This window comes from Massilia sp. LXY-6 (genome assembly GCF_051233485.1).
GTDB lineage: Bacteria > Pseudomonadota > Gammaproteobacteria > Burkholderiales > Burkholderiaceae_D > Telluria.
Genome location: NZ_JBKFGF010000026.1, coordinates 166,405 through 223,384, shown reverse-complemented (window position 1 = coordinate 223,384; position 56,980 = coordinate 166,405). Strand labels below are relative to the sequence as shown.

The 56,980-nt window shown below is 66.0% G+C and carries 50 protein-coding genes (2 of these 50 running past the window's edge); 33 read left to right on the top strand and 17 right to left on the bottom strand.

The features are described from left to right. A protein-coding gene (locus ACI48D_RS13870; RefSeq protein ID WP_435571813.1) for an ABCB family ABC transporter ATP-binding protein/permease crosses the window boundary here: on the top strand, nt 1–1,541 show its 3' portion. It extends 310 nt beyond the left edge of the window; only the last 1,541 of its 1,851 coding nucleotides appear in the window; its start codon lies beyond the left edge, outside the window; its stop codon occupies nt 1,539–1,541. Between the two features lie 11 nt (nt 1,542–1,552). Further along, the gene (locus tag ACI48D_RS13865; RefSeq protein ID WP_435571812.1) at nt 1,553–2,425 is read left to right on the top strand and encodes a Kdo hydroxylase family protein; all 873 of its coding nucleotides are present in this window, start codon (nt 1,553–1,555) and stop codon (nt 2,423–2,425) included. Here the strand turns inward: ACI48D_RS13865 and ACI48D_RS13860 are convergent. Beyond that, nucleotides 2,422–3,315, bottom strand: a complete 894-nt coding sequence (locus ACI48D_RS13860) for a LysR family transcriptional regulator (protein ID WP_435571811.1) — start codon at nt 3,313–3,315, stop codon at nt 2,422–2,424. The genes ACI48D_RS13865 and ACI48D_RS13860 overlap by 4 nt on opposite strands. 202 nt (nt 3,316–3,517) lie before the next feature. On the opposite strand from ACI48D_RS13860, the gene ACI48D_RS13855 reads away from it, so the two are divergent. The 5 genes from ACI48D_RS13855 (at nt 3,518) to ACI48D_RS13835 (ending at nt 8,185) form a co-directional block, all read left to right on the top strand. Further along, entirely contained in the window at nt 3,518–4,213 is a 696-nt protein-coding gene (locus ACI48D_RS13855; RefSeq protein WP_435571810.1) for an RraA family protein, read from the top strand. Next, nucleotides 4,210–5,157 (top strand): hydroxyacid dehydrogenase, encoded by a 948-nt coding sequence (locus ACI48D_RS13850; RefSeq protein ID WP_435571809.1) that lies wholly within the window; start codon nt 4,210–4,212, stop codon nt 5,155–5,157. The genes ACI48D_RS13855 and ACI48D_RS13850 overlap by 4 nt, the downstream gene beginning before the upstream one ends. Nucleotides 5,158–5,223: 66 nt before the next feature. Continuing rightward, entirely contained in the window at nt 5,224–6,546 is a 1,323-nt protein-coding gene (locus tag ACI48D_RS13845; RefSeq protein WP_435571808.1) for an MFS transporter, read from the top strand. A gap of 146 nt (nt 6,547–6,692) precedes the next feature. Then, nucleotides 6,693–7,748 carry a porin gene (locus ACI48D_RS13840; protein ID WP_435571807.1) on the top strand — a complete coding sequence of 352 codons (1,056 nt, stop codon included), beginning with the start codon at nt 6,693–6,695 and terminating at the stop codon, nt 7,746–7,748. Between the two features lie 11 nt (nt 7,749–7,759). Continuing rightward, complete coding sequence (locus tag ACI48D_RS13835; RefSeq protein ID WP_435571806.1) at nt 7,760–8,185, top strand: VOC family protein; 426 nt, start codon at nt 7,760–7,762, stop codon at nt 8,183–8,185. Nucleotides 8,186–8,246: 61 nt separating this feature from the next. On the opposite strand, the gene ACI48D_RS13830 is transcribed toward ACI48D_RS13835, so the two are convergent. After that, a complete protein-coding gene (locus ACI48D_RS13830; protein ID WP_435571805.1) occupies nt 8,247–9,326 on the bottom strand; it encodes a type II asparaginase in 1,080 nt (359 codons plus the stop codon). A gap of 112 nt (nt 9,327–9,438) precedes the next feature. Further along, complete coding sequence (locus tag ACI48D_RS13825) at nt 9,439–10,710, bottom strand: dicarboxylate/amino acid:cation symporter (protein ID WP_435571804.1); 1,272 nt, start codon at nt 10,708–10,710, stop codon at nt 9,439–9,441. A 224-nt stretch (nt 10,711–10,934) separates the two neighbouring features. On the opposite strand from ACI48D_RS13825, the gene ACI48D_RS13820 reads away from it, so the two are divergent. Then, entirely contained in the window at nt 10,935–11,660 is a 726-nt protein-coding gene (locus ACI48D_RS13820) for an amino acid ABC transporter ATP-binding protein (protein ID WP_435571803.1), read from the top strand. 13 nt (nt 11,661–11,673) lie between these two features. Here the strand turns inward: ACI48D_RS13820 and ACI48D_RS13815 are convergent, their stop codons facing one another. Continuing rightward, nucleotides 11,674–12,411: a sulfite exporter TauE/SafE family protein gene (locus ACI48D_RS13815; RefSeq protein ID WP_435571802.1), complete on the bottom strand. Its 738-nt coding sequence runs from the start codon at nt 12,409–12,411 to the stop codon at nt 11,674–11,676. Between the two features lie 144 nt (nt 12,412–12,555). Between ACI48D_RS13815 and pyrC the strand changes: the two genes are divergently transcribed. From pyrC to ACI48D_RS13790, 5 genes are all read left to right on the top strand, one after another. Further along, nucleotides 12,556–13,605, top strand: a complete 1,050-nt coding sequence (gene pyrC / locus ACI48D_RS13810) for a dihydroorotase (protein WP_435571801.1) — start codon at nt 12,556–12,558, stop codon at nt 13,603–13,605. 8 nt (nt 13,606–13,613) lie between these two features. Next, nucleotides 13,614–14,444 carry a DUF3025 domain-containing protein gene (locus ACI48D_RS13805; protein WP_435571800.1) on the top strand — a complete coding sequence of 277 codons (831 nt, stop codon included), beginning with the start codon at nt 13,614–13,616 and terminating at the stop codon, nt 14,442–14,444. Between the two features lie 19 nt (nt 14,445–14,463). Beyond that, entirely contained in the window at nt 14,464–15,465 is a 1,002-nt protein-coding gene (locus ACI48D_RS13800) for a Gfo/Idh/MocA family protein (protein WP_435571799.1), read from the top strand. Nucleotides 15,466–15,483: 18 nt separating this feature from the next. Beyond that, nucleotides 15,484–15,858 (top strand): 50S ribosome-binding protein YggL, encoded by a 375-nt coding sequence (locus tag ACI48D_RS13795; protein ID WP_435571798.1) that lies wholly within the window; start codon nt 15,484–15,486, stop codon nt 15,856–15,858. Nucleotides 15,859–16,007: 149 nt separating this feature from the next. Then, complete coding sequence (locus ACI48D_RS13790; protein ID WP_435571797.1) at nt 16,008–16,466, top strand: hypothetical protein; 459 nt, start codon at nt 16,008–16,010, stop codon at nt 16,464–16,466. A gap of 139 nt (nt 16,467–16,605) precedes the next feature. On the opposite strand, the gene ACI48D_RS13785 is transcribed toward ACI48D_RS13790, so the two are convergent. Beyond that, nucleotides 16,606–17,349, bottom strand: coding sequence for a lysostaphin resistance A-like protein (locus tag ACI48D_RS13785; protein WP_435571796.1), 744 nt, complete (start codon nt 17,347–17,349; stop codon nt 16,606–16,608). A 241-nt stretch (nt 17,350–17,590) separates the two neighbouring features. On the opposite strand from ACI48D_RS13785, the gene ACI48D_RS13780 reads away from it, so the two are divergent. Next, nucleotides 17,591–17,914 carry a hypothetical protein gene (locus ACI48D_RS13780; RefSeq protein WP_435571795.1) on the top strand — a complete coding sequence of 108 codons (324 nt, stop codon included), beginning with the start codon at nt 17,591–17,593 and terminating at the stop codon, nt 17,912–17,914. Between the two features lie 72 nt (nt 17,915–17,986). Here ACI48D_RS13780 and recG read toward each other — a convergent pair whose 3' ends face one another. Further along, a complete protein-coding gene (gene recG, locus ACI48D_RS13775; protein WP_435571794.1) occupies nt 17,987–20,083 on the bottom strand; it encodes an ATP-dependent DNA helicase RecG in 2,097 nt (698 codons plus the stop codon). 83 nt (nt 20,084–20,166) lie between these two features. Between recG and queA the strand changes: the two genes are divergently transcribed. The 5 genes from queA (at nt 20,167) to secF (ending at nt 25,898) form a co-directional block, all read left to right on the top strand. Next, nucleotides 20,167–21,195: a tRNA preQ1(34) S-adenosylmethionine ribosyltransferase-isomerase QueA gene (queA, locus tag ACI48D_RS13770; RefSeq protein WP_435571793.1), complete on the top strand. Its 1,029-nt coding sequence runs from the start codon at nt 20,167–20,169 to the stop codon at nt 21,193–21,195. Nucleotides 21,196–21,201: 6 nt separating this feature from the next. Continuing rightward, nucleotides 21,202–22,341, top strand: coding sequence for a tRNA guanosine(34) transglycosylase Tgt (tgt, locus tag ACI48D_RS13765; protein ID WP_435571792.1), 1,140 nt, complete (start codon nt 21,202–21,204; stop codon nt 22,339–22,341). A 225-nt stretch (nt 22,342–22,566) separates the two neighbouring features. Then, the gene (gene yajC / locus ACI48D_RS13760; protein ID WP_435571791.1) at nt 22,567–22,902 is read left to right on the top strand and encodes a preprotein translocase subunit YajC; all 336 of its coding nucleotides are present in this window, start codon (nt 22,567–22,569) and stop codon (nt 22,900–22,902) included. Nucleotides 22,903–22,967: 65 nt separating this feature from the next. Further along, entirely contained in the window at nt 22,968–24,860 is a 1,893-nt protein-coding gene (gene secD, locus ACI48D_RS13755; RefSeq protein WP_435571790.1) for a protein translocase subunit SecD, read from the top strand. A 15-nt stretch (nt 24,861–24,875) separates the two neighbouring features. Then, nucleotides 24,876–25,898, top strand: coding sequence for a protein translocase subunit SecF (gene secF / locus ACI48D_RS13750; RefSeq protein WP_435571789.1), 1,023 nt, complete (start codon nt 24,876–24,878; stop codon nt 25,896–25,898). 156 nt (nt 25,899–26,054) lie between these two features. On the opposite strand, the gene ACI48D_RS13745 is transcribed toward secF, so the two are convergent. From ACI48D_RS13745 to ACI48D_RS13735, 3 genes are all read right to left on the bottom strand, one after another. Continuing rightward, entirely contained in the window at nt 26,055–26,339 is a 285-nt protein-coding gene (locus tag ACI48D_RS13745; protein ID WP_435571788.1) for a hypothetical protein, read from the bottom strand. Between the two features lie 332 nt (nt 26,340–26,671). Further along, nucleotides 26,672–27,505, bottom strand: a complete 834-nt coding sequence (locus ACI48D_RS13740; protein ID WP_435571787.1) for an HDOD domain-containing protein — start codon at nt 27,503–27,505, stop codon at nt 26,672–26,674. Between the two features lie 17 nt (nt 27,506–27,522). Then, nucleotides 27,523–27,804: a hypothetical protein gene (locus ACI48D_RS13735; RefSeq protein ID WP_435571786.1), complete on the bottom strand. Its 282-nt coding sequence runs from the start codon at nt 27,802–27,804 to the stop codon at nt 27,523–27,525. Between the two features lie 141 nt (nt 27,805–27,945). On the opposite strand from ACI48D_RS13735, the gene ACI48D_RS13730 reads away from it, so the two are divergent. From ACI48D_RS13730 to ACI48D_RS13680, 11 genes are all read left to right on the top strand, one after another. After that, a complete protein-coding gene (locus ACI48D_RS13730; RefSeq protein WP_435571785.1) occupies nt 27,946–28,857 on the top strand; it encodes a DMT family transporter in 912 nt (303 codons plus the stop codon). Between the two features lie 18 nt (nt 28,858–28,875). Beyond that, a complete protein-coding gene (locus ACI48D_RS13725) occupies nt 28,876–29,817 on the top strand; it encodes a GlxA family transcriptional regulator (RefSeq protein WP_435571784.1) in 942 nt (313 codons plus the stop codon). Between the two features lie 229 nt (nt 29,818–30,046). Further along, the gene (locus tag ACI48D_RS13720; protein ID WP_435571783.1) at nt 30,047–31,285 is read left to right on the top strand and encodes an acetylornithine/succinyldiaminopimelate transaminase; all 1,239 of its coding nucleotides are present in this window, start codon (nt 30,047–30,049) and stop codon (nt 31,283–31,285) included. 60 nt (nt 31,286–31,345) lie between these two features. After that, nucleotides 31,346–32,389 carry an arginine N-succinyltransferase gene (locus tag ACI48D_RS13715; RefSeq protein ID WP_435571782.1) on the top strand — a complete coding sequence of 348 codons (1,044 nt, stop codon included), beginning with the start codon at nt 31,346–31,348 and terminating at the stop codon, nt 32,387–32,389. A gap of 11 nt (nt 32,390–32,400) precedes the next feature. Beyond that, nucleotides 32,401–33,435, top strand: coding sequence for an arginine N-succinyltransferase (astA, locus tag ACI48D_RS13710; protein WP_435571781.1), 1,035 nt, complete (start codon nt 32,401–32,403; stop codon nt 33,433–33,435). Beyond that, the gene (gene astD / locus ACI48D_RS13705; protein ID WP_435571780.1) at nt 33,428–34,900 is read left to right on the top strand and encodes a succinylglutamate-semialdehyde dehydrogenase; all 1,473 of its coding nucleotides are present in this window, start codon (nt 33,428–33,430) and stop codon (nt 34,898–34,900) included. The genes astA and astD overlap by 8 nt, the downstream gene beginning before the upstream one ends. A 1-nt stretch (nt 34,901) precedes the next feature. Next, on the top strand, nt 34,902–36,245 hold the full coding sequence (astB, locus tag ACI48D_RS13700) for an N-succinylarginine dihydrolase (RefSeq protein ID WP_435571779.1): 1,344 nt from the start codon (nt 34,902–34,904) through the stop codon (nt 36,243–36,245). Between the two features lie 144 nt (nt 36,246–36,389). Further along, a complete protein-coding gene (locus ACI48D_RS13695) occupies nt 36,390–41,102 on the top strand; it encodes an NAD-glutamate dehydrogenase domain-containing protein (RefSeq protein WP_435571778.1) in 4,713 nt (1,570 codons plus the stop codon). A gap of 9 nt (nt 41,103–41,111) precedes the next feature. Then, on the top strand, nt 41,112–42,134 hold the full coding sequence (locus ACI48D_RS13690) for a succinylglutamate desuccinylase (protein WP_435571777.1): 1,023 nt from the start codon (nt 41,112–41,114) through the stop codon (nt 42,132–42,134). A gap of 127 nt (nt 42,135–42,261) precedes the next feature. Further along, nucleotides 42,262–43,377 carry an NADH:flavin oxidoreductase/NADH oxidase gene (locus ACI48D_RS13685; protein WP_435571776.1) on the top strand — a complete coding sequence of 372 codons (1,116 nt, stop codon included), beginning with the start codon at nt 42,262–42,264 and terminating at the stop codon, nt 43,375–43,377. A 108-nt stretch (nt 43,378–43,485) separates the two neighbouring features. Next, a complete protein-coding gene (locus ACI48D_RS13680) occupies nt 43,486–44,349 on the top strand; it encodes a head GIN domain-containing protein (protein ID WP_435571775.1) in 864 nt (287 codons plus the stop codon). Nucleotides 44,350–44,441: 92 nt separating this feature from the next. On the opposite strand, the gene ACI48D_RS13675 is transcribed toward ACI48D_RS13680, so the two are convergent. Both ACI48D_RS13675 and ACI48D_RS13670 read right to left on the bottom strand, forming a co-directional pair. Further along, nucleotides 44,442–45,647 (bottom strand): globin domain-containing protein, encoded by a 1,206-nt coding sequence (locus ACI48D_RS13675; RefSeq protein WP_435571774.1) that lies wholly within the window; start codon nt 45,645–45,647, stop codon nt 44,442–44,444. 86 nt (nt 45,648–45,733) lie between these two features. Next, nucleotides 45,734–46,201 (bottom strand): RrF2 family transcriptional regulator, encoded by a 468-nt coding sequence (locus tag ACI48D_RS13670; protein WP_435571773.1) that lies wholly within the window; start codon nt 46,199–46,201, stop codon nt 45,734–45,736. Nucleotides 46,202–46,362: 161 nt separating this feature from the next. Between ACI48D_RS13670 and ACI48D_RS13665 the strand changes: the two genes are divergently transcribed. Then, nucleotides 46,363–47,880 (top strand): APC family permease, encoded by a 1,518-nt coding sequence (locus tag ACI48D_RS13665; protein WP_435571772.1) that lies wholly within the window; start codon nt 46,363–46,365, stop codon nt 47,878–47,880. Between the two features lie 66 nt (nt 47,881–47,946). On the opposite strand, the gene ACI48D_RS13660 is transcribed toward ACI48D_RS13665, so the two are convergent. After that, nucleotides 47,947–49,047, bottom strand: a complete 1,101-nt coding sequence (locus ACI48D_RS13660; protein ID WP_435571771.1) for an NADH:flavin oxidoreductase/NADH oxidase — start codon at nt 49,045–49,047, stop codon at nt 47,947–47,949. Between the two features lie 131 nt (nt 49,048–49,178). Here ACI48D_RS13660 and ACI48D_RS13655 point away from each other — a divergent pair, with 131 nt between their 5' ends. Further along, a complete protein-coding gene (locus tag ACI48D_RS13655; RefSeq protein ID WP_435571770.1) occupies nt 49,179–50,060 on the top strand; it encodes a LysR family transcriptional regulator in 882 nt (293 codons plus the stop codon). Between the two features lie 120 nt (nt 50,061–50,180). Here the strand turns inward: ACI48D_RS13655 and ACI48D_RS13650 are convergent, their stop codons facing one another. The 3 genes from ACI48D_RS13650 to ACI48D_RS13640 form a co-directional block, all read right to left on the bottom strand. After that, nucleotides 50,181–52,340, bottom strand: coding sequence for a S46 family peptidase (locus tag ACI48D_RS13650; RefSeq protein ID WP_435571769.1), 2,160 nt, complete (start codon nt 52,338–52,340; stop codon nt 50,181–50,183). Between the two features lie 102 nt (nt 52,341–52,442). Then, complete coding sequence (locus ACI48D_RS13645; protein WP_435571768.1) at nt 52,443–53,720, bottom strand: phospholipase D-like domain-containing protein; 1,278 nt, start codon at nt 53,718–53,720, stop codon at nt 52,443–52,445. A 68-nt stretch (nt 53,721–53,788) separates the two neighbouring features. Continuing rightward, on the bottom strand, nt 53,789–54,058 hold the full coding sequence (locus tag ACI48D_RS13640; protein ID WP_435571767.1) for a GlsB/YeaQ/YmgE family stress response membrane protein: 270 nt from the start codon (nt 54,056–54,058) through the stop codon (nt 53,789–53,791). A 284-nt stretch (nt 54,059–54,342) separates the two neighbouring features. Between ACI48D_RS13640 and ACI48D_RS13635 the strand changes: the two genes are divergently transcribed. Next, nucleotides 54,343–55,839, top strand: a complete 1,497-nt coding sequence (locus ACI48D_RS13635) for a hypothetical protein (RefSeq protein ID WP_435571766.1) — start codon at nt 54,343–54,345, stop codon at nt 55,837–55,839. Nucleotides 55,840–55,969: 130 nt separating this feature from the next. Here the strand turns inward: ACI48D_RS13635 and ACI48D_RS13630 are convergent, their stop codons facing one another. Together ACI48D_RS13630 and ACI48D_RS13625 are read right to left on the bottom strand one after the other, a co-directional pair. Continuing rightward, nucleotides 55,970–56,542 carry a YceI family protein gene (locus ACI48D_RS13630; RefSeq protein ID WP_435571765.1) on the bottom strand — a complete coding sequence of 191 codons (573 nt, stop codon included), beginning with the start codon at nt 56,540–56,542 and terminating at the stop codon, nt 55,970–55,972. A gap of 32 nt (nt 56,543–56,574) precedes the next feature. Beyond that, on the bottom strand, nt 56,575–56,980 hold the 3' portion of the coding sequence (locus tag ACI48D_RS13625) for a YceI family protein (protein WP_435571764.1). 146 nt of this gene lie beyond the right edge of the window; only the last 406 of its 552 coding nucleotides appear in the window; the start codon falls outside the window, past its right edge — the gene reads right to left on this strand; it ends in the stop codon at nt 56,575–56,577.

Genomic DNA, 56,980 nt, shown 5'->3' with positions numbered 1-56,980 from the left:
AATTTTTATTTGCCCGCGTGACCCAGCGTGCGGTGCGCACCATCGCGCTGAAGGTGTTCCGCCACCTGCACGCGCTGTCGCTGCGCTTCCACCTGAACCGCCAGACCGGCGGCATGACGCGCGACATCGAGCGCGGCACGCGCGGCGTCAACTCCCTCGTGTCGTATTCGCTGTTCTCGATCCTGCCGACCCTGGTCGAGATCACGCTGGTGCTGGGCTACCTGGTGCTGCACTACGATAAGTGGTTCTCGATCATCACCGCCGTGGCGCTGGTCACCTACATCACCTTCACCATCGTCGTCACCGAGTGGCGCACCCATTTCAGGCGCACGATGAACGAGCTCGATTCGAAGGCCAACACCAAGGCCATCGACTCGCTGATCAACTTCGAGACCGTGAAGTACTTCGGCAACGAAGACTACGAAGCGAAGCGCTACGACGCAGGACTGCAGGACTACGAGCGGGCCGCGGTGCGTTCGCAGACTTCGCTTTCTTTTCTCAACAGCGCGCAGTCGCTGATCATCGCCGCGGCCGTCACCGCCATCCTGTGGCGTGCGACTCAGGGCGTGATCGACAAGACCATGACCCTCGGCGACCTGGTGCTGGTCAACTCCTTCATGCTGCAGCTGTACATTCCGCTCAACTTCCTGGGCGTGATCTACCGCGAGATCAAGCAGAGCCTGGCCGACATGGAGCGCCTGTTCGGATTGCTGGCGCAGCACCGCGAAGTGGCCGATGCTCCCGATGCCAGGCCGCTCCTCACGGGCGGCGCCAAGGTCGAGTTCTCGCACGTCGAGTTCAACTACGACCCCAAGCGCCAGATCCTGTTCGACGTCGACTTCACCATCCCGGCCGGCACCACCACCGCCGTGGTCGGCCACAGCGGCTCCGGCAAGTCGACCCTGTCGCGCCTGCTGTTCCGCTTCTACGACGTGCAGCAGGGAGCGATCAGCATCGATGGCCAGGACATCCGCAGCGTGACCCAGGAATCGCTGCGCCACGCGATCGGCATCGTGCCCCAGGATACGGTGCTGTTCAACGACACCATCGAATACAACATCGCCTACGGCCGCCCCGGCGCCAGCCGCGAGGACATCGTGGCGGCGGCGCGCGCGGCCTCCATCCACGACTTCATCGAAAGCCTGCCCGACGGCTATGCGACAATGGTGGGTGAGCGCGGCCTGAAGCTGTCCGGCGGCGAGAAACAGCGCGTGGCGATCGCGCGCACGCTCCTCAAGAACCCGGCGATCCTGATCTTCGACGAAGCGACGTCGGCGCTGGATTCCAAGTCGGAACAGGCGATCCAGGCGCAGCTGAAGGAAATCGCGAAGCAGCGCACGACGCTCGTGATCGCGCACCGCCTGTCGACCATCGCCGACGCCCACCAGATCCTGGTGCTCGACCACGGCCGCATCGTCGAACGCGGCACGCACGGGCAGCTGATCGCGCAGAACGGGCTGTATAAACAGATGTGGGACCGGCAGCAGGCAAGGCAGGACGAAGAGCTGGCCTCGAAGCCGCTGGAACTGGAACAAGACTAGGAAAGACAAGGATGGAAAACCAGATCGTCGAGATCGACATGACGAAGGTCGGCCACGGCAATCCGGCCTGGATCGCCGCGCTGGAAGCGGGCAAGGTGCTGTACTTCCCGAACTTCGCCGAGCATGGCTTCGCGCCGAAGAAGGAAGAGCTGGCGCTGTTCCGCGAGGATATCCGCGACCCCAAGACCCGCAACATCAGCCTCGACCCTGCTGGCCGGCTGAAGGGCGCGCTCGGCGACGACGCCACCCAGGCCCTGATGGCCGGCATGATCGGCCGCTTCCGCGCCGAGGCCGAGGGCCTGCTGGGGAACCTGGTGCCGCGCTACAGCGAACACCTGCGCCGCGGGTCGGTGAGCTTCCGCCCGGCCAAGGTCGAGACCCGGGTCCAGTCCTGGCGCGCCGACGACCGCCGCCTTCACGTCGACGCCTTCCCCTCGCGCCCGAACCGCGGCGAGCGCCTGCTGCGCGTGTTCGCCAACGTGAACCTGGAGGGGACCCCGCGCGTGTGGCGCGTGGGCGAGCCGTTCGAGGACGTCGCCCGGCGCTTCCTGCCGCGTCTAAAACCCTATGTGGCCTGGCAGGCCAAGGCCCTGGCCGCACTGCACGTGACCAAGTCGCTGCGCAGCGAATACGACCACCTGATGCTGCAGCTGCACGACGCCATGAAGTCCGACCTCGACTACCAGAAGAACGCGCCCCAGGTGACCTTCGGCTTCCCGCCCGGCTGCGCCTGGGTGTGCTTCTCGGACCAGGCCTCGCACTCGGTGATGTCGGGCCAGTACATGCTGGAGCACACGCTGCAGCTGTCGCCGATGCAGCAGTACGACAAGGAGTCCAGCCCGCTGGCGATCCTGACGCGCCTGCAGGGGCACGCCCTCGTTTAAAGGAGCTGCAGCTCCTTCCCGTGCACGCGCAGGACCTCCACGATCCGCACTGCTGCCGGCGACAGATAGCCGTTCTTCCGCCAGCTCAGGCCCAGGCGGCGTTTCATCTGGGCCTCGGCCAGGACGACTTCGCGCACGCGTGCCCGGCCCGAGACCAGGTTGAAGCGCGAGACAAACCCGAGTAAGGAGGTCTTCTCCAGGATCGGCAGGATCGCGTTCAGCACGTTCGGTTCGATCTGCACCTGCGGCCGCGGCAGGCCATGGCGCTCGAAGGTCTGGTCCAGCCACTGGCGCGACGCCACCGTCCGCGCCGGCAGCATCCACTTGTAGTCCAGCAGGCCGGCGAGGGTGCACGGCGCGTCGAAGATCGGGTGGTTCTCGCTCGCCATCACGACCACCGTGTCCTCGGCGATCTGCTCGCACACGATGTCGGCATCATTGTCCAGCATCGGTCCCACCACCAGGTCGAGTTCCCCGTCGCGCAGGCTGGCCAGCAGATTGTCGTTCATCGCCACGCTCAGGTTGATGGAGATCGCCGGCGCCTCGAGCAGCAGCTGCTCGAACACGCGCGGCATCATGTGCTCCGCCAGCGTCGGCAGGCAGCCGATGCGGACCTTGCCCTGCAGGCCGCCGGCATAATCCTGCATCTCGCGCGCCGTCTCCTCCACCATGATCGCCATCTGGCGCGTGCGCCGCACCAATACCTCGCCGGCGGCGGTCAGCCGCATGCCGCGCCCATCCTTTTCGAACAGTTTCGCACCCAGGTCGTCTTCCAGCCGGTCGATGCACTTGGTCAGCGCCGGCTGGGTACGGTGCAGGCGCTCGGCGGCCCGCGCCAAGCTGCCTTCGGTGGCGATCATCTCGAAATACTTCAGGTCGCGAAAGTCCACAATATATTCCTGAAAGTTTAAGAATTAGAAAATTAAGTGAATATACATTATAGATTGCTCTTCCTATACTCGGCTCATACAAGACCTGCTGACCAACAAAGCAGCCGCATCGGAGGAGACATCGATGGCACCCCGCGTTGTTCGCGCCGTACCGCGCACGTTTCTTTCCGTGGCTGTTTCTCACTAACGACGAGGACATTCCATGAGCCATACCACTCCACCCGACGTGATCCGCGAGATCGAGCGCATCGACTCCGAACTGGTCGCACGCGCCGCCCAGTACCCGTCTTCCATCCTGGCCGACGTCGCCGGCCGCCGCGGTGCCCTGAGCAGCCGCATCGCCCCGCTGGCGCCGACCATGCGCCTGGCCGGGCCGGCCGTGACCGTCGAAGTGCGCCCCGGCGACAACCTGATGATCCACGCCGCGATTGCGATCGCCAGGCCGGGCGACGTGCTGGTCATCGACGGCAAGGGCGACGAATCCTGCGCGCTGATGGGCGAGATCATGGTCTCGCAATGCATGGCGATGGGCATCGCCGGTATCGTCGTGTACGGCGCCGTGCGCGACACCGAAGCGATCCGCGCACTCGGCTTCCCGCTGTACGCCACCGGCGCCAACCCGAACGGCCCGAACAAGCTGGCGCCGGGCCGCATCAACTGGCCGGTGTCGGTGGGCGGCGTGACCGTGCAGCCGGGCGACCTGGTGGTGGCCGATGCCGACGGTGTCGTGATCGTCGAACCCGCCAAGGTGCCAGCGGTGCTGGAACTGGCCCGTAAAAAGCTGGACAACGAGACCACGCGCCTGCAAGGCATCCGCAGCGGCGCGCAATTGCGTCCGACCTGGCTCGACGGTGCCCTGCGCAAGGCCGGCGTGCTGGCCGAAGGAGAAACGCTGTGAGCGCCGTCCTCAAGGAGCAGCCTGAACGGGACGTGGTCCTGGTGACCGGCGCCGACCTGGCCGACAAAGCCGTCGCGCTGCTGTCGTCCTACGAACTGGTCTACGCCGGCAAGACGCCGACCGAGGACGATCTGGTGGCCCTGTGCCGCCAGCACCAGCCGGTCGCGATGATCGTGCGCTACGGCCGCATCACCGAGCGAGTGATCGGCGCCTGCACCCGCCTGCGCGTGATCTCCAAGCACGGCTCCGGCACCGACACCATCGACAAGGACGCGGCGGCAAGGCATGGCGTCGCCGTCAAGGCGGCGGTCGGTGCCAACGCAGCGGCCGTGGCCGAACATGCGTGGGCGCTGATCTTCGCCTGCGCCAAGGACGTGCCGGCGCTTGATCGCCGCATGCACGAAGGCCACTGGGACAAGGCCACCCACAAGAGCCTGGAACTGAAAGGCCGTACGCTCGGCCTGGTGGGCCTGGGCGCGATCGGCGCACGCGTCGCCACGGTCGGCAGCGCGCTGGGCATGCGCGTCATCGCGCACGACCCGTTCGCCAAGGCAGCCCCGGAAGGCGTCGAGCTGCTGCCACTGCCTGACGTCATCGCCGGCGCCGACGTGCTGTCGCTGCATTGCCCGCTCACCAGGGACAACGCCAACATGCTGAACGCCGCCACGCTGGCGACCATGCGCCCGGGTGCGATCGTGGTCAACACGGCGCGCGGCGGCCTGATCGACGAAGCGGCGCTGGCGGCTGCCCTGCGCAGCGGCGCCTTGCGTGCGGCTGGCCTGGACAGCTTCCAGGTCGAGCCCTTCGCCCCGGGCCATCCGTTCACCGGACTCCCGAATGCCATCCTGTCGCCGCACATCGGCGGCGTGACCAGCGATGCGTATGTCGGCATGGGCACGGCGGCAGCGAGCAACGTGCTGGCGGTCCTGCAACAACAGGCCTGACGTCACACAAAAACCACAAGCGCGCACCCAAGACGCGCTTAAACCCTTACAGTATCGGGAGACGACATGAACGATATCGACAATCATCCCCGCCTCGAGGCGGAAACGATGCGCAAGGTGACCTGGCGCATCATTCCCTTCCTGATCGTTTGCTACCTGCTGGCCCTGATCGACCGCGGCAACATCGGCATGGCCGCCCTGCAGATGAACGACGACCTCGGCCTCACCAAGAAGGTGTTCGGTTTTGCCGGCAGCCTGTTCTTCATCGCCTACTTTTTCTTCGAAGTGCCGAGCAACCTGGCATTGCAGAAGTACGGCGCGCGCAAGTGGATCGCCCGCATCATGATCACCTGGGGCCTGGTATCGGCCGGCACCGCCTTCGTGCAGGGCCAGAACTCGCTGTTCTTCATGCGTTTCCTGCTGGGCGCAGCCGAAGCCGGCTTCTTCCCCGGCGTGGTGCTGTACCTGACCTACTGGTTCCCGGCCGCCTACCGTGCGCGCATCATCGCTACCTTCATGGTGGCGGTGCCGATGGGGAGCTTCATCGGTTCGCCGATTTCGGCGCTGCTGCTCCAGACCGACGGCATGCTCGGCATGCGTGGATGGCACTGGCTGTTCATTCTCGAAGGCCTGCCGACAGTGCTGCTGGGTTTCGTTTGCCTGTGCTTCCTGACCGACCGTCCCGAGCAGGCGAAGTGGCTCAGCGATGAGCAGCGCAACTGGCTGTCCGCGCGCCTCGACAAGGAACGCAACGAGAAGAAGAGCGTTGGCCGCGTGTCGGTCTGGAAGCTGTTCCGTACCAAGGAAGTGCTGGGCATGGCGCTGGTCTGCTCGGCCGCCTCGGCTGCCGGCACCGTGCTCAACGTGTGGCAACCGCAGCTGCTCAAATCCTTCGGCCTGACCGTCATGCAGACCGGCCTGGTCAACTCGGTGCCGTATGTGATCGCCTCGGTGCTGATGATCCTGTGGGGCCGCCATTCGGACAAGAAGGGCGAGCGCCGCTGGCATACCGCCATTCCGCTGCTCCTGATCGCCGGCGGCATGCTGCTCACTTCCGCCACCCGCTCGCTGATCCCGACGGTGTTCCTGCTGTCCTGCGTGCTGGTCGGCGCCTACTCCTTCAAGGGACCGTTCTGGGCGCTGAGCTCGACCTGGATTGCGCCGTCGGCAGCGGCAGCCGGCCTGGCCGCGATCAACGCCACGTCGAACCTGATCGGCGGCGGCCTCATGGTCAACGTCTACGGCTGGATCAAGGAAGAGACCGGCAGCTATGCGCTGGCGCTGCTGCCGATCGCCGGCCTGGCCGTGGCCAGTGTCCTCATCCTCCTGTCGCTGAGCAGTGACGCCAGCCAGGCGGCACGCAAGGCGGCGGCCAAGGCCACCGCGTAAGCCGCGGCTCTCTGCGACGGCCGTCATTGACGACCGTCGCACCCTCCTGTTGTTTTTTCACCGGCAGCCGGCCGGGGGCCGGTCACGTCCCGGCCGGGGGCGCCCCCCGCCCTCTGCCTTCAATAACATCCATAAATAACGAGACAATGAAAACCCAAGCTACCCTGATGCTGGCCCTCGCGGCCCTGTTCCCTGCCGCCGCATTCGCCCAGGCCAGCGTGACCGTCTACGGCTCCATCGACGGCGGACTGCGTTACCAGACCAATGTCGACGCCGAAGGCCACGGCATGGTCACTACGACCTCCGGCAACTACTATTCGAACCGGCTCGGCTTCCGCGGCGTGGAGCAGCTCGGCAATGGCCTGAACGCGCACTTCCAGCTCGAGAACGGCTTCAACAGCAAGACCGGCGCCCTGGACAACACCTCCAACGTTTTGTTCAACCGTACCGCCGCGGTCGGGCTGGGCGGGAGCTGGGGCTCGCTCGACGTCGGCCACCAGTACACGATCGGCTTCAAGACCGAGAAGTTCCTCGATCCCTTCGACCACCACTACACGCCGATCGTGCCGCTGTCCTCGGGCTCAGGCACGACGCTGCCGACGGCCGCGAAAAACGCCGGCCTGAGTGCATCGTCGTCGTCGGGCACCCGCTTCAACAACGACATCCAGTACAGCGGCAGCTTCGACGGGCTGACCGTGCGCGCCGAATACGCGCCGGGCGAAGTCGCGGGCGACAGCAGCAAGGGCACGGCGAAGGCGGTGGGCTTCAGCTATGCCAAGGGGATGCTGCTGGCGGCGGGCGCCTACACGGACAAGCAGACCACGACCGGCTTCGATAATCACGCCTTCGTCGTCGGCGGCGGCGTCAAGATCCGCGCCTTCACCGTCAAGGCTGGCCTGTCGCGCGAACGCCAGGAGACCGCGGCGGCCGGTACCTACCAGAACGAGACGCGCTTCGCCGGCGTGAACTACGAGGTCAACGTGCCGCTGGAACTCACCGCGGCCTTTTATCGCTCGGACTACGACGGCCTGGGCGGCGGCGGGCGGCGCGACCTGACCCTGGTGGGCGGCAGCTACAATTTTTCCAAGCTGACCAACCTGTATGCGGAAATCGACTTCAACCGCTATGATGGGGCTCTGGTCCCATCGACGAAGCAGACGTCCCAGCGCGCCGTCCAGGTGGGGATAATGAAGATGTTCTGAAAGGAGTTTTCATGACAGCGGCTTTGCACCCATTCCACCTGGCCTTCCCGGTCCGCGACCTGGAAGAAACGCGGACATTCTATGGAACGATCCTGGGTTGCAGCGAGGGACGCAGTTCTCCCGAATGGATCGATTTCAATTTCTACGGACACCAGATCGTCGCCCACCTGGCACCGGAGGAATGCGCATCGCGCAGCACCAGCGAAGTGGACGGGCACCAGGTGCCGGTCCGGCACTTCGGCGCCGTGCTGCCGATGCAGGAGTGGGAAGCGCTGGCCGAACGCCTGCGCTCGCTGGGCATGCACTTCATCATCGAGCCCCAGGTGCGCTTCAAGGGCAAGGTCGGGGAGCAGGCCACCATGTTCTTCCTCGACCCGTCGGGCAACGCCATCGAGATCAAGGCGTTCGAGGATCCGGCGCAGCTGTTCGCGAAATAGAGATGTGAAAAAGCCGCCCGGAAGAGCGGCTTTTTCGTTCCGGACGAGCGCCAGCTGAATTTTAGTAGCTATAGAACATCCGCTGGATCTCCTTGGTGTTCGTGGTCCTGGTCAGCGCCAGCATCAGGAGGATGCGGGCCTTCTGCGGATTCAGCGTATCCGACACCACGAAGTCCAGCTGGTCGTCGTTGGCTTCGCCGTTGCGCGCCACGATGCCCTGGCCGACGCGGCTCGAACGCACGATGATCACGCCCTTTTCGCGCGCGGCGGAGAGGGCGGGGCGCAGCTTGGTCGGCAGGCTGCCGTCGCCCACGCCGGCGTGGACCAGGCCCCTGGCGCCGGCGACGACGAAGGCGTTGACGGCGGTCGGGCCGACGTTGGCGTAGCTGTAGGCGATCTCCACGGCCGGCAGTTCATTCAGCTTGCTGACGTCGAACTCGGTGTCGGCCGTGTGCTTGCGCGTCGACGCGCGGTAGAAGTGCGGCTGGTTGCCGACCACGTAGCCGAGCATGCCCAGTTCGGGCGACTTGAAGGTGTCGGTGGTGACGGTGTTGGTCTTGGTGACCTCGCGCGCGGCGTTGATCTGGTCGTTCATCACCACCAGCACGCCCTTGCCGACCGCCTCCTGGCTGCCGGCGGTCAGTACCGCGTTGTACAGGTTGATCGGGCCGTCGGCCGAGATCGCGGTCGACGGACGCATCGCACCGACCACCACCACCGGCTTGCGGCTCTTGACCACCAGGTTCAGGAAGTAGGCGGTTTCCTCGATCGTGTCGGTGCCGTGGGTGATCACGATGCCGTCCACGTCCGCTTGGGCCAGCAGGGCGTTGACGCGCTTGGCCAGCACCAGCCACTGCTCGTTGCCCATGTTTTCGCTGGCGATCTGGAACACCTGCTCGCCGCTGACGTGCGCCACCTTCTGCAGTTCCGGCACGGCCTTGATGAGCGCGTCGACGCCGACCGTGGCGGCGGTATAGCCGACCGTGGTGGTGCTGGTCGCGCCGGTGCCGGCGATGGTGCCGCCGGTGGCCAGGATGACGACGTTCGGCAGCTTGGCGGCCGCGGTCTGGGCCTGGGCCGCCAGGACGAACAGGCAGAGGAACAGCGCGAACAACGAGCGCGCGGATTTCAGGTAGGTCATGTGGTCTCCTTAAAAGCGTCGTCCCCGCGGAGGCGGGGACCCAAGCCTGCGTGCGTTTCGTTAGCGCACGCAGGACCTGGATCCCCGCCTGCGCGGGGACGACGTAAAAAAATCAGCGCAGCGGCGCGGTGGCGATGTCCTTGCCGGCCGCCTTCGGGTCGGTCAGTTCGCCTTCCCATTTCGCGACCACGGCGGTGGCGATGCCGTTGCCGATCACGTTGGTGGCCGAGCGCGCCATGTCCAGGAAGTGGTCGATGCCCAGCAGCAGCAGCAGGCCGGCTTCCGGGATGTGGAACTGGTTCAGGGTCGCGGCGATCACCACCAGCGAGGCGCGCGGCACGCCGGCCATGCCCTTCGAGGTCAGCATCAGCACCAGCATCATGGTCAGCTGGGTCGACAGCGGCACTTCGATGCCGTAGGCCTGGGCGATGAAGATGGTGGCGAAGGTGCAGTACATCATCGAACCGTCCAGGTTGAACGAATAACCGATCGGCAGCACGAAGGCGGCCAGGCGGTTCTTCACGCCGAAGCGCTCCAGGCCTTCCAGGGTCTTCGGGAACGCCGCTTCCGACGAGGCGCAGGTGAAGGCCAGGATGGTCGGTTCGCGCAGTTCGCGCAGCAGCTGCAGGATGCGCGGGCCGACGAACAGGATGCCGATCGCGATCAGCACGATCCACAGCAGTGCGATGCCGAGGTAGAACTCGCCCATGAACACGCCATAGGTCGACAGCACGCCGACGCCGCTCTTGGCGATCACGCTGGCGACCGCCGCGAACACGGCCACCGGGGCGAAGTTCATGACGTAGCCGGTCACCTTCAGCATCACGTGGGCGGCGCCGTCGATGGCGTCGATCAGCGGGGTGGCGCGCGCGCCCACGGCGGCGGCGCCGGTGCCGAAGAAGATCGAGAAGATCACGATCTGCAGGATCTCGTTCTTGGCCATGCCGTCCGCGATCGAGGTCGGCACCAGGTGGGTGATGAATTCCTTGAGCGTCAGGCCGGTGACGGCGATGCCCGAGGATTCCGTCACGGCCGGCAGGTGGCCGGCAGCCGCCATCGCGTCGCCCGGACGGAACAGGTTCACCAGGATCAGGCCCAAGGTCAGCGAGAGGATCGAGGCGATCACGAACCAGCCCAGCGCCTTGATGCCGATGCGGCCGACTTCCGAGGCGTCGCCCATCTTGGCGATGCCGACCACCAGGGTCGAGAACACCAGCGGCGCGATGATCATCTTGATCAGGCGGAGGAACAGCGTGGTCACCAGCGACATCGTGTCGGCGAAGCCGGACGGGTTTGCCAGGTAATTATGCGCGATATAGCCGGCGGCGATGCCGAGCACCAGCCCCACGAGGATGTAAGTGGTCAGGCGGTTTCGATTGTTCATAGGGCTTCCTTCTGGTGACGGCGGCGCAGGTGCAGGCAAAAACAGGTGACGGAGATCGTCCGTCCTGCTTCTCGGGCTACTCAGGCAACATTATCAGGCACAATAAGGTGGCTTTTACCCGATGTACGTGTTGCTACTGATGATATTGACAAGTTCCGCAGTATCCTAGGGGCTGATGGTGCTGTCAAGCACGCCCAAATGCTTCGAATCACATACCTAAGCACATGATTGAAATCGACAAGGTCAGCAAGTGGTACGGCAGCTTCCAGGTGCTCAGCGACTGCAGCACCCGGGTCGCACGCGGCGACGTGGTGGTGGTCTGCGGGCCGTCCGGTTCCGGCAAGTCGACCCTGATCAAGACCGTCAACGGCCTCGAGCCCTTCCAGCAGGGCAGCATCCACGTCGACGGCACTTCCGTCGGCGACCCGAAGACCCGCCTGCCGGCGCTGCGCGCCCGGATCGGCATGGTGTTCCAGAACTTCGAGCTGTTTCCCCACCTGTCGGTGCGCGACAACCTGAATCTGGCCCAGATCAAGGTCCTGAAGCGTTCGCGCGAGGAGGCGACCGCCAACGGCCTGAAGTACCTGGAGCGGGTCGGCCTGCTGGCGCACCAGGACAAGTTTCCGAGCCAGCTCTCGGGCGGCCAGCAGCAGCGGGTGGCGATCGCGCGCGCCCTGGCGATGGACCCGGTGGCGATGCTGTTCGACGAGCCGACCTCGGCGCTCGACCCGGAGATGGTGGGCGAGGTGCTGGACGTGATGACCGGCCTGGCCCAGGAAGGCATGACCATGATGGTGGTGACCCACGAGATGGGGTTTGCGCGCAAGGTGGCCGACCGCGTCCTGTTCATGGACCAGGGCCGCATCGTCGAGGAAAGCGCCAAGGACGACTTCTTCAACGCGCCGACATCGGAACGGGCGCGCGAATTCCTGGCACGGATCATTCACTGAGGCCGACCGGGGCTCACAGGTTGCGCAGCACCAGGCTGGCGCCGCCGAGGACCAGCACCCCCCAGATGGCTTGCACCACGCGCCCGGCCGGCAGGATCGCGTGCAGCCGGTTGCCCAGCCACAGGCCGCCCAGCGCGCACGGCAGCAGCATGGCAGCCAGCATGAGCAGGCTGCGGTCGTGGTACAGGCCGGCGCTCGAGAACAACGCCAGGCGTGCCAGGCCGCTGAAGAAGATCGTGCCGCTGATGGTGGCCCGCAGCGCCAGCTTGTCGGCCAGTCGCCGGGTCAGGTAGATCGTGTAGAACGGCCCGCCGGTGCCGAACATGGCGGTGAACATGCCGCCGACCAGGCCGAAGGGCAGGACCCAGCCGGCGCCCAGCGGACGGGGGACGCCGCGCCGCAGCAGGCTCCAGGCCGAATAGCCGAGGATGAACAGGCCCAGCACGAGCAGCAGGCTGCGCTCGGGCGCTTTCATCAGGGCCAGCACGCCGAGGCCCATCCCGGCCAGCATGAAGGGCAGGATGCGCAGCACTTCGCGGCGCTCGATCAGGCGCAGGTTCTTCAGTCCCAGCAGCAGGCCTGCGCTCAGGTCGAACACCAGCATCAGCGGCACCGCCGTGCGCAGCGGGATCAACTGCACCAGCAGCGGCATCGCCGTGATCGACGAGCCGAATCCGGTCAGGCCGAACACCGTATAGGCAAACGTGATGATGAATGCCAGCGGCACGATGGTGTCGAAGTCGAAGGCCATAGGAAGTTTTCATGGACAGATATACAATTCTATCGTTTGCGGCGGTTTTGATGCTTTTTGGAAATGAATCGTGCGCGTCGGCCAGTGCGTGCCGGCTTCGATCCCTGCGGGTAAAATGTCGGGGTCCGTAATCCGAGAGCCGCCATGTCCACCATCGAATCCCCCGACACCCTTACCCTCATCCGCCCCGACGACTGGCACCTGCACCTGCGCGACGGCGCCGCCATGGCCGCCGTGCTGCCGCACACCGCGCGCCAGTTCGCCCGCGCGATCGTCATGCCGAACCTGAAGCCGCCGGTCACCACCGCCGCCGACGCTGCCGCCTACCGCGCGCGCATCCTGGCCGCGCTGCCGGCGGGAATGCAATTCGAGCCGCTGATGACCCTGTACCTGACCGACAATACGGACCCGGACGAGATCCGCCGCGCCCAGGACACCGGCTTCATCCACGCGGTAAAACTGTACCCGGCCGGCGCCACCACCAATTCGGCGGCCGGCGTGACCGACCTGCGCAAGTGCTACAAGACGCTGGAAGTGATGCAGGAAGTCGACATGCCGCTGCTGGTGCACGGCGAAGTCACCGACAGCGACATCGACCTGTTCGACCGCGAAGCCGTGTTCATCGAGCGCGTGATGCGCCCGCTGCGCCGCGATTTCCCGGAACTGAAGATCGTGTTCGAGCACATCACCACGCGCGACGCCGCCCAGTACGTGGCCGAGGCCGAAGGCCCGATCGCCGCCACCATCACGGCCCACCACCTGCTGTACAACCGCAACGAGATTTTCAAGGGCGGGATCAATCCGCACTATTACTGCCTGCCGGTGCTCAAGCGCGAGGAACACCGCCTGGCGCTCGTGACCGCCGCCACCAGCGGCGACGAGCGCTTCTTCCTCGGCACCGACTCCGCCCCGCACGCCGTGCACGCCAAGGAAAGCGCCTGCGGCTGCGCCGGCTGCTACACCGCCCTGCACGCGCTGGAGCTGTACGCGACCGCCTTCGAACAGGCGGGCGCGCTGGACAAGCTCGAAGCCTTCGCCAGCCTGAACGGCCCGAGCTTCTACGGCCTGCCGGCCAACTCCGGCACCGTCACCCTCAAGCGCGAAGCCTGGACCATCCCGGCCAGCGTGCCGATGGGCGAGCACCAGCTGGTGCCGCTCGACGCCGGCACGCAGATCCACTGGAAGATGCTGTAAGAGGGCGCATGGTCCCGGACCTCCCGGAGATCGACTGGACGCGGCCGTGGTACGGCGCGGTGCGTCCGGCCTTCGACCGCCTGGCGCCGGCCGGCAGCTTCATCGACGCCTCGTTCATTGATCGGTTCAATGCCAACGCGGCCCGGCTCGCGCTGCAGAACCACCACGGCCGGCCGATCCGCTTCGTGCCGCAGGCCACGCTGCCGCCCGACACCGCCTACGAGGAATTCATCGGCGCCACCGGCTGCGTGCCGACGCGCGAGAACCTGCACGACTTCTTCAATGGCCTGGTGTGGCAGACTTTCCCGCTCATCAAGCGCGAGCTGAACGCCTTGCAGGCGGCGCAGATAGCAAGCGCCGGCGTCGGCAAGTCGCGCGGGCCGGCACGCGACGCCGCCACCATCTTCGACGAGAACGCCGCCCTGCTGGTGGTGCGCGACGGCGATGCCGGCCGTTCCCTGGTCGAGGGCCTGCGCGCCCACCAGTGGCACGACACGCTGTACGCGCGGCGCGCGCTGTTCGGCGCCGATGCCGATGCCGACCTCTGGCTGTTCGGCCACGCCCTGATGGAAAAGCTGGTGGCGCCGCGCAAGGCGATCACGGCGCACACGCGGGTCCTGTTCGCGCCCGACGCCTGGTTCGGCCTCGGCTGGGAAGACCGGCGCGCCTGGATCGACCTGCAGGTGGCCGGCCAGCTTTGCAGCGAGGGCTTGAGCACCTCCGCCTTCACGCCGCTGCCGGTGCTGGGCGTGCCCGGCTGGTGGCCGGGACAGGACGACGCGTTTTACCTCGACCAGACCGTATTCCGGCCGAAGCGGCCGGCCAAGGACCAGACCTGAGCAGACATGGGAGGAAAACATGAGTGACATGGTTCGCTGGGGCATATTCGGCACCGGCAAGATCGCCAAGGCCTTCGCCAACGCATTGAAGGACACCCCGGGCGCGGTGCTGGCCGGCGTCGGTTCGCGCACGCGCGAGGGCGCGCAAGCCTTCGCCGACGAATTCGGTGGCGCCGCCTACGGCTCGTATGAAGCGCTGGCCGCCGCCGCCGGCGACGTCGACCTGATCTACGTCGGCACGCCGCATCCGGCCCACGTCGACAACGTGCGCCTGGCCCTGAACGCGGGCAAGGGCGTGTTGTGCGAGAAGCCTTTTACGATGAACCGCCAGGAAGCCGAGGAACTGGTTGCGCTGGCGCGTTCGAAAAAGCTGTTCCTGATGGAGGCGATGTGGACGCGCTTCATGCCGGCGCTGGCGCAAGTGCGCCACGTGATCGACTCCGGCGAAATCGGCAAGGTCACCCAGGTGATCGCCGATCTCGGCTTCAAGGCCGAGTTCGGGATCGAGCACCGCCTGTTCAACCCGGTGCTGGGCGGCGGCGCGCTGCTCGACCTGGGCATCTATCCGCTGTCGATCGCGGTGGCGCTGCTCGGCCCCGTGGCCTCGGTGGCGGCGCAGGCCGAGATCGGCCCGACCGGCGTCGACGAGCAGACCGGCTTCGTGCTGCGCCACCGCGACGGCGGCATGTCGATGTGCAGCTGCTCGCTGCGCGCGCGCCTGCCGAGCGAGCTGACGATCGCCGGCGAGCGCGGACACGTACGCATGAACACCATGTTCCACCGCGCCCAGACCGTGACGGTGTCGCGCGCGGACGGCATCTCGCGCACCGTGCCTACGCCCTTCGTCGGCAACGGCTACGTGCACGAGGCGATCGAGGCCCAGCGCTGCTGGCAGGCGGGCCTGATCGAGAGCCCCGGCATGACCCACGACGACACGCTGGCCCTGATGGGCGTGATGGATGAAGTGCGGCGCCAGATCGGCGTGCATTATGCGGCCGACCAGGCCGCAGCAAACGAATAACCAACAAGGAGAAACACCATGAAACGCGACCCCCGCTCCATCGGCCGCATGCGGCGCCTGACTCCGCGCCAGCGCAAGAAGCTGCGCGTCGGTGAATTCAAGGAGCACTGCTTCGACATCGAACTGGTGTTCCACAGCCCCATGCGCGGCGAGCCGTACCACGACTTCATCAACGACTTCTTCGGCTTCCTCGAGCAGCGCGGCCTGCTGGGCGGCGGCTTCGGCGGCAAGGAGCCGTTCAGCGAGACCGAGGGCGTGATCGCCAACATCGAGCGCGGCTCGCCCGGCGAAGAAGACCGCGAGGCGGTGGTGCAGTGGCTGCGCGCCCGCCCGGAAGTCGTGGACGCCCGTGCGAAGGACTTCAAGGACGCCTGGCACGGCTACGGTTTCTGAGGTCCGGACGCATACGGCCGAGTTGTAAGCATTTGTCAGCGGGGTAAGCTTTTGTAAGGACCGTCAACAGGGCAGTGGGGTGCCGCGTTTTAGGGACAAGTGACACGCAGACGTGCACTGAACCCGAGACCAACACTAAGGACCACATCATGAAAAAGACCATCGCTACCCTGATCGCCGGCCTGTTCGCTACCGCAGCATTCGCAGCACAGACTCCTGCAAGCACCACCCCGTCCGCTACCGCGACGCCGGCAGTGGCGAAGGCCGAAGCCAAGCAAGACAAGCAGGCTGCGAAGGCTGACGTGAAAGAGACCAAGGCTGCCTCGAAGGCCGACGTCAAGGCTACCAAAGAGACCGCGAAAGCCGACGTGAAGGACACCAAGCTGGCGGCCAAGGCCGACGTCAAGGAAGCCAAGGCCGACGCCAAGGAAACCATGGAAGCCGCGAAGGCCGACGTGAAGGAAGCCAAGGCCGATGCCAAGCATGCCAAGGCCGAAGCCAAGCACGCCAAGGCCGAGGCCAAGCATGCCAAGGCCGAGCATAAAACCGCGACCAAGACCGAAGCCCACAAGGACACCACGGTGGCTGTCGCCACCCCGGCCAAGTAATCGGTCCTCGGCACGATGAGAAAGCCCGCGCGATGCGGGCTTTTTTTATTTGTTTGACACCGCGGGCAGGCCGGCCGCTACTTTTCGCCATCCCGGTCTCGGACCACAAGGCGCCTGCGTCGCAGGGCCGAATGAATCCTCAGGCCGCGGCCGGCGCCGTCCCGGTCCGGCGGGCGCTGAAGATCACCCAGGCCGCCAGGGCGATCTCGATGACGTTGGCGCCGCGCTCCACCATGAACACCGTCGATTCGGCGGCGCCATGCACGTTCGAGTAGATCATGCACAGGTTCAGCGCCATGTGCAGGATGACGCACAGCCACAGGCTGCCGGTGCGGTAGCGCACGGCGGTGAACATCATGCCGGCGATCGAGGTCACCAGCATCTGCCAGCAGGCGGTCTTCCAGTCGGTGCCCATGAAGCCGTGGATCAGGTGCATGGCGCCGAACAGCAGGCCGTTCAGCACGATGCCGCGCCACACCGGCAGCGACAGCAGCAGCGCGAAGATCACGCCGCGGAACAGCAGCTCTTCGCCGAAGGCGTTGAAGAACTGGATCGTGACGTCGGACAGGACCTTGCCGGCGTCAACGCTGCGCAGGCCCCAGGGCAGGAACAGCGCGGCGGTCGACAGGCTGGCGAGGAAAACCGGCTCGGGACGGATGCGGTCCAGGCCGAGCGCCAGCCGCTTCCACAGCCCGAAGGCATGGGCCAGCACCAGCGGGTAGAGGATGGTCGAGGCGAAGGCGACCAGCTTGACCTTGCCGTAGGCCTCCGGCGGGGCCAGGCTGAAGCCGAACTTGAGGATCAGGATCGTCAGCAGGAACTGGCCGACGGCGCAGGCGATGGCGAAGGGAACAGGGGGCTCGGTGTCGTGCGTGGCATGCATGGCTGGTCTCGTTGTTGTTGTATTGACGAGCGCACTGTAGGGAATGCCGATGCGGCGGGCCATCCGTTTGCGACGGACGGCAGGAATCGCGGAATAATCGGTAATGCTGCCGGCTTGTAAGCACTTGTCAGCCGAGTAAGCGTTTGTAAGGTCCGTCAACAGGCAGCTAGCCGGCCCCGTTAAGGGAACAAGTGACATGCGAATGTGCACTGAACCCTAAAACTACTGAGGACCCTTCATCATGAAAAACACCATCGCTGCCCTGATCGCCGGTCTGTTCGCCACCGCTGCATTCGCCCAGACCCCGGCCCCGGCCACGACCCCGGATTCGAGCACTCCGACGGCTGTCGTCAAGACCGACAAAAAGGTCGCCACGACCCACACCAAGCATACCAAGCATGCCAAGCACGCCAAGGCCAAGTCCTCGCACAAGGTGAAGACCGATGCCGGCGACACCGGCAAGGAGAGCACCACCACCGCGGCCGCCACCCCGGCGACTCCGGCGACTCCGGCAAGCGCCGCCGCACCTGCCACGGCCGCCACCCCGGCAGCTCCGGCCAAGTAATCCAGCTGCGGGGCTGGCACCCGCAAGCTGAACACGCCGTCTCCGCCTGCGCGGTGGCGGCGTTTTTGCTACTCACACCTTCAGGAATTCCTCCCGCCCGCCCAGCCAGCGCGACAGGTGGGCATCAACGATCGCCTCCGCCTCCGGCTTGTCGGAGCCCAGCAGCCAGGCCGCCACGTCGCGCGCCTGTTCGACGATCCACTGGTCGGTTTCCAGGTTGGCGAAGCGCAGCATGGCCTCGCCGGACTGGCGCGCGCCGAGGAATTCGCCGGGGCCGCGGATCTCGAGGTCGCGGCGCGCGATCTCGAAGCCGTCGGTGGTCTCGCGCATCGTCATCAGGCGCTGCTTGGCCACCGGGCCGAGGGGACTCTGGTACAGCAGCAGGCACACGCTGGCCGCCGAGCCCCGTCCCACGCGGCCGCGCAGCTGGTGCAGCTGCGACAGGCCGAAGCGCTCGGCATGCTCGATCACCATCAGCGAGGCATTCGGCACGTCGACCCCGACCTCGATCACGGTGGTTGCCACCAGCACGTGCACCTCGCCGGCCGTGAAGGCATCCATGATCACCTGCTTTTCCGCCGGCTTCATGCGGCCGTGCACCAGGCCGACCACCAGGTCGGGCAGGGCTTCGGCCAGCGTGTCGAAGGTGTCGGTGGCGGTCTGCAGCTGCAGCGCTTCCGATTCTTCGATCAGCGGACACACCCAGTACACCTGCCGGCCTTCCAGCGCGGCGGCGTGCACGCGCTCGATCACTTCGTCGCGCCGGTTCTGGTCGATCGCGCGGGTGACGATCGGCGTGCGGCCCGGCGGCAGCTCGTCGATGACCGACACTTCCAGGTCGGCGTAATACGTCATCGCCAGCGTGCGCGGGATCGGCGTGGCCGACATCATCAATTGGTGCGGCACCAGGCCATCGCTGCCCTTGTTGCGGAGCAGGAGGCGCTGGCCGACGCCGAAACGGTGCTGCTCGTCGACCAGCACCAGGCCCAGCTTCGCGAACTGCACCGTGTCCTGGATCAGGGCGTGGGTGCCGATCACGAGATGCGCCTCGCCCGACTCGGCCATGTCGCTGGCGGCCTGCTTCTCCTTCTTTTTCAGGCTGCCGGTCAGCCAGGCGACCTTCACGCCCAACGGTTCCATCCAGGCAGCGATCTTGCGGAAGTGCTGCTCGGCCAGGATCTCGGTCGGTGCCATCAGCGCCGCCTGGTAGCCGCTGTCGATGGCCTGGGCCGCCGCCAGCGCGGCGACCACCGTCTTGCCGCTGCCGACGTCGCCCTGCAGCAGACGCTGCATCGGATAGCTCTCGCGCAGGTCGGCGCTGATTTCCTGCACCACGCGCTGCTGGGCATTGGTCAACTTGAACGGCAGAGCCTCGAGAAACGCCGCGGACAGCGCGCCGACGGACGTGAGCTGGGGCGCGCCCTTTTCGCGGCGCGCCTGCTGGGCGCGTTTGAGCGACAGCTGCTGCGCCAGCAGCTCGTCGAATTTCACCCGGGTCCAGGCCGGGTGGCTGCGCTCGATCAGGGCGTTCTCGTCGACTTCCGGCGGCGGGTAGTGCAGCAGGCGTACGGCCGGCTGGAACTCGGCCAGTTCCAGGCGTTCGCGCACCGCGCGCGGCACGGTGTCGGTCCAGTCGACGCGCTTCATGGCATCGGCGATCGCGCGCCGCAGCACGGTCTGCGACAGCCCTTCGCCGGACGGATAGACCGGGGTCAGCGAGCTCGGCAGCGGCGCGCCTTCGTTGACGACCTTGTACACCGGATGCACCATCTCGGCGCCGAAGAAGCCGTGGCGGACCTCGGCGCGCGCCCGCACGCGGGTGCCTTCGGCCAGCTGCTTGACCTGGCTGCCGTAGAAGTTCATGAAGCGCAGCTGGATGTCGGAGGTCTCGTCGGCGATCGACACCAGCAGCTGCTTGCGCGGTTTGTACGTGATTTCGTTCTTGACCACGACGCCTTCGACCTGCGACACATGGCCGCCGCGCAGGCAGGCCTCGCGAATCGGCACGATCTCGGTCTCGTCCTCGTAGCGCATCGGCAGGTGCAGCACCAGGTCCATGTCGGTGCGCAGGCCGAGCTTGGCGAGCTTGCTTTCGATGCTTTTCTGGGCCGGCTTTGCATCAGGCCTGGCGGCGGCTTTGGCCGCAGTGTTTGCATTGGTTGCGGGCATAAAGGTGTAAAATAGAAGGTTCGCCGCATACGCTTGAGCTTATATTGTAAGGCTCCTGGCCCTGTTTTCCCATCATGAGCAGAATGTACTCCCTCTCCGATTTCGATTTCGACCTGCCATCCGAGCGCATCGCCCAGGTACCGCTGCCGGACCGCAGCGCTTCGCGCCTGCTGCAGCTCGACGGCGACCGCATCAGCGACCGTCATTTCGCCGACATCGTCGGCCAGCTCCAGGCCGGCGACGTGCTGGTCATGAACAATACACGGGTGCTGAAGGCACGCTTCTTCGGCCAGAAGGAATCCGGCGGCCAGGTCGAGGTGCTGGTCGAGCGCGTGCTCGACAACCGCACCGTGCTGGCGCAGGTCAGGGCCTCCAAGTCGCCCAAGCCGGGCACCCGCATCCGCCTGGCCGATGCCTTCGACGTTAGCACCGGCGAGCGCGCCGGCGAATTCTTCACCCTGCATTTTCCGACCGAGGGGGGCGACGTGTTCGAGCTGATCGAGGCCCACGGCCGCCTGCCGCTGCCGCCCTACATCGAGCATACGGCCGACGAGTTCGACGAGCAGCGTTACCAGACCGTCTACTCGAAGGAGCCAGGCGCCGTCGCCGCGCCGACCGCCGGCCTGCACTTCGACCAGCCGCTGCTGGACAAGCTGGCCGCGAAAGGCGTCGCCATCGCCTACGTCACCCTGCACGTGGGCGCCGGCACCTTCCAGCCGGTGCGGGTCGAGAACCTGAACGAGCACAAGATGCACAGCGAGTGGTACACGATCTCGCAGGAGACCGTCGACAAGGTCGCCGCCGCCCAGGCCGCGGGCCGCGACGTGGTGGCGGTCGGCACGACCTCGCTGCGCGCGCTGGAATCGGCGTCGCAGTCGGGCTCCCTCCAAGCCGGCAGCGGCGACACGAACCTGTTCATCACCCCGGGCTACCGCTTCAAGACGGTGTCGCGCCTGATCACCAACTTCCACCTGCCCAAGTCGACCCTGATGATGCTGGTCTCGGCCTTTGCCGGCTACGACGAGATCCGCAAGGCCTACGCGCATGCGATCGCCAGCGAGTACCGCTTCTTCAGCTATGGCGACGCGATGCTGCTTACCCGAAAAGATTAATCCCCCATGCTGGAATTTACCCTTCTTAAAAAAGACACCAGCGGCCTGTCGCACGCGCGCCGCGGCCGCCTGAAACTCAACCACGGCACCATCGAGACCCCGATCTTCATGCCGGTCGGGACCTATGGTTCCGTGAAGGCGATGGACCCGCTCGAACTGAAGGAAGTCGGCTCCCAGATCATCCTGGGTAACACCTTCCACCTGTGGTTGCGCCCGGGCACGGAAGTCATGGACAAGTTCGGCGGCCTGCACGGCTTCATGGGCTGGGACAAGCCGATCCTAACCGACTCCGGCGGCTTCCAGGTGTTCTCGCTGGGCGCGATGCGCAAGATCACGGAAGAGGGCGTGAAGTTCGCGTCGCCGATCGATGGCTCGCGCCAGTTCCTGTCGCCGGAAATCTCGATGCAGATCCAGCGCTCGCTGAATTCGGACATCGTGATGCAGTTCGACGAATGCACCCCCTACGAGATCGACGGCCGTCCCGCCACCGCGGAAGAGGCGGCCAAGTCGATGCGCATGTCGCTGCGCTGGGCCCAGCGTTCGATGAACGAATTCAAGCACGGCGAGAATCCGAACGCGCTGTTCGGCATCGTGCAGGGCGGCATGTACGAGCGCCTGCGCGACGAATCGCTGGCCGGGCTGGAAGACATCGATTTCCCGGGCCTGGCCATCGGCGGACTTTCCGTCGGCGAGCCGAAGGAAGACATGATGCGCATCCTCGAGCACGTCGGCCCGCGCCTGCCGGAGAACAAGCCGCACTACCTGATGGGCGTCGGCACCCCGGAAGACCTGGTGGCGGGCGTCGCCAACGGGGTCGACATGTTCGACTGCGTGATGCCGACCCGCAACGCGCGCAACGGCTGGCTGTTCACCCGTTTCGGCGACCTGAAGATCAAGAACGCGCGCTACAAGGACGACCAAGCGCCGCTCGACGAGTCCTGCACCTGCTACTGCTGCAAGAACTTCTCGCGCGCCTACCTGCACCACCTGCACCGCTCGAAGGAGATCCTGGGCGCGCGCCTGAACACGATTCACAACCTGCACTATTACCTGAACCTGATGCAGGAAATCCGCGATGCGATCGACGCCGACCGCTTCCACGAGTTCCGCCTGCAGTTCAATTCTGACCGCGCCCGCGGCGTGTAATTCATGCTGCGTGGGCACGGGGTGCCTACGCCGGCCGCGCCCGCCCTACGTACGGCGTATTTGTAGGGTGAGCACCCCGTGCCCACGACACAGCGGTATTAATTTTCCAGCAACGTCTTGCAATCAGGCACCCCGCTCCCACATGGCCGGAAAGTGGCTGTTGACAGTTAGCGGGTGCTAGAATACAGCGCTTGTTTTTTCACATTCTTATAAATCGGAGTCCTTGTGTTCATTTCCAACGCTTACGCGCAAACCGCAGCCGGCGCCGCCGATCCTGGCCTGATGGGCAGCCTGACGACGTTCGCGCCGATCATCATCATGTTCGTGGTCATGTATTTCATCATGATCCGTCCGCAGCAGAAGCGCCAGAAAGAACTGAAAACGATGATGGATGCGCTGTCCAAGGGCGACGAAGTGATCACCGTCGGTGGCGTGCTGGGCCGCGTATCGAAAGTTGCCGACGCCTACGTCACCATCGAAGTGGCCGCCGGTACCGAAATCGTGGTGCAGAAGAATGCCGTCACCACGCTGCTGCCGAAGGGCACGCTGAAGGCCCTGTGACTCGAAAGCCCTGATCGGCTGCGCGGTTAGCGCCGCGCCTGCTCAATTCTGAACGCAGGAACATCATGAATCGCTATCCCCTCTGGAAATACATACTGATCCTCGTGGCGGTGCTGCTCGGCCTGCTGTACACGGCGCCGAACTACTTCGTCGACTCGCCGGCGCTGCAGATCACGACCTCGAAAGCGACGGTCAAGGTCAACAGCGACACGGCCGCCACGGTTGCCGAGACGCTCAAGCGCGACGGCGTCCCGGCTGACGCCGTGAGCCTGGAAGGTTCCGGCGACACCAGCGCCGTGCGTGCGCGCTTCGCCAGCACCGACGCCCAGTTCAAGGCCAAGCTGGCGCTCGAACGCGACCTGAACCGCGACCAGGCCGACCCGGACTACATCGTCACCGTCAACCTGGCGAAGAACACCCCGATGTGGATGCAGAAGCTGGGCGCGCAGGCGATGAACCTGGGCCTGGACCTGCGCGGCGGCGTGCACTTCCTGCTGCAGGTCGACACCAAGGCGGTCGAGGAAACCCGCATCAAGGGCATCGTCTCTTCCGCGCGCAGCCTGCTGCGTGACCAGAACGTGCGCCACGCCGGCATCGACCGCGTCGGCAACCACGTCGAGATCCGCTTCCGCGACGCCGAGACCCGCGCCAAGGCGCGCAGCGTGCTGGCCAACCAGAACCCGGATCTGGCCTTCACCGAGACCGCCGACGGCACCGACCTGAAGCTGGTCGTGACCCTGAAGCCGGAAGCACTGCAGAAAGCGGTGGACGACGGCGTGAAGCAGAACATCAGCACCCTCGGCAAGCGTATCAACGAGCTGGGCGTGAGCGAGCCGGTGATCCAGCAGCAGGGCCGCGACCGCATCGTGGTGCAGCTGCCGGGCGTGCAGGACGTCGCCCACGCGAAGGACATCATCGGCCGCACCGCAACGCTCGAATACCGCATTACCGACGACAGCATCACTCCGGGTACGGAGCTGACCGCCGCCATCCCGCTGAACTCCGAACTGTTCACCCAGGGCCGCGACGTGCCGGTGGTGGTCTCGAAGGACGCGGTGGTGACCGGTGAGTCGATCATCAGCGCCGTGCCGGGCTTCGACCAGAACCAGCGCCCGGCCGTGAACATCGAGCTGAACGCCGAAGGCGGCCGCAAGATGCGTGCCATGACCCGCGAGCGCGTCGGCAAGCGCATGGCCACGCTGCTGAAGGAAAAGGGCAAGTACACCGTGCTGCAGGTCGCCACCATCCAGGGCGAATTCGGTTCGAACTTCCAGACCACCGGCATGCGCAGCCCGGCGGAAGCCGCCGAGCTGGCCCTGCTGCTGCGCGCCGGCGCGATGGCGGCCCCGACGGATTTCATCGAGGAACGCGTGGTCGGCCCGCAACTGGGCGCCGAGAACATCTCGAAGGGCCTGCACTCGACCCTGTGGGGCTTCGTGGCGATCGCGATCTTCATGATCATCTACTACCAGCTGTTCGGCTTCTTCAGCGTGGTGGCGCTGGCCTGCAACTTGCTGTTCCTGCTGAGCCTGCTGTCGATGCTGCAAGTCACGCTGACCCTGCCCGGCATCGCCGCAATCGCGCTGGCGCTGGGTATGGCAATCGATGCGAACGTGCTGATCAACGAGCGCATCCGTGAGGAACTGCGTGCGGGCAACACGCCGCAGGCGGCGATCGCGGCCGGCTTTAGCCACGCCTGGGCCACCATCCTGGACTCGAACGTGACCACCCTGATCGTCGGCCTGGCGCTGCTGGTGTTCGGCTCGGGCGCGGTGCGCGGCTTCGCGGTCGTGCACTGCCTGGGCATCCTGACCTCGATGTTCTCGGCCGTGTTCCTTTCGCGCGGCGTCGTGAACCTGTGGTACGGGCGCAAGAAGAAGCTGGGCAAGATCGCCATCGGTACCGTCTGGGAACCGGGCATCACGGCGGCGGGCGCCAAGTCCGCAGCCAAGAAATAAGCAGCGAGGAACGACATGGAATTTTTCAAGATTAAACGGGACATCCCGTTCATGCGCAACGCGTTGATCTTCAACGTGATCTCTGCGCTGACCTTCGTTGCGGCGGTATTTTTCCTGGTGACCAAGGGCCTGCATTATTCGGTGGAATTCACCGGCGGCACCACCATGGAGCTGCGCTATTCCCACGCGGCCGAGCTGGAGAAAATTCGCCACAGCCTGGAAAAGCTGGGCTACGAGCAGCCGGAAGTGACCAGCTTCGGCACCGCCCAGGACGTCATCATGCGCCTGCCGCTGCGCAAGGACTTGCCGGGCGCGACCGCGTCGACCACGGTCTTCAACGCCCTGTGTGCGGCCGACAACGGCACGCCGAAGCAGGTCCAGCAGACCACCGACAAGGGCGAGAGCGTTACCCGCACCAGCTGCGTCAACGCGGCCGGCCTTGAAGCCGTGCACCTGCAGCGGGTCGAGTTCGTCGGCCCGTCGGTCGGCGAGGAGCTGGCGCAGAACGGCCTGAACGCACTGATCATGGTGGTGATCGGCGTGGTGATCTACCTGGCCGTGCGCTTCGAGTGGAAGTTCGCGGTGGCGGCGATCATCGCCAACCTGCACGACGTCGTGATCATCCTGGGCTTCTTCGCCTTCTTCCAGTGGGAGTTCTCGCTGACCGTGCTGGCGGCGGTGCTGGCGGTGCTGGGTTACTCCGTCAACGAATCGGTCGTGATCTTCGACCGGATCCGCGAAACCTTCCGCAAGCAGCGCAAGATGAGCGTGACCGAGGTCATCGACCACGCGATCACCAGCACCATCTCGCGTACCATCATCACCCACGGCTGTACCGAGATGATGGTGCTGTCGATGCTGTTCTTCGGCGGCCAGGCCCTGCATTACTTCGCCGTTGCGCTGACGATCGGTATTCTGTTCGGTATCTATTCGTCCGTGTTCGTGGCGGCGGCGATCGCCATGTGGCTGGGCGTGAAGCGCGAAGACCTGATCAAGCCGATCAAGGAACGTGACGAAACCGACGGCGCCGTCGTTTGATCTTCGTCAAGAAAACAAGAGCCGCCCGGCCTGGCCGTGGCGGCTTTTTCTTTTGTTGCGCTTGATTGCTTCATTGTGTGAAACAACGCACAGAGAACCCGTCAAGCCAGTCTTAAGATGGACTCGTCTCTTTCAGGACATCCCTAGTTTTGGACTTCACCCGCTCCACTGGAGCGGGTTTTTTTTTGAGCTCGCCCGGCGATAAGGCTTCACTTCGCGCGGACGCGAGACCCAGGCAGACCGGAAGGCGCGAGCCGATGCCGCAGCGACTGGCGTGCCGGTGTTCTGTCCGCTGAGCAAATGATGCTCGCTAGGATCGGCAATCTCGAACCTGCTGACTTCGTTGTAGGCATTTCCTCCCGCCTCGAGGGTAATGTGGGAGACCACCCTGGCGACGCCGGCATAGGTGCGGGCCGGATCGGCAAAGGTGAAGAAGGTCATCGTCCTTTCATAGCTGTCAAGCCGGCCACGCCGAGTAGGATGGACAGAGAGGCTCTGCGCCCGGGAAATCCAGCGTTGCTCATGTCGATTCTCCTGGTGGACACCGTGTTCGGTCGACACCGGCATACCCGGGCTGCATAAGCGAACTCTTCGGTTACCTCAAGCTTGGGTTGGCACCGACAACGCGTGAGAACGAAGAAAAGTCAAAAAATTTAACAAAATGTGAGTCAGCGCACAGAGTGGCCGGGTTCAAGGAACTATTATGGAACTGTCTCTTTCAGGACATCCCTAGTTTTGGACTTGGCCCGCTCCCCAAAAGAGCGGGTTTTTTTTTAGTCCAGCGCCATCGCCAGGCTACGCACTTCTTCCTCCGATTCCTGGAGGATGAGCGCCAGCGTGCCGTCGCCGACCGCGAAGTCGATGGTGGCACTGGCCTGGGTCGGACTAAAGCCCGGGCGTTCGAGCAGGGGAGAGGGGACCGGTGCCAGGTCCTTGGCCAACATCAAGGTGTCGCCTAGGGTTTCCGGCGGCAGGGCGCGCATGCCGTTCCACAGGGCCTCGATCGCATCCATCACCGGGCTTGGCACGCCCAGCTTGCGCAGGACGCCACGGCCGATATCGACTTGGCCATATTCGATCCATTCGTCGGCGCCACCCTCCAGCAGTCCGGGGAACTCGCTTGCTCTCGACAGCAGGTAGAAGCCGCCGACCTCGTGCACGATGCCGGCGAACATCGCCGTGTCCGGATCGACGAAGGAAACGCGCCGGGCGATCACCAGCGCCAGCGCGGCGACGTTGGCCGAGTGCTGCCACAGCTGGTCGGCCTTGGCGCGCACGAGTGGGTCGGTGACGCCGCTGGCCAGCTGGCGCACGATGACGGAGGCGGCCAGCGCGCCCAGGGTGCGGAAGCCGACCCGCTGCACCGCGGCCTTGACGTTGGTGACGTCGTTGCCGGCACGGTTGTAGGCGGCCGAGTTGGCGATGGCGACGGTGCGCGCGGCCAGCAGCGGCTCAGTCCGCACCAGGCGTGCGGCTTCCTCGATATGGCAGTCCGGGTCGCTCAGCGCCTGCTGCAGCTTGAGCGTGGCGTTGACGTGGGTCGGGAAGGCCAGTTCGCCGCGTTCGGCTTGCGCGGCGATGCTCTTGAGTGCGTCGAGTCTATCCATGGGGAACGCTAAAGAGGTCACGGCTCGCTGAAGATCGCATCGAAGCCGTCTTTCGGCTCTTCCGTATCTTGCAGTTCATCGACCAGGCCCAGGTCGAACAGTTCCTCGACCGCGTTCATGAAGCTATTGATCTTGGTGGCGCCGATCAGGCGAAAGATCTCGCCGGCCTCGTTGCGCACGCCGATCAGCATCTTTTCCTTGAGCACTTCGTCGGGCGGAGCGACGTCGAGCAGCAGGTTGCCAATGATGTGCTTGTCGAAATGAGCGGGTTTCTTACCTTCGAGCAGGGCGGTTTTCACGAGTAGGGTTTCCTTTCCTTGAGCGCCGGCGGAAACGCTTCGGATGTCGTTCCGCCAATGGGCCGATTATAGCGGGCTGCGCGTATTGCGGGTCGGCAACGGGAATTCGCGTTTTACGGCCGGGCCGGGTACCATATTGCCATGACCCAGCAGCTGCGCGGCATCGCCGCCCTCATCCTTGTCGTTCTCGTGTGGGGCACGACCTTTCCGGCCATGAAAGACCTCACCGCGACCTTTTCGCCGGTGTGGATCATCCTGACGCGCTTCGCGCTGGCGGTGCTGATCCTGTCTCCTTTCCTGTGGCGGGCACAGCGCAGCGACCTGCGCTCCGGCGTGCTGCTGGGCCTGGTCCTATTCTTCTGCTACCTGTTCCAGGTCGAGGGCCTGGCCCTGACCAGTTCGAACCGCAACGCGTTCATCACCGGCCTGAACGTGCTGGTGGTGCCGCTGCTGGGCATCCTCGGCGGCCGTTTGCCGGAACGCCGCATCGTGTTCGCCCTGGTGCTGGCGGTGGCCGGCCTGGCGGCCCTGTGCTGGGACGGCGGCGCCTGGGGTAGCGGCGACACGCTGGCGCTGCTGGGCGCGTTCTGCTTCGGCGCCTACGTCAAGATCATGGAAATCCGCACCCGCACCGCTAGGCGCCTGCTGAGCGTGACGGCGGCCCAGATCGGCACCGTGGCGGTATGCGCGGCCGTGTGGCTGCTGCTGCGCGAGGTGCCGCGCGGCGTCGGCGTGCTGGAGGACGCGAATAACTACTGGCGCTACATCGGCGGCAACCTGGCCGCCTACTGGCCGAATTTCGCCTACCTGGGCGTGGTCTGCACCGCCGCCATCATCTCGCTGCAGGTCTGGGGCCAGTCGCGCACCACCGCCAACGAGGCGGCCGTGATCTATGCCTTCGAGCCGGGCGCGGCGGCCTTCTTCGGCTATTTCTGGCTGGGCGAGGCGATGACGGCCCGCGGCTGGCTGGGAGCGGCCCTATTGATCTCCGGTATGATTGTCAGCCAATGGAATACCGAGAGCCGGCCGGCCGCCGCGCTCGCCCCCGAGTGATGACCCTGTCCGAATCGCATGCAGCACGCTGAACTGTCCCGCCTGGCCAGGGAAGCGCCGCTGCGTGTCCTGCTCGTGAATGCCGGCGAGCCGGATTCCCTGACCTGGTCCGGGATCGTGCAGCCGCTGCGCCTGGCGGCGAAGATGGTGGGGCCGCAGCGCCTGATCGTCGACGTGCGCAGCCCGGACAAGTTCGCCGGCGACAGCCAGCGCCACTGGCACCTGGTGCTGCTGGTCGCGGACGAAGCCGAAGCCGGCCTGCGCCCGGCCAACATGCGCCTGCTCGCCCAGCGCTGCCGTTCCGCGCCCTGCTGGGGCGGGGTGGGCGCCGGCGTGCTGTGGCTGGCCGAGACGGGCGCCTTCAACGGCGTGCGCACCGCGCTGCCCTGGCCGCTGTACCCGGACGCCGAGGTCATCGCCGAGCAGGCCCTGCTCAGCCCCCACCTGTTCGAGATCGACGGCCCGCGCCTGAGCTGCTGCGGCGGCGGCGCCAGCATCGACTTCGCGCTGAACCTGGTCGATATGCTGTTCGGCGCCACCGTCCAGGCCCAAGTGAAGGAAGTGCTGTGCGTGGACCGCGTGCGCGGCCAGGAAGAGCGCCAGCGGGTGGCCCTGCAGGCCCGCTTCGGCGTGCTGCAGCCCAAGCTGACCGAGGCCGTGACCCTGATGGAAGCCAACATCGAGGAACCGCTCTCGACCGACGAGATCGCCCAGCTGGCCGGCGTCTCGCGGCGCCAGCTGGAGCGCCTGTTCAAGCAATACCTGGGCAGCCTGCCCTCGCGCTACTACCTGGAACTGCGCCTGAAGCGCGCCCGCCAGCTGCTGCGCGACACCAACCACTCGATCGTGCAGGTCGGCCTGATGTGCGGCTTCTCGTCCGGCTCGCACTTCTCCACCGCCTTCGGCGCCCTGTTCGGCAAGACCCCCCGCGAAGAACGCCAGCGCAAACTCGCCGAATGATGCGCCAGCTCAAACCGGGGTCAGACTCCAGTTTTAGGCAATTGCCAAAGTGATATTTCCAAAATCGGGAGTCTGACCCCGGTTTGGGGTAGCGCAAATGTTGCTCGTCCAAAAATGAAAATGCCTGTCGCAGATTGGAAAGAACTGCAAGGCTTGGCTTTCTATAATGGGTTGCTCGGCGCGGCTGCTGGAGTTCGCGCGACCCTTTATCTGGATGAGGAAGAACGTCATGAATGCTAAGCTTGAATCGGTCACCACGCGGCCCGTCACACGCCAGACTTTCGACGAGGTCCTCGTCCCGACTTACGCCCCGGCCGCGATGGTGCCGGTGCGCGCTTCCGGGCTGGACGTCTGGGACCAGGAAGGCAAGCATTACCTCGACTTCACCTCCGGTATCGCCGTCTCCAGCCTCGGCCACTGCAATCCGGCGCTGGTCGATGCCGTCACGCGCCAGATCAACACCCTGTGGCACCTCGGTAACGGCTACACCAACGAGCCGGTGCTGCGCCTGGCCTCGGCCCTGACCGCCGCCACCTTCGCCGACCGCGCCTTCTTCTGCAACTCGGGCGCGGAAGCCAACGAAGCGGCCCTCAAGCTGGCGCGCAAGTACGCCCACACCAAGTTCGGCCCGCACAAGTCGCGCATCGTGTCCTGCCTGTCGTCCTTCCACGGCCGCACCCTGTTCACCGTCTCGGTCGGCGGCCAGCCGAAGTACACCGAAGGCTTCGAGCCGCTGCCGCAGGAAATCAATCACATCGCCTACAACGACATCGAGTCCGCGCGCGCCGCGATCACCGACGATGTCGCCGCCGTGATCGTCGAGCCGATCCAGGGCGAGGGCGGCGTGATCCCGGGCGACATCGCCTTCCTGAAAGCCCTGCGCGAGCTGTGCGACCAGACCGGCGCCCTGCTGGTGTTCGACGAAGTGCAGTCGGGCGTCGGCCGCACCGGCACCCTGTACGACTACATGAACGTCGGCGTGACCCCTGACATCCTGACCTCGGCCAAGGCCCTGGGCAACGGCTACCCGATCGGCGCCATGCTCACCACCGAGGAAATCGCCCAGCACTTCAACGTCGGCTCACACGGTACCACCTACGGCGGCAACCCGCTGGCGGCAACCGTCGCCCTGAACGTGCTCGACCAGATCAACCAACCGGCCTTCCTGGCGCGCGTGAACGAAGCCAGCGCCAAGCTGTTCGCCCAGCTGGAAAAGCTCTCGAGCGACTTCCCGCAGCTGTTCGGCAAGCCGCGCGGCAAGGGCCTGCTGGTCGGCCTGCCGATGGCCGAAGGCTTCAAGGGCCGCGCCAAGGACTACACCAAGGTCGCCGAAAAGCTCGGCCTGATGCTGCTGATCGCCGGTCCCGACGTGGTGCGCCTGGCGCCGGCGCTGGTCGTCACGGATGCCCAGCTGATCGAAGCCGACCGCATCATGCGCGATGCCGCCGAGGCCTTCATCGCCGGCTGAACGCGCCGTCCGCCGGCTGCGCACGCGGCCGGCTTGCCTGACTGTTGACCGGGAGTTCCCATGTATGTTGTCCGTCCGGTAGAGCCCGCGGATGTCGGCGCCCTCGAGACGCTGCTGGCCGCCTCCATGCCGGGAGTGCATACCTTGCCGCGCACGCGCGAGAAGATCGCCGCCCTGGTCGAGCGATCAGGCGCGTCGTTCGCGGCCCACGTCGACATCCCCAGCGAGGAAACCTACCTGTTCGTGCTGGAAGACCTCGAGCACCATGAACTGGTCGGTACCGCCGCGATCCACGCCTCGGCCGGCTCGAACGGCACCTATTTCGCGTTTCGCAACGACGTGATCCAGCAGGTGTCGCGCGACCTGAACATCAGCCACAGCGTGCATGCGCTGACCCTGTGCTCCGAACTGACCGCCTACTCGCAGCTGTCCGGCTTCACGATCCGCCACCGCAATAAAGCTGACTACAGGGCCGGCCCCGAGGCGGCCCTGCTGTCGCGCGCGCGGATCCTCTACGCGGTGCTGGCGCCGCACCGCTTCGGCGACCGCTTCTTCGTGCCGCTGGCCGGCGTCACCGACGACGACGGCCAGTCGCCGTTCTGGGATGCGCTGGGCCGCAAGTTCTTCAAGATGGACTTCCTGGACGCCGAGCGCACCATCGGCGGTGCCCGCAACCGCACCCTGATCGTCGAGCTGATGCCGCATTACCCGGTCTACGTGCCGCTGCTGCCCGGTCCGGCGCAGGCGGCGATGGGGCAGATCCACCCGAGCGGCCAGCGCGCCTTCGACCTGCTGACGGAAGAGGGATTCGAGGCCGACGAATACGTCGACATCTTCGACGGCGGCCCGATCCTGCAGGCCCACAAGAACGCGCTGCGCTCGTTCCGCGCGTCGATGGTGCGCAAGGTGGCGACCGAGGACCGGGTGCCAGGCGCGCCGGACACCCTGGTCAACTATGCGGTGGCCAGCAGCGAGCGGAATTTCCGCGCCATCGTCCTGCCCTGCGCCCCGGCCGAAAGCAGCAAGACGCTGTGCCTGCCCGCCTGGGCCCAGCAGGCACTGGGCGTCGCGCCGGGCCAGAACGTCATCTGCGTGCGCATTTAAAAGAGGAACCCATGCTCCTGATTCGCGCAATTACCCTGGACGACATCGATCCGCTGATCGAGATGGCGCGCCAGGTCGGCAGCGGCATGACGACGCTGAAGCCCGACCGCGACATGCTCGGCGAACGCGTCAGCACCGCGGTCGCCTCGTTCGCCCAGGCCATCCCGCCGGAAGAGCGCGACTACATGTTCGTGATGGAAGACACCTCGAACCACCGCCTGGCCGGGGTGTGCGCCATCAAGGCCGCGGTCGGCCTGACCGAGCCCTTTTATAACTACCGGATCGGCACCCTGGTCCATTCCAGCCGCGAGCTCGGCGTGTTCACGCGCATGGACACGCTGTACCTGTCGAACGACCTGACCGGGTCGAGCGAACTGTGCTCGCTGTTCCTGATGCCGGAATACCGCACGGGCCACAACGGCAAGTGGCTCTCCAAAAGCCGCTTCCTGTTCATCGCCCAGTTCCAGCAGCTGTTCACCGAGAAGATCATCGCCGAGATGCGCGGCTACCAGGCCGAGGACGGCACCTCGCCGTTCTACGAGGGCCTGGGCCGCCACTTCTTCAAGATGGATTTCGACCATGTCGACGGCCTGACCGCGATCGGCAAGAAGTCCTTCATCGCCGAGCTGATGCCGCGCCAGCCGCTGTACGTGGCCTACCTGCCGGAAGATGCCCAGGCCGTGATCGGCCAGGTGCACCGTTCCACGCTCCCCGCGCGCAAGCTGCTCGAGCAGGAAGGCATGCACTACGAGGGCTACGTCGACATCTTCGATGCCGGCCCGGTGCTCCAGGGGCGCGTGTCCGAATTGCGCGCGGTGCGCGACAGCGTCCCGACGACGGCCGAGGAAGGCGTGCCGGAAGGCGAGTGCGACACCACCCTGGTCTCGAATACCAGGCTCGACGATTTCCGCATGATCCTCACGCAGGCTTGCAACGGCGGCGCCAAGGTGGCGCTCTCAAGGCGCGAACTGCAGCTGCTGCATTGCCAGGCGGGCGACCCGGTTCGCACGCTGTCACTCAATGTAAGGAAGAACACGAATGGCTAAGCTTTCCAATTACATCAATGGCGAATGGCTCCCCGGCAGCGGTGCGCTGCTGGTCACCATCGACCCCTCCACCGGCCGCCAGACCTGGACCAGCAACGAGTCCACCTCCGAGGACGTGGCGCGCGCGGTGCAGGCTGCGCGCGACGCTTTCGAGGACTGGGCCCTGAGCCCGATCGAGCAGCGCATCGCGATCTGCCAGCGCTTCCGCGACCTGCTCAAGGAGCACAACGAGGAACTGGCCGCGATCATCGCCGAGGAAGTTGGCAAACCCTTGTGGGAAGCGCGTACCGAGGTCACGACCATGGCCAACAAGGTCGACATTTCGGTGCAGGCGCACGCTGCCCGTACCGGCGAGACGAGCGCGAAGGTCGCCGACGGCAACGCGGTGCTGCGGCATCGCCCGCACGGCGTGTTCGCCGTGTTCGGCCCGTATAACTTCCCCGGCCACCTGCCGAACGGCCACATCGTGCCGGCCCTGATCGCCGGGAACACCCTGGTGTTCAAGCCCAGCGAATTCGCGCCGCGCACGGCGGTGCGTACCGTGCAGCTATGGGAACAGGCCGGCCTGCCGAAGGGTGTGCTGAACCTGGCCAACGGCGGCCGCGAGACCGGCATTGCGCTGGGCGCCAACCAGGATGTCGATGGCATCCTGTTCACTGGCAGCAGCCAGACCGGGGTGGCCCTGCACAAGCAGTTCGGCGGCATGCCGGGCAAGATGCTGGCGCTGGAAATGGGCGGCAACAACCCGCTGGTCGTCTGGGACGTGAAGGACATCGACCCAGCGGTGCACCACGCGGTGATGTCGGCCTTTATTTCGGCCGGCCAGCGCTGCACCTGCGCGCGCCGCCTGATCGTGCACGACACGCCGGAGGGCCAGGCCTTCATCGACCGCCTGGTCGAGGTGGCCGGCAAGCTGGTGGTCGGCCCGTCGAACGCCGAGCCGCAGCCCTTCATGGGCCCGGTAGTCTCCGCCCAGGTGGCCAAGCGCCTGGTGCAGGCCCAGGAAATGATGGAAGAGAAGGGCGGCAAGGTGCTGCTGCGCATGCGCCAGCTGCATCCGGATAACGGCTTCGTCACCGCCGGCATCGTCGATGTCACCGACGCGCAAGGCATCCCGGACGAGGAGTGGTTCGGTCCTCTCCTGCAGATCGTCCGCGTGCAGGATTTCGACACCGCGATCAAGGTCGCCAATGCCACCGAGTTCGGCCTGGCCGCCGCGTTGCTGTCGCCGTCCGAGGAGCTGTGGAAGCGCTTCGCGGTCAAGGCCAGGGCCGGCGTGGTCAACTGGAACCGCCCGACCACCGGCGCGGCCAGTTCGGCGCCCTTCGGCGGCGTGGGCAAGTCGGGCAATCACCGCCCGAGCGCCTATTACGCGGCCGACTACTGCGCCTATCCGGTCGCCTCGATCGAAACCGCCGAGTTGGAAATGCCGGCCAAACTGTCCCCCGGCCTGAGCTTTGAATAATATGCGTAACGCCCGTGAATTCAACTTCGACGGCCTGGTAGGGCCCTCGCACAACTACGCCGGACTCTCGTTCGGCAACGTCGCCTCCTTCAACAATGTGAAGAGCGCGTCGAACCCGCGCCAGGCTGCCCTGCAGGGCCTGGCCAAGATGCGCGCCCTGGCCGCGCGCGGCTTCGCGCAGGCCGTGCTGCCCCCGCAGGCGCGCCCGAATTTCCGCCTGCTGCGCCGCATCGGTTTTTCCGGCACGGATGCGGACGTGCTGGCCCAGGCCTGGCGCGAAGCACCGGTGATCCTGGCTTGCGCCTACTCCGCTTCGCCGATGTGGACCGCGAACGCCGCCACCGTCAGCCCATCCAGCGACACCGCGGACGGCCGCGTGCATTTCACCGCCGCCAACCTGAACAACAAGCTGCACCGCGCCGAGGAACATATCCAGTCCACGCGCACCCTGCGCGCCCTGTTCGCGAACCCGGACCGCTTCGTGGTGCACGAGCCGCTGCCCTCGACCCCGGCGTTCGGCGACGAGGGCGCGGCCAACCACACGCGCTTTGCCAGCGCCCACGGCGCTCCAGGGGTCGAGTTCTTCGTCTACGGCCGCGTCGAGTTCGACCCGTCCGCGCCGAGCCCGCAGAAATACCCGGCGCGCCAGACTCTGGAGGCCTCGCAGGCGATCGCGCGCCTGCACGGCCTGGACGGCGCGCGCACCGTGTTCGCCTCGCAGAATCCGGACGTGATCGACCAGGGCGTATTCCACAACGACGTGATCGCGGTCGGCAACGGCAACGTGCTGTTCTACCACGAGCAGGCCTTTCTCGATGAGACCGCGACCCTGGACGCGCTGCGCCGCGCGATGGCCGGCGTCGGTGCCGACCTGCGGGCGGTGCGCGTCGATACCGGCATGGTGCCGGTCGCCGATGCGGTGGCCAGCTACCTGTTCAACAGCCAGCTCCTGTCCAAGCCGGACGGCGGCATGGCGCTGGTCGTGCCGCACGAATGCCGTGAGAACGCCGCGGTGGCGCGCTACCTCGAGGCCCTCGTGAATGCGGGTGGCCCGATCGACGAGCTGATCGAGTTCGACCTGCGCCAGAGCATGCGCAACGGCGGTGGCCCGGCCTGCCTGCGCCTGCGCGTGGCGCTGACCGATGACGAGGCGGCTGCGATGCACCAGGGTGTGATCATGACCGAGGAGCTGTACGCGAAGCTGGTGCCCTGGGTCGAGCGCCACTACCGCGACCGCGTCGAGCCGAAGGACCTGGCCGACCCGCAGCTGGCGATCGAATGCGCCAGCGCGCTGGAAGAGCTGGAACGCCTGCTCGGCCTGCCCGGATTGTATGACCTGACGTGAACCCAAAAATGTTCTAATAGCGAATCAGCTTTCGGGATAAGAAAGCAAGAATCTGGATGGGACAACCCCGTCCGTATAAAGCCAGTGGACGCGTGGCCACAAGCCGTGGCGGACCTGGCATAACACTCAGCTTTGGAGAAGCAAATGAATAAAGACATGCCTGCCGACCTGCGTACCCGTACGCTCGCCCTGGTCAATGAGAACAAGCCTGCCGAGCAGGTGGGTGCCCTGATCGGCGCCTGGCTCGGTTCCCTCGACGACGAGGACCTGGCCGGTGTTTCGCCGGACAGCCTGGCGGCGATCCTGCAGGACGGTTTCGCCCAGACCGCGCAGCGTGGCGCGCCGGGCTGCCAGATCGCGCAGATGCGCTACACCGACGGGCGCTGCGGCATGTCGACCGCCCTCCTGATCCTGAACGAAGACATGCCCTACCTGGTCGACTCCTTCGTGATGGCGCTGCGCCGCCAGCGCGTGGTCGCCTCGGGCGTGATGAACGCCGTGCTGCCGGTACGCCGCGACGCCAACGGCACCGTAACCGCGGTCGGCGAAGCCGGCGCTCCGCTGGAATCGTACGTGCTTTGCCTGCTGGCCGAAGACCTGCCCCAGGACGAACTGAACGCGCTGGTCGAGCGCCTGCAGATGGTGGCGCGCGACGCCGCCGTCGTGCACCGCGACGCCGTCGCCATGGGTGACCGCATGAGCGCGGTCGCCGCCGCGGCCGCCGCGCAAGGCACCCCGGATGGCCAGGAAGTCGCCGCCTTCCTCGAGTGGGCCAGGAACGAAGGCTTCGAGCCCTTCGGCTACGCCTATTACTTCGTCAAGCCGGGCGTGCGCGAACTGGAGCGCGACATCCCGAGCCGCATCGGCGTGCTGCAGGACACCTCGCACCCGGTGTACGCGACCAGCATCCGGAACATCCCGGGCGACTTCGAGATCCTCTCCAAGCGCGAAGACACCCTGTCGATCGTGAAGGCCGACGTGGCCGGCACCCTGCACCGCGACCAGCCGCTCGACTTCATCGGCGTGCGCGCCACCGATGCCCAGGGCAACACCATCGGCGAACACTGCTTCATCGGCCTGTTCACCCGCGCCGCCACCTCGACCCCGCTGGCGCGCCTGCCGTTCGCGCGCGGCCGCGTGGCCAAGGTGCTCGGCATCGCCGGCGTGCGCCAGGAAGGCTTCCGCGCCGAGAAGTTCCTGGAAATCCTGGAGTCGCTGCCGCGCACCGAGGCGCTGGAAGCCGATCCGGAATGGCTGGCCCAGGTCTGCAGCGCCGTGGTCTCGCTGTACAAGCAGCCGCGCGCCAAGGTGTTCGCCCGCCGCGACGTCTACAACCGCCACCTGAACGTGCTGGTCTACCTGCCGCGCGAGCGCTACAGCGCCGCCGTGGTGGCCACCCTGGCCCAGGCCCTGAAGGACAGCTCGGGCGCGAGCGACGTGCGGACCCAGACCCTGGTCGCCGACGGCCCGCTGGCCCGCGTCTACCTGATTGCCCAGGCCGCGCGCTATCCGCTCGACCTGGAAGCCGACATCCAGAAGCCGCTGCTGTCGGTGCTGGACGGCTGGCATGACCGCTACACCCTGCTGACCGAGGACATCGAAGACGTCCCGACCCGCAATGCGCTGCGCAAGCTGATGCCGACCCTGCCGGTCAACTACGTGGCCGCGACCGATCCGGAAGTCGCCTTCCGCGACCTGTGCGCGCTGCTGAACAACGGCAAGCCTGACCACGTGTCGGTGCGCATCGAAAACGCCGCAGCAGCCGAAGGCATGGGAAATGCGTCGATCCGCCTGTACTCGACCGGCAACGTGCCGTCGCTGTCGCGCATCCTGCCGGCCCTGCAGAACGCCGGCGTGGCGATCGACCGCGAGCAGGCCTTCGCGATCACCACCAACGACGGTACCCGCCACTTCGTGACCAGCCTGATCGTCGATGCCGAGAGCGGCGCCAAGCTGGCCAAGCCGGGCATCGCCGAGGTGGCCGAAGAGCTGTTCGCCGCCCTGTTCAACGACGAAGCCGAGGACGGCCGCCTGAACGGCCTGAGCATCGAAGGCGGGCTCTCCACGCGCGAAGTGCAGCTGGTGCGCGCCTACATCAGCTACTGGCGCCAGGCCGGCAGCAAGTTCTCGACCCGCTACATGGCCGAAACCCTGCGCCTGCGCGCCGGCCTGGTGCGCGAACTGGTGGAAGGCTTCAAGCTGCGCTTCGATCCGGCGCTGGGCGAAGACGAGCGCGCTTCCGGCAACGCCAAGCTGGCCGAGCTGAAGGCCAGCCTGGCCCAGGTCAACCACGCCGACACTGAGGAAATCATGGCCGCCCTGGTCGACCTGGTGATGGCGACGGTGCGCACCAACTACTTCCAGAGCGAGGGCGAGAAGATCATCTTCAAGTTCGACACCAGCAGCCTGGCGCTGGTGCCGGAACCGCGTCCGTTCCGCGAAATCTACGTGTTCTCGCGCCGCTTCGAGGGCGTGCACCTGCGCGGCGGTCCGGTCGCCCGCGGCGGCCTGCGCTGGTCCGACCGCATGGAAGACTACCGCACCGAAGTGCTGGGCCTGGTAAAGGCGCAGATGGTCAAGAACGCCGTGATCGTGCCGGCCGGCTCGAAGGGCGGCTTCGTCTGCAAGCAGATGCCGAAGGACGCCGCACGTGAGGTGGTGGCGGCCGAGGGCGAGGCAGTCTACCGCCTGTTCATCGCCAGCCTGCTGGAAGTGACCGACAACCGCGTGCAAGGCGCAATCGTCGCGCCGTCGAACACGGTCCGCTACGACCAGGACGACCCCTACCTGGTGGTCGCCGCCGACAAGGGCACCGCGACCTTCTCCGACATCGCCAACAGCATCGCGGTCTCGCGCGGCTTCTGGCTGGGCGACGCCTTCGCCTCGGGCGGCTCGAACGGCTACGACCACAAGAAGATGGGCATCACCGCGAAGGGCGCCTTCGAAGCCGTCAAGCGCCACTTCTACGAGATGGGCCACGACATGAACACCACCCCGATCACCATGGTCGGCGTGGGCGACATGTCGGGCGACGTGTTCGGCAACGGCGTGCTGCTGTCGCGCCAGTTGAAACTGGTGGCCGCCTTCGACCACCGCCACATCTTCCTCGACCCGGCGCCGGACGTCAGCGTCTCGTTCAACGAGCGCCAGCGCATGTTCGCGCTGCCCCGTTCGTCGTGGGAGGACTATAACAAGGAGCTGATCTCGGCAGGCGGCGGCGTGTTCCCGCGCAGCGCCCGCCACATCGAGCTGTCGCCGCAGGTGCGCGCCGCGCTCGGCATCGAAGAGACCAGCCTCACGCCGGAAGAGCTGATGCACCGCATCCTGCTGGCGCCGGTCGACCTGTTCTACAACGGCGGCATCGGCACCTACATCAAGGCCTCGACCGAGACCCACGCCCAGGTGAAGGACCGCGCCAACGACAACATCCGCGTCAACGGCAGCGAACTGCGCTGCAAGGTGGTGGCCGAAGGCGGCAACCTGGGCGCGACCCAGGCCGGCCGGATCGAGTTCGCGCTGGCCGGCGGCCGCATCTTCACCGATGCGATCGATAACTCGGCCGGCGTCGACTGCTCCGACCACGAAGTCAACGTCAAGATCTGGCTGGATACCGAAGTCAATGCCGGCCAGCTGGGCGAAGCCGACCGTAACCGCATTTTGAACGAAATGACCGGCGAGATCGAGAAACTGGTCCTGCGCGACAACACCCTGCAGACCCACCTGCTGGTGCGCGAAGCCCAGGCGCAATCGAACAGCGCCGTGGTGGACGGCTATGCCGCCCTGATCACCAGCCTGGAAGGCGAGGGCGCGGTCTCGCGCGAACTGGAGCAGCTGCCGCTTGATTCCGAGCTGCAGCGCCGCAAGGCACTCGGCCTGGGCCTGACCACGCCGGAACTGGCGGTGGTCATCGCCAACGTCAAGAACCGCTTCAAGCGCATCCTGGCGGCGCTGCCGCTGACCGAGCTGCCGTGGGCCGAGACCGTGCTGCGTCCTTACTTCCCGCAGCAGCTGGTCGCCACCCGCGATCCGCTGGCGCACCCGCTGGCCAACGCCATCCTGGCGACCGTGCTGGCCAACGAGTCGGTCAACCGCTGCGGTCCGCTGATGCTGCGTGACCTGGCCCTGGAACACCGCATCGACGACGCCGAAGTGGTCAAGGCATGGGGCCAGGCCTGGTCGGCCCTGCACCTGGCGCCGGTGTTCGAGGCGCTCGACGCCGATGCCCTGAAGGTGCCGCGCGACGTCTCGCAGACGGTCGATGCGCGCACCCGCGTGATGCTGCGCACCGTGATCGAAGGCGTGCTGTCGCTGCCGGCGGAACAGGACGGCGCCGGCGGCATGGCCGAGCTGTCGAACCTGTTCGCGCAGCCGGAGCAGCTGCGCCAGCTGATGCCGGCCAAGATGGATGCCGATGCCCACGCCGGCCTGCCGCACTCCTTCGTCCAGGCATGGAAGGCGGTCGACACGGTCGAATCGCTGGCGGCCTTCCTGTTCGCCGCGGTGTCGGTGCAGCGCCCAAGCGGCATGTCGCTGGCCGAGTTCCTGCGGGTCGGCATGGTGCTGCGTTCGGCCTCCGGCATCGACGCGCTGGAGCGCGGCCTGAAGCTGCCGGCCACCAGCAAGTCGCAGGAACAGCTGCGCAACTACGCGATGCAGGCCCTGCGCCGCACCCAGCAGCGCCTGCTGCTGACCGTGCTGGAGCGGACCAAGCAGACCGGCGACATGCAGGCCGCGGTGCAGGAAATCACCAGCGCCATGGGCCTGACGGGCTTCGCCCAGCCGATCGATCTCGAACAGGCGATGCTGAACGTCTGGTCGCTGTCGGAAGGTTCGAGCCCGGAACGCCTGGCGGCTTAAGGCAAGGCGATGAGCGCAGCTTCCTTTGACGCGCTGCCGGAATCGGTACGGGCCCTGGCCCAGGCCGATTTCGGCCAGGTGGCCGGCCTGTTCCGCGACGCCGGCTTCAGCGTCGGCCTGCCCGCCAAGGGTGTGCTGACCGTGAAAGCCGCGGTTCCGGCCGATTCGGCCGACGCAGCGCAGGATGGAAGGCGTCCGAGCGTGCTGCTGTCGGTGGGCGTGCACGGCGACGAGACCGGGCCGATCGAGATGGTCGCGCACACGGTCGAGGCGCTGTCGCGCGCTCCGCATGCGCTGAAGGTGGACCTGATGCTGTGCGTCGGGAACATCGATGCGATCGCAAGCGGCAAGCGCTTCATCGACGCCGACCTGAATCGCATGTTCCGCCTCGATCGCGGCGACCTCGCCGGCAGCTTCGAGGCGGGCCGGGCGGACACGCTGATCGCGGCGACGCGTGCATTCTTCGACGGCGCCGGCCCGCAACGCTGGCACCTCGACCTGCACACGGCGATCCGCGCGTCGCGCTATCCGAAGTTCGCGATCGTGCCGGAGCTGATCGAGGAAGCTGCACGCCGCCGCTTGATCGAATGGCTGGGGCAGGGCGGCATCGAGGCGGTCATCATGAACCCGAAGTCGGCCGGCACCTATTCGTACTGGACGGCGGAGCAGCATGGCGCCGCCGCCAGCACGGTGGAGCTGGGCCGCATCGGCACGCTGGGGCAGAACGACCTGTCGCAGTTTGCCGCGATGAGCGCAGCCCTGCACGCGCTGCTGCGCGGCGCGCCCGCGCCGTCCGGGCAGGCGCCGCTGGTGTTCGACACCGCGCAGTCGATCACCAAGCTGTCCGATGCTTTTTCGATGAGCTTCGGGCGCGACACCGAGAACTTCACGCCCCTGAAGCAGGGTGCCGTGATCGCCACCGACGGCGACACCGTCTATACCGTCAGGCACGACGAGGAATTCGTCGTGTTCCCGAACCCGGACGTGCGCGTCGGACTGCGCGCCGGGATCATGGTCGTCCGCAAGGATTGATCATCGGCTGCGGCCATCCCCGGCCGCAGCTTTCCTTCCACTCCGCTATTTTTGCTTCGCAGTCACAAATAGCAGCATTCAATCGTGCGCGCTAGACTAGCCGTTTTGACCGAACGGGAGTGTTTACATGAGCATGCTGTTTTCTCCGATCAAGCTGGGCCCGCTCGAGCTGGCCAACCGCATCGCCATCGCGCCGATGTGCCAGTACTCGGCCGAGGAAGGGATGCCGACCGACTGGCACATGATCCACCTGGGCCACCTGGCGCTGTCCGGAGCCGGCCTGTTGATCATCGAAGCGACCGCGGTGACGGCGGAGGGACGGATCTCGCCCGACGACCTGGGCCTGTGGTCCGACGAGCATGCGGCGGAGCTGGAGCCGATCGTCAATGCCATGCGCAAGCACTCGCCGATCAAGATCGCGATCCAGCTCGGCCATGCCGGACGCAAGGCGTCCAGCGAAGTGCCGTGGCAGGGCGGCGCCAACATTCCACCGGATCATCAGCGCGGCTGGCAGACCGTCGCCCCGTCCGCCGTGCCGCATGCGGAAGGCGAAACGGTGCCGCTGGCGCTCGATGCCGCCGGCCTGCAGCGCGTGAAGGAGGGCTTCGCCGCCGCGGCGCGCCGCGCCGACGCCCTCGGCCTGGATGCGATCGAGATCCACGGCGCGCACGGCTACCTGCTGCACCAGTTTCTGTCGCCGCTGTCGAACCGACGTACCGACGAATACGGCGGCTCGCTCGAGAACCGCATGCGCTTCCCATTGGAGGTGTTCGATGCGATCCGCGCCGCGGTCTCGCCGGAAATGGTGGTCGGAATGCGGGTCTCGGCCACCGACTGGGTCGAGGGCGGCTGGGACCTGGAGCAGAGCCTGGTCCTGACCGGCGAGCTGGAACGGCGCGGCTGCCAGTTCATCCACGTCTCGAGCGGTGGCCTGTCGCCCCTGCAGAAGATCCCGGTCGGACCTGGCTACCAGATCGAGTTCGCGGCCCGCATCAAGCAGCAGACCAGCATGCCGGTCATCGGCGTGGGCTTGATCACGGAGGCCAAGCAGGCCGAGACCATCGTCCAGACCGGCCAGGCCGACATGGTGGCGCTGGCGCGCGCGATGCTGTACGACCCGCGCTGGCCATGGCATGCGGCGGCTATACTGGGCGCCAGCGTGAGCGCGCCGCCGCAGTACTGGCGCTCGCAGCCGCACGAGTACAAGAACCTGTTCGGCGATACCCGCCTGGGCCAGCGCTGATCCGGCCCAGCCGCCATTCGTTCCGCATTTCCTGCAGTTTGTCGCATGGGCCGGGCCGGCCAGGCGCCCCCTTGTTAGAGTGAATCATCTCAAACAGAAAGGCCTCCCATGCGTACCCTGCTTGCCATCGCCTGCCTCGCCGCCCTCGGCGGCTGCGCCATCGTGGTCGCCCCTGGCGCCGACGGCGACTACCAGGTCCGGACTCCGTTCAATAGTAATACGGTCGACGGCGACGGCATCGCCGGCCGTGACCAGCGCGCGGTCGGCACCGTGAACGGCCTGGACGTGAATGGCGCGATCGTGGTCGACGTGCGGGTCGGCCCGGCCACCTCGCTGGTGGTGGAAGCCGACGGCAACCTGCTGCCGCTGATCCGCACCGACGTGCGCGGCGACACCCTGAACATCTATGCCGAGCGCTCCTACCGCAGCCGCAATCCGGTGCACGTGATCTACACGGTGCCGCGCCTGACCGACCTGCGCCAGAACGGCTCCGGCCGCATCACGGTGCAGGGCCTGTCGGGCGCGCCGCTGACCCTGCGCCGCAACGGTTCGGGTTCGGTGTCGCTGTCCGGCCAGGTAGGCAGCCTCGAAGCCGACAGCAACGGCTCCGGCAGCGTCGATGCCGCCCAGCTGAAAAGCGCCAGCGCCAGGCTGTCGCTGACCGGCTCCGGCCGCCTGGAAGTCGGCCAGGTGCGCGGCGACTACGCGATCGTCAACCTGAACGGCTCGGGTCAGCTGCGCGGCGGCGGCGCCGTGCGTTCGCTGACGGCGCGTGCGAACGGCACCGGCCACCTCGACTTGGCGCAGCTGTCCAGCGACCAGGCGGACCTGTCGTCCTCGGGCTCGGGCGGCATCACCGCCAACGTCCGCCAGTCGCTGATCGCGCAGAACGGCGGCTCGGGCGGCATCCGCGTGCTCGGCAATCCGGGGCAGCGTTCGGTGAGCGGCAATCACATCCAGATGCTGAATTGATGTGCGTGGGCATGTGGTGCCTACGCCGGCCGCGCCCACACTACGGCATGCTGTACGTGTAGGGTGGGCTCCCCGAGCCCACGCCTGACGTATTACAGCAGGTGATCCAGCAACTCCGGCCCGAACACCTCGCGGTGCAGGCGCGCTGCCGGCACGCCGTGGTTCAGGAGGGACACCCACTGTGCCTGCATGAATTTATGCGGACCGCACAGGTACACATCCGCTTCCTCGAATGCCCAGGAGGGCAGCACGGCGACGTTCATCCGGCCCTCGATCGCATCCTGTGCGTCTCCCAGCTCTTCGTAAAAGTTCACGACCGTCAGGTTCGGCATCACGGCCTTGAGCGCTTCCACTTCGGCGCCCAGGGCGTGGTGGGCGGCACCGCGCGCCGCATGGGCAAAGACCACGCGGCGTTGCGGCTGGACCTGGGCGATGCGTTTGACGGACGACACCATCGGCGTGATGCCGACGCCGGCCGACAGCAGCACGATCGGCTGTTCGGATTCGGTGTCCGGCGTGAATTCGCCGAAGGGATGCGAGACCTGCAGGATCGAGCCTACCGCTACGTTCGCGTGCAGCCAGTTCGAGACCATGCCGGCCGGGATAGCCTCGGCACCATCCTGTTCCGCATCCTGGCGCTTGACGGAGATGCGCATGCTGCCCAGGCCCGGCGTATCGGACAGGCTGTACTGGCGCTGCTGGTGGCGGCCGTCCGGCAGGTCGACCGCGACGCTGACGTACTGGCCCGGCTGGAACAGGGGCAGCGGCTTGTCGTCGACGGGGGCGAAGCGGATCGAGATCACGTTCTCGCTCTCGCGGGTCACGTCAAGCACGCGCATCGGATGGGTCTCGCCCGGCGCGATGCCGGCGGTGCTGTACATGTCCGCCTCGGTGGCGATCAGGAGATTGGCCAGGGAAGTATAGGCTTCCTTCCAGGCGTCCAGCAGCGGCTGCGTGGCGGCGTCGCCCAGCGTCGCTGCGATGGCGCCGAGCAGGTGGTGGCCGACGATCGGATAGTGCTCGGCGCGGATGCCGACCGAGACATGCTTGTGGACGATGCGTTTGACCACGGGACCGAGCGCTTCCGGCGTGCCGATGTTGGCCGCGTAGGCGAACACGGCCGACGCCAGCGATTGCTGCTGGGCGCCGTTGGCCTGGTTACCCATGTTGAACAGGCGTGTCAGCTCAGGGTGCGCCTTGAACATGTTCGCGTAAAACAGCTTCGTGATGGTCAGGCCGTGTTGGCGCAGGACCGGCACGCTGGCGTCGATGTAGGGGCGGGAAGCGTCGGAGATCATGATTCTTTCCTTATTGATGCATTTAAAATGCAGATTTAACGTTCAAAAAAAAGTCCGTCACGGACATACTTAAAATTAGTACTTACTTACTCCACGGCAGCGGGCGCGCCGCTCCAGAACATCCGGTGCATGCGCACGACCTGCTCGCCGGTGGCGCCGGCAGTCGCCTGGGCCAGCGTGTAGCGGTCCATCGCCTCGTAGAAGGCGCGCATGCCGGCGCGCAGCATGCCGCGCAGCTGGCAGTCGAGCTTGAGGGCGCAGTTCGTGCCCTCGCAATCGACCAGCTCGTCTTCTTCGCCTTCCAGCTTGCGCAGCACCTGGCCGATGGTGAGCGTGGCCGGATCGGCCGCCAGGCGCAGGCCGCCGTTGCGTCCGCGCGTCGCCGTGATCCAGCCCAGCTTGGCCAGTTGCCCGACCACTTTTACCAAGTGGTTCAGCGGAATGTCGAACTGCTTGCCGATCTCGGCCACCGTCACCGGGTGCGGACGTTCGCCGGCCTGCTCCAGGTAGATGAGCACGCGCAAGCCAATATCGGAGAAGCGGGTAAGGCGCATCGTTCGGTCTTCGTTGTAACGGGGGTATTTTATCTAAACCTGCATTGAAAATGCAGGTTTAAAGAAATTATTTTTTCCGGGCATTGAAAATTGTTATCTATAAGCGGCCCGCAACTGGCCCTATAATCGCAAACTTTGGAAGTGCGACCAGAGGACACGCTGTGAACCAGACATTGGGCCAAAAGCTCTTTAGAACCAAGACGTCCGAGCGCAAGCTCGACGATGGCTCCGCCCACGGCGGAGGCCTCGGCCGCACCCTCGGCCTGTTCCCCTTGACCATGATCGGCGTCGGCGCCACGATCGGCACCGGCATCTTCTTCACGATGGTCGAAGCGGTGCCGAAGGCCGGCCCGGCGGTCGTGCTGTCGTTCCTGTTAGCCGCAATTACTGCCGGCCTGACTGCGCTGTGCTATGCCGAACTGGCCGACCGCGTGCCGGCTTCCGGCTCGTCGTATTCCTTCGCCTACGCCACCGTGGGCGAGTTCGGGGCCTTCATCGTCGCCGCCTGCCTGCTGCTGGAATACGGCCTGGCCGCCAGCGCCACCGCGATCGGCTGGTCCGACTACCTGAACAACTTCCTGCAGAACGCGATCGGCTGGCAGATTCCGGATGCGCTGCGCTCGCCGATGATCGTCTCGGGCAAGAACGGCATCGAATTCCACGCCGGGCACATGAACCTGCCGCCGATCCTGCTGGTGGTGCTGTGCTGCCTCCTCCTGATCCGCGGTACCAAAGAGTCGGCGACCACCAACGCCATCATGGTCTGCATCAAGCTGGCGATCCTGGTGTTCTTCGCGGCGATCGCCCTGACCGGTTTCGACATCAACAATTTCCACCCCTTCTTCTCCAGCGCGAACAGCCACAGCGCGGGCGGCATGGCCGGCGTGACGGCGGCCGCCGGCACCGTGTTCTTCTCCTTCATCGGCATCGACACCATCGCCACCGCCGGCGAGGAAACCCGCAACCCGACCCGCGACGTGCCGCTCGGGATCCTGGCGGCCCTGGTCATCGTGACCGTGTTCTACATGCTGGTGGCGATCGCCGCGATGGGCGCCCAGCCGGCCCACCTGTTCGAGGGCCAGGAGGCAGGCCTCGCCGTGATCCTGCAGAACGTCACCGGCAAGGCCTGGCCGGCGCTGGTGCTGTCGGCCGGCGCCGTCATTTCCGTGTTCTCGGTGACCCTGGTAACGATCTACGGCCAGACCCGCATCCTGTACGCGATCTCGCGCGACGGCCTGATCCCGAAGACCTTCCAGCACGTGAACCCGCGCACCCAGTCGCCGGTGGCGAATACCGTGATCGTGTCGGTCGTGGTGGGCATGGTGGCCGGCCTGGTCGACGCCACCTTCCTGTGGGACATGGTGAGCATGGGCACCCTGGTCGCCTTCATCGTGGTCTCGGTTGCGGTGCCGGTGATCCGCCGCAAGCAGGACGGAAAAGCTGACAGCAGCGGCCGCAAAGGGGAAACCAGGCGGGGTTTCCGCGTGCCGTTCGGCCCCTACCTGGTGCCGGGCCTGTCGATCCTGGCCTGCCTCTACCTGGTGTTCGGCCTGTCGCCGGTCACTTACACCGTGTTCACGGTATGGATGACGGTGGCGATCCTGACCTATTTCGTGTATGGCATTCGCAACAGCCGTTTGAACAAGGCGGGGACGCAGCAGACGGAGCTGACGCACTGAGGCGCAGCGCCAGATGAACGAAGGGCCGGTTCGCACCGGCCCTTTTTTTACGTCACCGCCACGGCATCACTTCTGCATCCGGTAACGCTCCAGCCAGTGCGCATACGGCGCCGGCAGCACCCAGGTCGGGCGCTCGACGCCGAGTTCCTGCGCGGCCTGCAGCGGGTAGTGCGGATCGGCCAGGTGGGCGCGGCCGACCATCACCAGGTCGAGCTGGCCGTCCGCCACCGCGCGTTCGGCCAGCTGCGGGCCGTCGAAGCCCCAGGCCGAAGCGACCGGCAGGCCGGCTTCGCGGCGCACGCGTTCGGCCACCGGTCCGAGGAAGGCCGGACCCCAGGGGATGTTGACGTCGGCGATGGTGAAGCCGACGCTCACGCTCAGCATGTCCAGGCCGCGCGCGCGCATCATGCGCGCGAGTTCGATCGACTCATCCAGGGTCTGCTCGTCCTTGCCGTCGTACTCGATGACGCCGAAGCGCGCGGTCAGCGGCAGGTTTTGCGGCCAGACTTCGCGCACCGCCTCCAGGGTCTCCAGCAGGAAGCGGCTGCGGCCGGCGAAATCGCCGCCGTACTGGTCGCTACGCTTGTTGGAATGCGCAGAGAAGAAGCTCTGGCCGAGGTAGCCGTGGGCGAAGTGCAGTTCCAGCCACTCGAAGCCGGCGTCGCGCGCGCGCTTGGCCGCGGCCACGAAATCGGCCTTGACGCGGGCGATGTCGGAAAGCGTCATTTCCTTCGGCACCTTCGGCAGGCCACCGCCGAACGCGATCGCCGACGGCGCGATGGTGTCCCAGCCGCCAGGGGCATCCGAGGGAATGTGATCGTCGCCTTCCCATGGGCGGTTGGCGCTGGCCTTGCGGCCGGCGTGGCCGATCTGGATGCCGGCGACGGCGCCGGCGGACTTGATGCTGGCCGCAATGCGAGCCATGCCTTCCATCTGGGCGTCGTTCCACAGGCCGGTGCAGCCCGGCGTGATGCGGCCTTCCGGCGACACCGCGGTCGCCTCGACGATCACCAGGCCGGCGCCGCCGCGCGCGATGCTCGCATAGTGGCTCAGGTGCCAGTCATTGGTGACACCGTCGACGGCGCTGTACTGGCACATCGGCGGCACCGCGATGCGGTTGCGCAGGGTGAGATCTTTGAGGGTAAAGGGAGTAAATAAGGCTGACATGTGTTCCGTGATTGATGGTCTGGCCACGATCCATGCCGTGGCGGGGGACAAGGATATCCCTCACAAGAGCCTAAGCCTTGGCGCTCATAATGTAAACTAATGCGAACTTATACTATCCATAAAAATTGCTTATGTTAAACCCGCAATGGCTGCGCAGCTTCGCTACCCTGGCCGAGACCGGCAGCTTTACGCGCACGGCCGCACGCCTCGGCTTGACGCAGGCGGCGGTCAGCCAGCACGTCAGCCACCTCGAGGATGCGCTCGGGCCGCTCCTGGTGCGCCGCCCGCGCCAGATCGAACTGACGCCGGCGGGCCGGGCGCTGCTCGACTATTGCGCGGAGCTCGAGCAGGCCGACAAGCGCCTGCAATCCCGCCTCACCGATGCCCAGGCCGACTGCGGCGAAGTCAGCCTGGTCACCCCCGGCAGCATCGGGCTGGCGCTGTATCCGGTGCTGCTCGACTTGCAGCAGGCACACCGCGGCCTGGTGATTCGCCACCGCTTCGCGCCCGACCCGGAAGCGCGCGATGCCGTACTGAACAATACCTACGAGCTGGGCCTGGTCACGCTCAGGCCGGACGATCCGCGCCTGGCCTCCGAAGCCTTCATCGAAGAACCGCTGGAACTGCTGGTGCCGGCGGCTGCCAAGGCGGACAGCTGGGACGACCTGGCGGCATTGGGCTTCATCGACCACCCGGACGGCCAGGCGATGGCCACGCGCCTGCTCAGCCGCCAGTTTCCCGCCAACCCGGGCGTGCGCACGCTCCCCAGGCACGGCTTCGTCAATCAGATCGGCTTGATCCTGGAACCGGTGGCGCGGGGCTTCGGCTTCACCGTGCTGCCGCGCCACGCGCGCCTGGCGTTTGCGCGCCCGGATGCGATCCGGGTGATCGAGGGCTGCGCGCCTGTCGTGGACCAGCTGTGGCTGATCTACCGTGCGGAATGGCCGCTGCCGGCGCGGGCACTGCGGCTGGTCGAGCACATGCGGCGAGCCTGCCTGCAAGGGGGCGCGTAGTCGACTGGCCGCCGCTACCGGCGCCTTGCTCGGGTTGGCGCTGCGCCATGAAAAAAGCCACGCGCCTTGCGGCAGCGTGGCTTTTTCTTCGACGGGCGCCGCTGACGCCCGCCCGGGCGATCACTTCACGCGCATTTCCTTCAGCAGGTTATCCGCGTGGTCGACCTTGTCCATGTTCCACAGGATGTAGCGGATGTCGACCTGGATGTCGCGCGTGGCTTCCTTGTTGAAGTCCCAGTCCGAGATGATCGAATCCAGGGTGCCGTCGAAGGCCAGGCCGATCAGTTCGGCCTTCGCGTTCAGCGCGGCCGAACCCGAATTGCCGCCGGTGATGTCCAGCGTCGCCAGGTAGTCGACCGGCACGGTCTTCAGCTTCGGATCGGCATACTTGCCGAAGTCCTTGGCGCGGATCGCGGCCAGCTGGCGTTCCGGCGCGTTGAACTCGCCTTCGCCGGTGTGCTTGGCAAGCACGCCCTTCACGGTGGTGAAGGCGGTCCAGGAACCGGTGCCGTCGGCCCCGTAGCCACGGCCCTTGACGTTGCCGAAGGTGACGCGCAGGGTCGAGTTGGCGTCCGGGTAGACGGCTTGCCCCTTGCTGTTCATGTAGGCGATCTTGGCCTTCATGTAGCTGGCGTAGGTTTTCTGGATATTGCCACCCAGTTCTTCTTCCTCGGCTTCTTCCTTGCGGTCGGCATCGTACAGGGCGACCGCGGCCTTGATGAAGGCGTCGTTGCTGGCTTGGAACTCGGCCGGCGACTTGTCCAGCCACGCGGTGCGGAAGTCCTTGTTCTGCAGCTGCGAACCAGCGTACAGCTTGTCCAGCGCGGCCTTCAGCTCGGCGTCGCCCATGCCCGGCTTGATACCGAGGCCGTTGTCGAAGGCCAGGTTGTGCTCGTTGGCCGGCTGGGCGTTGTACTGTTTCAGGAAGTTCAGCACCAGCGCCTTGTCGACCTTCTCGTCATAGGTGCGGTCCTGGCCGGTGATGCCCGCGGTCAGGCGCGGCAGGTCGCGTTCCTGGTAGCCCGACTTGCGATCGGCGTTCGGCTTGGTGCGCTCGTTGGCCAGGCGGTACAAGGTGCGCGCCGAGTTCAGGAAGCGCGGGGTCGAGTAGCTCAGGAAGAATTCGCGCTTGACCTTGGCGTCGCGCTCGGCGATCAGCTTCTCGACGGCCTCGATGTCGGCGCCGAATTCGGCCTTGCGGGCCGGATTGGCGTTGACCCAGGCTTTCAGCGCATTGTGCTCGGCGGTCTTGCGCGCCAGGATGTCGCTGCCTTCGTAGCTGGCGATCATGCCCTTGCGGTTCTTGTAGTAGTTGTTGACGCCCGCGACCTGGCCGGCGTACTTCAGCTTGGCGGCCGGATCGTTCTTGGTCTCGCGTTCGATGATCGCCAGGGTCTCGCCCGACGCCTTCACGAAGGCCGGGTAGTTCCAGTCGAAGGTGAACGCCACTTCCGACGGCAGGCGGTGACGGTTGGTGCGGCCCGGATAGCCCAGCGCCATGATGAAGTCGCCTTCCTTCACGCCTTCCTTGGCGATCTTGAGGAAGTGCTTCGGCTGGTACGGCACGTTGTCCTTCGAGAACTCGGCGGCCTTGCCGTCGCGGCTCACGTAGGCGCGGTAGAAGCCGTAGTCGCCGGTGTGGCGCGGCCACATCCAGTTGTCGGTGTCGCCGCCGAATTTACCCACGCCCGAGGCCGGTGCGTGCACCAGGCGCACGTCGCGGATTTCCAGCTGCTTGATGCGGTAGAACTCGAGGCCGCCGTAGAAGCTCGGCACCGTGCAGCGGTAGCCGGCATCCTTCTCGCACTCGGCAACCAGCGCCTTCTGGTTCTTCTCGATCGCGTCGACGCGCGCCTTGCCGGTCAGCTTGGCGACTTCCGGGGTGATCACGCGCTGGCTGACGTTGGCCACTTCCTCGGTCACGAACACGCGGCTGCCCGGCGCGGCCGGCAGTTCCTCGTCCATGGTCTTGGCCAGGAAGCCGTCGGCCAGCAGGTCGCGCTGCGGGGTCGAGTTGATCGCCACGCTGTTGTAGACGCAGTGGTGGTTGGTGATCACCAGGCCCTGCGGCGAGACGAAGGAGGCCGAGCAGCCGCCCAGGCTCACGATCGCGCCCATCGGGAACTCGGTCAGTTTGGTCAGGGTCGCCGGGTCGAGCTTGAGGCCGGCGGCTTTCAGTTGCTTGGCTACTTGTGGCAGCTGCTGCGGCATCCACATGCCTTCATCCGCGTGTGCGGCGAAGCTGGCGAGGATGGCGAGCGAGAGAAGAGTCTTTTTCATTCGCGTCTATCGGTTGTCGGTTGTTCTCCACGGGCGCCGCAGAGCTCGCAACAGTATGCGTACGCGAAAAACCACCGTCAACCGATATTTGCCACCCTGTAATTACAGCTGGGCGCCGATGAGGTCGGCCATCTTGCCCGCCGCCTTGTCGTGCCAGGGGCGGTGCTGCCACTGCTGCAGGCTGACCGGGCGCGCATGGCGCCAGTCGTCTTCGAAAATCGCTTCCTGCTGCTTCGCGAAGTCGGCATCGAGGACGTTCAGGTTGGCTTCGTCGTTCAGGCCGAACGAGCGGTTGTCGAAGTTGGTGGAGCCCACCGATACCAGCAGCGAATCGACCACCAGCGACTTCACGTGGTACATGGTCGGCTGGAATTCGGCCATCTTGACGCCGGCCGCGAGCAGCGTGCCCCACTGGTCGCGCGAGGCGGCGCGCACGACGTCCGAATCGATGATCTTGCCGGGTGTGATGATGCGCACGTCGACCCCGCGCTTGGCCGCCGCCACCAGGGCCTTCACCGCCAGTTCGTCCGGCACGAAATACGCGTTCGACAGGTGGATAGTGTGGCGCGCGGCGGTGATCGCCAGCAGGTACATCAGGTGCATGCTCTCGCTGCCGCCGGTGATCGAGCTGGAGAACATCTGGGCCGGCGAATCGCCCTCATGCTTCAGGGCCGGGAAATACGCTTCGCCATCCAGTACGGTGCCGGTGGCCTTGGTCCAGTTGTCGTTGAACACGGCTTGCATCTGCCCGACCACCGGGCCCTCGACGCGGAAATGGGTGTCGCGCCAGTGCTCCGCGTCCTGGGCGTTGCCGCGCCATTTGTCGGCGATGCCGACCCCGCCCGTGAAGCCGATGCGGCCGTCGACGACCAGCAGCTTGCGGTGGGTGCGGTTGTTCAGCCGGGCCAGCTTCCACCACACCGGCTTGTGGTAGCGGTGCAGCTGCACGCCGGCGCGGCGCATCTGGTCCATCGAGGCATCGTCGATCTTCATGCTGCCGATCCAGTCGAGCAGGACATGCACCTTGACCCCGGCGCGCGCGCGTTCGGCGAGCGCCTCGGTGAACTCGCGGCCGATCGAACCGGACCAGTAGATATAGGTTTCGAAGGTAATGGTTTTTTCCGCCTCGCGGATCGCCTTCAGCATGGCGGGGAAGATCTGGTCGCCGTTGATCAGGGCCTCGACCTTGTTGCCTTCGACCAGCGGCGGGCCGAGCAGCACACCGAGGGAGCGGCGGAATTGCGGATCGTTGGTGTCGTACTGGCGTGTGAGCTGGGTGTCGATCTGTTTCTCGTTCGGCATGAAGTTCAGCGCCAGCAAGCCGGCCACCAAGGTCGAGATGCAGGTGATCAATGCAACGAGAGAACGTTTTATACGCATGGGCAGATTTCAGGCATAAAAAAAACCAACGCCGGAAAGCGTTGGCTTTAATAAACGTACCGCACCGCTTAACGGGTACGGCCGCGACGCAGCAGGTTCACGATGGCCAGCAGGATAACGGCGCCCAGGAAGGACACCAGCAGCGACGAAACACTGAAGTCATTCGAGTTGATGGTGCCGGAGCCGAACAGCGGCGACAGCAGCCAACCACCCAGGAAGGCGCCAACGATACCGACCACGACATTGAGAATCATGCCTTGTTCAGCGTCCGTTTTCATGACCATGCTGGCGAGCCAGCCGAGAATACCACCGACGACGATCCAGATAATGAATAACATGTTGATTCCTCCTCAAGTTGGAAAAACATACTCCAGGCCAATTGATTGCCGAGGCCATGGGCAAAGTCTAGTGATGCGTACGTACCCGGGTCGGTGCGGCAACGAACGTTAGACGCGCAAAGTCCTGCAGTGTTCTCTTGATAATTGGAATGTCTTGGCTAGGGTGCGTCAGCGAACAGAAGCATACTGATGGGCAGGACTATCGTGGTCTTCACACGCAGTAACCGATCGCATCATTACAAACGCACCGCGTGCTTGGCACATCGACCTTGAGAGGACACACTATGAGCAGCTACGACACCACGAAGACCAATCAGAACCGCATGGTTACCGGCCTGTTCCCGGACCGCGCCAGCGCCGAACGCGCCTACAACGCCATCTCGACGCGCGGCTACACCAAGGACGACGTCAACCTGATGATGTCGGACTCGACCCGTAAAACCCATTTCAACGACACTGAAACCGAGCTGGGCAGCAAAGCGGCCGAAGGCGCCGGCGTCGGCGCCGGCATCGGCGGTACCATCGGCGCCGTGCTGGCCGGCGTGGCAGCGCTGGGCACCAGCCTGGTGATCCCGGGCGCAGGCCTGGTGGTGGCCGGTCCGCTGGCAGCGGCCCTGGCCGGCGCCGGCGCGGGCGGCATCACCGGCGGCCTGATCGGCGCACTGATCGGCGCCGGCATTCCGGAAGAGCGCGTCAAGCACTACGAAGAAGGCATCAACCAGGGCGGTATCGTGATGGGTGTGAACCCGCGTTCCGATGAAGACGTCGAGTACATCCAGCACTCGTTCACCGACAACGGCGGCTCGCACGTGATCGGCACCGGCATCGGCGCCGCAGCAGGCGCGGCCACCGGCGCCGCGATTGGCTCGGCAGCAGGTCCGATCGGCACCCTGGCGGGCGCCGCGATCGGCGGCATCGCCGGCGGCATGGCCGGCAAGGGCGCCGGCGAAGTCGTCAACCCGAAGGCCGGCGACGACCTGGGCGAACACTACATGGCCAAGGGCGTGGGCGCCGGCACCGGCGCCGCGATGGGTGCCGCAGCCGGTGCCGTGGCCGGTCCGATCGGCATGGCTGCCGGTGCCGCGATCGGCGGCCTGGCCGGCGGCGCAGCCGGCCGCGGCGCGGGCGAAGTCGTGAATCCGCACTCGGACGACCGCCTGCATGAGCACAACCTGGCCCAGGGCACCGGCGCTGCCGGCGGCGCGCTGACCGGCGCGGCGGTCGGCTCCGTGGGCGGCCCGATCGGCGCGGTGGCTGGCGCTGCGATCGGCGGCGTTGCCGGCAGCATGGCCGGCAAGGGCGCGGGCGAAGTCGTGAACCCGAAACCGGGCGACGAACTGCACGAGCATCACCTGGCCGGCGGTGTCGGCGCGGGCGGCGGCGCGGTAGCCGGTGCGGCGCTGGGCTCGGTCGGCGGTCCGGTCGGCATGGCGGCCGGCGCGGCGATCGGCGGCCTGGCTGGCGGCGCGGTCGGCAAGGGTGCCGGTCATCTGGTCAACCCGACCGAGGAAGACAACTACTGGCGCACCAACTACCAGACCCAGCCGTACTACTCGCCGGGCTACACCTACGACGACTACTCGCCGGCCTATGCGCTGGGCTACAACAATGCCCGCCGCTACCCGAGCTACGACCTGGCCGAGCCGCACATGGCCGACGAATGGGATCGCGTGAAGGGCCATTCGCGCCTGTCGTGGGAGCAGGCCAAGTCGGCTAGCCGCGCGGCCTGGGACAAGGTCGAGCGCACGATGCCGGGTGATTTCGACCGCGACGGCCGTTAATCAAGTAAGTAGGGTGGGCGCGGCCGGCGTAGGCACACCGTGCCCACGCGTGGGCGGAGGCCGCCCACCCTACGAAAAAGCCCCGGGCCATTGCTGGCGCCGGGGCTTTTCCATTCGGTAAAGCGCTTACTTACTGCTTGACGGCTTCGACCTGGATCGCCAGCTTGACTTCCGGATTGAAGCCCATCTGGGTGCCGTAGCTGACGCCGAAGTCGCTGCGGTTGAAGGTGGCGATGGCGTCGGCGCCGCACACTTCGCGCTTGAGCATCGGGTGCTGGATGCACTTGAACTTGTCGATGACGAGGGTGACCGGCTTGGTCACGCCGTGCAGGGTCAGCTGGCCGTCGACGCTGGCCGGGACGTCACCCTTGAACACCAGCTTGCCCTTGTAGGTCGCGGTCGGGAACTTGGCGGTGTCGAACAGTTCTGCCGACTTGGCATGCGCGTTCAGCTTGTCGTTGCCGAAGTCGATGGTGGTGGCGTCGATGGCGATGTCGACGTTGCCGGTCTTGGCCGCGCGGTCCACCACGATGCTGCCCTCGGTCTTGTTGAACTTGCCGCGCCAGACCGACAGGCCGCCGAAGTGGTCGGCCTCGAAGCTCGGGTAGGTGTGCGACGGATCGATCGTGTAGGTGTCGGCGGCGAAGGCGCCGCTTGCGCACACTGCGGCGATCAGGGCGATACTCAGGTTCTTCAGTTTCATTAGACGGGTTTCCTTGGTTGAGATGATGTTGCTTACTGCCCCGCGGCGACGCGGAATTTGATGACGACTTCGTCGGCGACCATGCTGGTGTCCTGCCACTCGCCTTCGCCGACATTGAAGGCCAGGCGCTTGATCGGCAGCTGACCTTCGAACACTTGCTTGCCACCTTCGGGCTTGACGCTGAGCGGGAAGCTGACGTCGGCGGTCTTGCCCTTGATGGTCAGCTTGCCGGTGACGTTCAGCTTGCCCGCGCCTGCCGGCTTGATCGACGACGAGACGAAACTCGCCTTCGGGAACTGGGCCGAGTTGAACCACTCCTTCTTCGCGATTTCCTTGTTGTAGTCGGCCTGGCCCATGTCGAAGCTGGCGGTGTCGATGTCCACGCGCGCGCTCGCTTTTTCGGGGTGCGCGGCGTCGTAGTCGATCTGCGCGCTGAAG

Bases quoted from the DNA above. Each gene is read 5' to 3' on its own strand.
- ACI48D_RS13645 (WP_435571768.1), bottom strand. From the start codon at position 53,720: ATGCGTATAAAACGTTCTCTCGTTGCATTGATCACCTGCATCTCGACC.
- ACI48D_RS13830 (WP_435571805.1), bottom strand. From the start codon at position 9,326: ATGACCTACCTGAAATCCGCGCGCTCGTTGTTCGCGCTGTTCCTCTGC.
- ACI48D_RS13670 (WP_435571773.1), bottom strand. From the start codon at position 46,201: ATGCGCCTTACCCGCTTCTCCGATATTGGCTTGCGCGTGCTCATCTAC.
- ACI48D_RS13725 (WP_435571784.1), top strand. From the start codon at position 28,876: ATGCAGCACGCTGAACTGTCCCGCCTGGCCAGGGAAGCGCCGCTGCGT.
- ACI48D_RS13685 (WP_435571776.1), top strand. From the start codon at position 42,262: ATGAGCATGCTGTTTTCTCCGATCAAGCTGGGCCCGCTCGAGCTGGCC.
- pyrC (WP_435571801.1), top strand. From the start codon at position 12,556: ATGTCCACCATCGAATCCCCCGACACCCTTACCCTCATCCGCCCCGAC.
- ACI48D_RS13800 (WP_435571799.1), top strand. From the start codon at position 14,464: ATGAGTGACATGGTTCGCTGGGGCATATTCGGCACCGGCAAGATCGCC.
- ACI48D_RS13785 (WP_435571796.1), bottom strand. From the start codon at position 17,349: ATGCATGCCACGCACGACACCGAGCCCCCTGTTCCCTTCGCCATCGCC.
- ACI48D_RS13730 (WP_435571785.1), top strand. From the start codon at position 27,946: ATGACCCAGCAGCTGCGCGGCATCGCCGCCCTCATCCTTGTCGTTCTC.
- ACI48D_RS13815 (WP_435571802.1), bottom strand. From the start codon at position 12,411: ATGGCCTTCGACTTCGACACCATCGTGCCGCTGGCATTCATCATCACG.
- ACI48D_RS13740 (WP_435571787.1), bottom strand. From the start codon at position 27,505: ATGGATAGACTCGACGCACTCAAGAGCATCGCCGCGCAAGCCGAACGC.
- secD (WP_435571790.1), top strand. From the start codon at position 22,968: ATGAATCGCTATCCCCTCTGGAAATACATACTGATCCTCGTGGCGGTG.
- ACI48D_RS13820 (WP_435571803.1), top strand. From the start codon at position 10,935: ATGATTGAAATCGACAAGGTCAGCAAGTGGTACGGCAGCTTCCAGGTG.
- ACI48D_RS13655 (WP_435571770.1), top strand. From the start codon at position 49,179: ATGTTAAACCCGCAATGGCTGCGCAGCTTCGCTACCCTGGCCGAGACC.
- ACI48D_RS13745 (WP_435571788.1), bottom strand. From the start codon at position 26,339: ATGACCTTCTTCACCTTTGCCGATCCGGCCCGCACCTATGCCGGCGTC.
- ACI48D_RS13835 (WP_435571806.1), top strand. From the start codon at position 7,760: ATGACAGCGGCTTTGCACCCATTCCACCTGGCCTTCCCGGTCCGCGAC.
- ACI48D_RS13660 (WP_435571771.1), bottom strand. From the start codon at position 49,047: ATGTCAGCCTTATTTACTCCCTTTACCCTCAAAGATCTCACCCTGCGC.
- ACI48D_RS13630 (WP_435571765.1), bottom strand. From the start codon at position 56,542: ATGAAACTGAAGAACCTGAGTATCGCCCTGATCGCCGCAGTGTGCGCA.
- ACI48D_RS13795 (WP_435571798.1), top strand. From the start codon at position 15,484: ATGAAACGCGACCCCCGCTCCATCGGCCGCATGCGGCGCCTGACTCCG.
- ACI48D_RS13840 (WP_435571807.1), top strand. From the start codon at position 6,693: ATGAAAACCCAAGCTACCCTGATGCTGGCCCTCGCGGCCCTGTTCCCT.
- ACI48D_RS13650 (WP_435571769.1), bottom strand. From the start codon at position 52,340: ATGAAAAAGACTCTTCTCTCGCTCGCCATCCTCGCCAGCTTCGCCGCA.
- queA (WP_435571793.1), top strand. From the start codon at position 20,167: ATGTACTCCCTCTCCGATTTCGATTTCGACCTGCCATCCGAGCGCATC.
- ACI48D_RS13855 (WP_435571810.1), top strand. From the start codon at position 3,518: ATGAGCCATACCACTCCACCCGACGTGATCCGCGAGATCGAGCGCATC.
- ACI48D_RS13780 (WP_435571795.1), top strand. From the start codon at position 17,591: ATGAAAAACACCATCGCTGCCCTGATCGCCGGTCTGTTCGCCACCGCT.
- ACI48D_RS13640 (WP_435571767.1), bottom strand. From the start codon at position 54,058: ATGTTATTCATTATCTGGATCGTCGTCGGTGGTATTCTCGGCTGGCTC.
- secF (WP_435571789.1), top strand. From the start codon at position 24,876: ATGGAATTTTTCAAGATTAAACGGGACATCCCGTTCATGCGCAACGCG.
- ACI48D_RS13690 (WP_435571777.1), top strand. From the start codon at position 41,112: ATGAGCGCAGCTTCCTTTGACGCGCTGCCGGAATCGGTACGGGCCCTG.
- recG (WP_435571794.1), bottom strand. From the start codon at position 20,083: ATGCCCGCAACCAATGCAAACACTGCGGCCAAAGCCGCCGCCAGGCCT.
- ACI48D_RS13825 (WP_435571804.1), bottom strand. From the start codon at position 10,710: ATGAACAATCGAAACCGCCTGACCACTTACATCCTCGTGGGGCTGGTG.
- ACI48D_RS13675 (WP_435571774.1), bottom strand. From the start codon at position 45,647: ATGATCTCCGACGCTTCCCGCCCCTACATCGACGCCAGCGTGCCGGTC.
- ACI48D_RS13790 (WP_435571797.1), top strand. From the start codon at position 16,008: ATGAAAAAGACCATCGCTACCCTGATCGCCGGCCTGTTCGCTACCGCA.
- ACI48D_RS13720 (WP_435571783.1), top strand. From the start codon at position 30,047: ATGAATGCTAAGCTTGAATCGGTCACCACGCGGCCCGTCACACGCCAG.
- astA (WP_435571781.1), top strand. From the start codon at position 32,401: ATGCTCCTGATTCGCGCAATTACCCTGGACGACATCGATCCGCTGATC.
- tgt (WP_435571792.1), top strand. From the start codon at position 21,202: ATGCTGGAATTTACCCTTCTTAAAAAAGACACCAGCGGCCTGTCGCAC.
- ACI48D_RS13695 (WP_435571778.1), top strand. From the start codon at position 36,390: ATGAATAAAGACATGCCTGCCGACCTGCGTACCCGTACGCTCGCCCTG.
- ACI48D_RS13865 (WP_435571812.1), top strand. From the start codon at position 1,553: ATGGAAAACCAGATCGTCGAGATCGACATGACGAAGGTCGGCCACGGC.
- ACI48D_RS13635 (WP_435571766.1), top strand. From the start codon at position 54,343: ATGAGCAGCTACGACACCACGAAGACCAATCAGAACCGCATGGTTACC.
- ACI48D_RS13715 (WP_435571782.1), top strand. From the start codon at position 31,346: ATGTATGTTGTCCGTCCGGTAGAGCCCGCGGATGTCGGCGCCCTCGAG.
- astD (WP_435571780.1), top strand. From the start codon at position 33,428: ATGGCTAAGCTTTCCAATTACATCAATGGCGAATGGCTCCCCGGCAGC.
- ACI48D_RS13805 (WP_435571800.1), top strand. From the start codon at position 13,614: ATGGTCCCGGACCTCCCGGAGATCGACTGGACGCGGCCGTGGTACGGC.
- astB (WP_435571779.1), top strand. From the start codon at position 34,902: ATGCGTAACGCCCGTGAATTCAACTTCGACGGCCTGGTAGGGCCCTCG.
- ACI48D_RS13845 (WP_435571808.1), top strand. From the start codon at position 5,224: ATGAACGATATCGACAATCATCCCCGCCTCGAGGCGGAAACGATGCGC.
- ACI48D_RS13680 (WP_435571775.1), top strand. From the start codon at position 43,486: ATGCGTACCCTGCTTGCCATCGCCTGCCTCGCCGCCCTCGGCGGCTGC.